The following is a 55,934-nucleotide window of genomic DNA, read 5'->3' as shown; positions in this document are numbered from 1 at the left end:
TGCTCCGGCCGACGATCCCGGGCTGGACGGTCGAGACGATCGGCGACGACATCGCCTGGCTGCGCCCGGGCGGTCCGGGCACGGACGGCCGGCTGCGGGCGATCAACCCCGAGGCGGGCTTCTTCGGCGTCGCCCCGGGCACCGGCGAGTCCACGAACCCCGCCGCCATCGCGACGCTGGCGCACGACGTGATCTTCACCAACGTCGCACTCACCGACGACGGCGACGTGTGGTGGGAAGGCCTCACCGACACCCCGCCCGACCACCTGACCGACTGGCGCGGCGACGACTGGACGCCGGGGTCCGAGACGCCCGCCGCCCACCCGAACAGCCGGTTCACCGTCGCCGCCGACCAGTGCCCGACCATCGCCGACTCGTGGGACTCGCCCGAGGGCGTGCCGATCGACGCGATCTGGTTCGGCGGTCGACGGGCCACCAACGTGCCGCTCGTCGCGCAGGCCCGCAGCTGGTCGCACGGGGTGTTCCTCGGCGCGACGATCGCGTCCGAGCAGACCGCCGCAGCCGAGGGGCCCGTCGGCACGCTGCGTCGCGACCCCTTCGCCATGCTCCCCTTCTGCGGCTACAACATGGCGGACCACTGGGGTCACTGGCTCCGGCTCGGCGCGCAGCTGTCCGCCCGCGGCATCCCGCTGCCGGCGATCTTCGGCGTCAACTGGTTCCGCAAGGGCGACGACGGGTCCTACCTGTGGCCCGGGTTCGGGGAGAACGCCCGGGTGCTCGCGTGGGCGCTGCAGCGGCTCGACGGGTCGGTGGAGGGGACCGACTCGCCGATCGGGGTGCTGCCGGCCGACGGCGAGCTCGACCTGGGCGGGCTGGACCTGCCGCCGGACGCGCTGGAGCAGCTGCTCGCGGTCGACGCCGACGCGTGGCTGGCGGAGTGCGACCTGACCGAGGAGTTCTTCGCGCGGTTCGGTGACCGGCTCCCGCTCGCGATGGTCGACGAGCTGGATGCGCTGCGAGCACGTCTGCGGGCGGCCGGCTGATCCGGCCGGTGTCCACGGGCGCCGTCCCGTCTGCTCTCCGGAGCTGACTGTCGGTAGGCTCCCGCCACGTGAAGATCCTCGTCGTCGGCACCGGTGCCCGTGAGCACGCGCTGGTGCGCGCGCTGTCCCTCGACCCGGCGGTCACCGCGCTGCACGCCGCCCCGGGCAACCCCGGCATCGGTGCGCTCGCCACGCTGCACGCGGTCGACCAGCTGGACGGCGCCGCGGTGACCGCGCTGGCCACCTCGCTCGACGCGGACCTCGTCGTCGTCGGACCGGAGGCGCCGCTCGTCGCGGGGGTCGCCGACGCCGTCCGCGAGGTCGGCATCCCGGTGTTCGGCCCGTCCGCCGCAGGCGCCCGGCTCGAGGGCTCGAAGTCGTTCGCGAAGGAGGTCATGGCCGCCGCGGGGGTGCCCACGGCGGAGCCGCGGGTCGCGACGACGATCGAGGAGGCTGCCGCCGGTCTCGACGCGTTCGGCTCCCCGTACGTGGTCAAGGACGACGGGCTCGCCGCGGGCAAGGGGGTCGTCGTGACGCACGACCGCGCCGAGGCGCTGGCCCACGCGCAGGCGTGCCTGGCGAAGCCCGGCGGCCGCGTCGTCATCGAGGACTACCTCGACGGTCCCGAGATCTCCCTGTTCGTCCTGTCCGACGGCATCGACGTGGTGCCGCTGGTCCCCGCGCAGGACTTCAAGCGCGCACGCGACGGCGACGAAGGCCCCAACACGGGCGGCATGGGGGCGTACTCGCCGCTGCCGTGGGCCCCCGCGGACCTGGTCGACGAGGTCGTCGAGCGCGTCGCGCGCCCGACGATCGCCGAGATGGCACGCCGCGGCACCCCGTTCTCCGGGGTCCTCTACGTCGGGCTCGCCCTGACGTCGTCCGGGCTGAAGGTCGTCGAGTTCAACGCCCGCTTCGGAGACCCCGAGACGCAGGTCGTGCTGGCCCGGCTGGAGACGCCGCTCGCCGCGGTGCTGCTGGCCTCCGCCACGGGGACGCTCGGCACCCTGCCGCCCCTGCACTGGCGCGACGACGCGGCGGTGACCGTCGTGATCGCCTCGGGCGGCTACCCCGGTTCCGTGCGGTCCGGCGACCCGATCACCGGGACCGAGGACGCCGACGCGCTGCCCGGGGTGCACGTCCTGCACGCCGGGACGGCGCTCCAGCCCGACACGGACGCCGAGCACCTGGTGTCCGCGGGCGGTCGCGTCCTCTCGGTCGTCGGGGTCGGCCCGGACCTGGCCGCCGCCCGCGCCGCCGCCTACGCGGGCGTCCACCAGATCGACCTCCCGCTGTCGCACTACCGCTCGGACATCGCCGCGGCGGTGGCGGACCTCCCGTTGGTCTGACGCGCGATAGGGCATCATCGCCGGATGGCCACCACCACGTTCGTGTACGGCGACGGCGCCTGGGGTGGAGACGCGACCGCGACCCCGAGCCTGACCATCGAGGTGCAGGACGGCGACATCGCGACCGTCGACTACCGGCCCGCACCCGACGGGCTCGGCCGGTTCTACCTGGGCTTCCAGCCGCGGGACTTCTTCGACGACCCGGCGGAGAGCGACCCGGTCGACCTGGCGGCCGAGGCGGAGGCGTTCGCCGAGTGGGCGCTGCTGGTCGGGGCGGTGGACGTGGAGGCGAAGCACGTGCGGCGGCTGCTCGCCGAGGAGCACGTCGACGAGCCGGCGGACACGTTCGTCGAGGAGACCGTGGAGCGGCTGGTCCGGCTGGTCGGGCTGCCCATCCCCGACGGGCTGGACGGCGGGGACGACCTGGTCTGAGTCCTGCACACTAGGGCCCGTGACTGCTGAGCTCCCTGGCTGGACCCATTCCTACTCCGGCAAGGTCCGCGACCTGTACGTGCCGGTCGACCCGTCGCAGGGAGACGTCGTCCTCGTCGTCGCCAGCGACCGGGTCTCCGCGTACGACCACGTGCTGGAGCCCGGCATCCCCGGCAAGGGCGTCGTCCTGACGCAGCTCAGCCTGTGGTGGTTCGAGCAGCTCGCGGACCTCGTGCCCAACCACGTGGTCTCGACGGACGTCCCCGCGCAGGTGGCCGGTCGCGCGATGATCTGCCGCCGCCTGGAGATGTTCCCCGTCGAGTGCGTCGCGCGCGGCTACCTCACCGGGTCGGGGCTCGCGGAGTACCGGGTGTCCGGGTCGGTCACCGGGATCGCGCTGCCCGCCGGGCTGGTGGACGGCTCACGGTTGCCGGAGCCGATCTTCACCCCGGCCAGGAAGGCCGAGCTGGGGGAGCACGACGAGAACGTGCCGTTCGAGGCCGTGGTCGGGACCGTCGGCGCGGACACCGCGGAAGCGCTGCGGGACCTGACCCTGGCGGTGTACGGACGTGCGGAGGCGATCGCGCGCGAGCGGGGCGTGATCCTCGCCGACACCAAGCTCGAGTTCGGCACCGACCCGACGACCGGCGCGATCACGCTCGGGGACGAGGTGCTGACCCCCGACTCCTCGCGGTTCTGGCCGGCGGACCTCTGGCAGCCCGGGCGGGCGCAGGCCAGCTTCGACAAGCAGTTCGTCCGTGACTGGCTGACGTCGTCGGCGTCCGGGTGGGACCGGGCGAGCGACTCGCCGCCGCCGAGCCTGCCCGCGGACGTGGTCGAGCGGACCCGTGACCGGTACCTCGACGCGTACGAGCGGCTCACGGGGGCCCCGCTCGCGGTGTGACGTTTCGCTCATCCCGGACCCGAGGGACGACGATCAGGAGAGGTTAGGCTTCCCTCATTCCGACGCCGCCCGCTTCGCCGCGGTGGCAGTCCCCCGAACGAATGGGAGCACCCCCGTGCGCATCGCCCGTCGCACGGCAGTCGTGGCCTCCACCGCTGCCGTCGCCCTCATCCTCACCGCCTGCGCCGGATCCGACGAACCCACCGAGGACGCTGCCGAGCCCGCACCGAGCGGCTCCGCCGCCTCCGACGTCTTCCCCGTGTCCATCGACTCGACCCTGGGCACCGCGGAGATCGAGGAGAAGCCCGAGCGCGTCGTGACCCTCGGCTGGGGCGCCGCGGACATCGCCCTGTCGCTGGGCACCGTGCCGGTCGGGATCGAGGAGGACACGTGGGGCGGCGACGCCGACGGGTACCAGCCGTGGTTCCGCGCCGCGGTCGAGGACGAGGGCGCCGAGCTGCCCGAGACCATCGCGATGTACCCCGAGCTCGACGTCGACGCGATCATCGCGCTCGAGCCCGACCTCGTGCTGGCGCCGCAGTCGGGCCTCGAGCAGGACGTGTTCGACCAGCTCTCCGCGTTCGTCCCGGTCGTCGCCTACCCCGGCGAGCCGTGGCAGACGTCGCTCGAGGACCAGGTGAGCATCGCCGCGGAGGCGCTGGGTGTCCCGGAGAAGGCGGAGCCGCTGCTCGAGGAGCGTCAGGCCGCGATCGACGCCGCCGCGGCCGACAACCCCGAGCTGTCCGGGCTGACGTTCGCGTACGTCTACGGGGGCGACCAGCCGGGTGCCCTGTCGGTGTACCTGCCGGGTGACCCGCGGGTCGAGCTGCTCACCGGTCTCGGCCTCGAGCTCGCCCCGTCCGTCTCGGCGCTCACCGCGTCGCCCGGCACGTTCGTCGCCACCCTCGGCCTGGAGAACGCGGACCAGCTGAACGACGCCGACCTGCTCTTCACCTGGTTCAACGACGCCGACGAGCAGGCCGCGACCGAGGCCCAGCCGCTCTGGGCGCAGATCCCGGCGTTCGCGTCCGGCGCCTACGTGCCGATGGTCGACAAGCAGCTCGGCATGGCCGTCTCCGTGGCGACGCCGCTGAGCGTGCCGTGGGCGATCGACGAGTACGTCCCGCTGATCACCGCCGGCGCCGAGAAGGTCCAGGGCTGACGCCCACCCTCTCCTCACCGTGAGCACCGCGGTCGCCGAGGCCCCGCACCCCACCCGGGTGCGGGGCTCTCGCGCGCTCGTGCTCGGGCTCGGGCTGGTCGGCTCGATCCTGCTGCTCGCGCTGGTCGTCGGGCTGAGCATCGCCGTCGGTGCCAAGCCCGTGCCGCTCGACGACGTCTGGTCCGCGTGGCGGCACCCCGACGGGTCCTACGTGTCGACGGTCGTCGCGTCGCGGATCCCGCGCACGCAGCTCGGGCTGCTCGTCGGCGCCGCGCTCGCCGTGGCGGGTGTCGTGATCCAAGGTCTGACCCGTAACCCGCTCGGCGACCCCGGCCTGCTGGGCGTGAACGCGGGGGCGTCGGCGTCGCTCGTGGTCACGGCCGCGGTGCTCGGCGGCACGGCCGGCCGGACCGTCTGGGCGGCCGTGCCGGGGGCGCTGTTCGCCGCGGCCGCGGTGTACCTCATCGGTTCGGGGGGCCGACGCGCGACCCCCGTCCGGCTCGTCCTGGCGGGCGCGGCCGTCTCGGCGGTGCTGATCGCGCTCGTCGAGGCCATCACCCTGGCCAACCCGGACGTGTTCGAGACCTACCGCTCCTGGGTGATCGGGTCCCTGGCCGGGCGGCCACCGTCGACCGTCGACGCCGTCCTGCCGTTCGTCGTCTTGGGCCTCGTCCTGTGCGTGCTGCTCGCACGGCCCCTCAACGCGCTGGCACTCGGCGACGAGACCGCGACCTCCCTCGGGCTGCGGGCCGGCCGTACCCGGCTGCTCGGCGCCGCCGGGGCGACGCTGCTGTGCGCCGCGGCCGTCGCGGCTGTCGGGCCGATCGCGTTCGTCGGGCTGGCCGTCCCGCACGTCGTGCGCTCGTTCACCGGCTCCGACCACCGCTGGCTCCTGCCGTACTGCCTGGTGCTCGGCCCGGTCCTCCTCCTGGCCGCCGACGTCGTCGGTCGCGTCGTCGCCCGCCCCGGGGAGCTCCCCGTCGGCGCCGTGACGGCGTTCGTCGGGGCGCCGTTCCTGATCCTGGCGGTCCGTCGGGGACGGGTGGGGTTGTGACCGCGGTCCTGACTCTCGGTCCGGCCGTCACCGTGCGGTGGCGCCGTCGACCCGTCGTGGTCTGCGTCGCCGCGGTCCTCGTCGCCCTGGTCACCATGCTCGTCACGCTGTCGGCCGGCCGGCTCGGCATCCCGCTCGCGGAGCTGCCCGGGGTCGTCGCCGGCACCGGGTCGCGGGCGCAGGAGTGGGTGCTGTGGACCAACCGGCTGCCGCGGATGCTCGTCGGGGCCGCGGCCGGGGCGGCGTTCGCCGTCTCCGGGGCGATGTTCCAGTCCGTCACACGCAACCCGCTGGGCAGCCCCGACGTCATCGGTCTCGGCGCGGGTGCCGCCGCGGGGGCGGCGGCCGCCGCACTCGTCTGGCCCGGTCTGGTGCCGGTCCCCGTCGGCGCGCTCGTCGGTGCCGGCATCGCGATCGGGGCGGTCTACCTGGGTTCGGGGGCGGGGTTCCGGGCGCCGCTGCGGATGGTCGTCGTCGGCATCGCCGTCGGTGCGATGTCGATGGCGTTCGTGCAGCTCGCCCTCGCGCGGGCGACGCGCGAGGATGCCCAGGTCGTCGCCGCCTACCTCAACGGCAGCCTCGCGGCGCGCGCCTGGTCCGACGTGGTCCTCATCGTCGTCGCGCTCGTGCTGCTGCTGCCCGTCGCGCTGGTCCTGACGCGGCCGATGCAGCTCGTCGAGATGGGGGACGAGGTCGCCGTCGCGGTGGGCGTCCACGCGGACCGGGTGCGGACCTGGGCGGTGGTCGTCGGCGTGCTGCTCACGGCAGCGGCCGTCACCGTGAGCGGACCGATCGCGTTCGTCGCCCTGACCGCCCCGCAGATCGCGCGCCGGCTGACCCGGTCCACCGGGCCCGGGATGGTCGCCGCCGCGTGCTGCGGGGCCGCGGTGCTCGTCGTGGCCGACCTGGTCGCCCAGTACGCCGTACCGGGCGTCGTCTACCCCGTGGGTGTCGTCACCGCCGCGCTCGGCGGCGTGTACCTCGCGTTCCTGCTGGTCCGCGAGTGGAGGAGGAGCCCCGCGTGAGCCGTCCCGTACAAGGTTCACCGCTGGAGGCCGAGGGCCTGACCCTCGCCTACGACCAGCTCGTCGTCGCCCAGGACCTGTCCGTGCAGATCCCGAGGTCCTCGTTCACGGTGATCATCGGACCCAACGGGTGCGGCAAGTCGACGCTGCTGCGGGCGCTCGGCCGCACCCTGAAGCCGCGGGCCGGGCGGGTGCTGCTGGATGGCACGCCCATCTCCGCCATGAAGAGCAAGGACGTGGCCCGCCGGCTCGCGCTCCTGCCACAGAGCCCGGTCGCACCCGAGTCCATCACCGTGGGGGACCTCGTCGCCCGGGGCCGCTACCCGCACCAGGGGATCCTGCGGCAGTGGTCCGCCGCCGACGCCCGGGCCGTCGCCGACGCCCTCGACGCGACCGAGGTCGCCGACCTGCGCGACCGGTACGTCGCCGAGCTGTCCGGCGGCCAGCGACAGCGCGTGTGGCTCGCCATGGCGCTCGCGCAGCAGACCGACCTGCTGCTGCTCGACGAGCCGACGACGTTCCTCGACATCGCGCACCAGTTCGAGGTCATGGACCTGTGCGCCCGGCTGCACGAGGAGGGCCGCACCCTCGTCGCGGTCCTGCACGACCTGAACCAGGCCGCCCGGTACGCCACGCACCTCGTCGCGATGAAGGCCGGGGTCGTCGTCGCCGAGGGGCCGCCGGCCGACGTCGTGACCGAGCCGCTTGTGCGCGAGGTGTTCGGGCTCGCCTGCCGGGTGGTGCCCGACCCGGAGACCGGGACGCCGATGGTCGTGCCCGCCCGCCGCGACGCGCACGTGCGGCACGCGCGCTAGAGCCGTCGTGCGTGTGCGGCGCGCCGCTAGAGCCGGACCTCCTCCAGAGTGCTCAGCGGCACCCAGCGGTCGCGGTCCGCGAGGGCTCCGACGGGGACGAGCACGTCCGCGTCGACCAGCGGACCGAGGTCGATCCCGGTGAGCACCTCGACGTCCACGACCGGGACCTGGAACGTGCGATAGGGAGCAAGGTCGGGCACCTCCAGCTGCAGGCCTCGCACGAACGGCGTCTGGTCCAGCACGAACGCGGCCGCGCGCAGCTCTCCGGACGACGCCCACGCCGCGACCTTCCAGAACATCCGCGGGATCTGGACGCCCCGGTAGACCGGGTCGTCGTCGGCGAGGACCGGACCCGTGAACACCGACACCCGGTGCCCGTGCGTCCGGGCGTACTCGAGCACATGGTCCTCGAGGCCCACCCAGAGCAGCTCGCCCTGGTTGAACGCGGACGCCTGCGGGGCAGCGTTCGGATAGGCGAACGTCTCGAAGTTGGCCCGCCGCGCCGTGACGAGGTCGCCCCAGACGGGGTCCCGACGGCGCACCAGGTGCCCGCGGTCGAGGTCGTTGCGCGCGTACAGCTCCGGACCTGCCTGCTCGTCCGCCGGCACGCGCGGGTCGAGGTGCCAGTCGTCGCCGCGCTCCAGGTTCACCAGCTGCGCACCGTCGATGTTCACCGCGGTCGCCGCGGCCAGCCGCCGCGCAGGGTCGAGCAGCACGGTGAAGTGCGTCGACGGCAGGTCGCGGACGGTCTGCGCGGGCACCGGGAGCGGTACCGCCGGGCCGAGGAAGAGCGTGTCGTATCCGCCCACTGTGTCGCTCATAGGGTGCTCACATGCGGACCGTACCGACCACCTCCGACCTCCTGCTGCGCGATGCCCGCCTGGTGGACGGCGACGCCCTCGTGGACGTCCTCCTGCGCGACGGCCGGGTCGCTGCGGTCGGGCCGGCCCTGTCGGTCGACGCCCCGCAGGTGGCGCTCGACGGCCGCTGGGTCATGCCCGGCCTCTGGGACGCGCACGTGCACCTGACCCAGTGGGCGCTGGCCCGGCGCCGGCTGGACGTCTCCGGGGCGACGTCCGCCGCGCACGCCGTCGCGCTCGTCGCCGCGGCGCCGCCGCCGCCGAGCACGGCCCTCGTCGGCTTCGGGTTCCGCGACGGGCTCTGGCCCGACGAGCCGACGGCCGCGCTGCTCGACGCCGCCGTCGGGGACCGGCCCGTCGTCCTCGTCTCCGGCGACCTGCACTGCGCGTGGGTCTCGACGGCCGGGCTGCGGTTCCTCGGCGTCGGCGCGCACCCCACCGGCCTGCTCCGGGAGTCCGAGTGGTTGCCGCTGCAAGGGGTCGTCGACCACGTCCCCGAGGACGTCGCCGACGCGCTCGTCGACGACGCCTCCGCAGCCGCTGCCGCCCGCGGCGTCGTCGGCGTGGTCGACCTGGAGATCGCCGACAACGTCGCCGTCTGGCGTCGGCGGACCGCCGTCCGACCCGCCCGGCTACGGGTGCGCGCGGGCGTGTGGGAGGAGTTCCTCGACCGGGTCGTCCGCGAGGACCTGCACACCGGCGACGTCATCGGCGGGCTCGTCACGCAGGGGCCGCTGAAGGTCATCACCGACGGCTCGCTCAACACCCGCACGGCGTACTGCCACGACCCGTACGCGGGCCTGACCGGCCCGAACGCCCGCGGCGTCCTCGCGGTACCCCCGTCCCGGCTGGCACCTCTCATGGCGCACGCCACCCGCCACGGCCTGCGCTGCGCGATCCACGCGATCGGTGACGCCGCGAACGCGCTCGCGCTCGACGCCTTCGCCGCGTCGGGAGCCGCCGGGTCGGTCGAGCACGCGCAGCTGGTGTCCTGGGCGGACGTCGAGCGGTTCGCGTCACTGGGCGTCGTCGCGAGCGTGCAGCCCGAGCACGCCATGGACGACCGCGACGTCGCCGACCGCTACTGGCCCGGGCGCACCGACCGCGCGTTCGCGTTCGGGTCCCTGCACCGCGCCGGTGTCCGGCTCGCGCTCGGGTCCGACGCACCCGTCGCGCCCCTCGACCCGTGGGTCGCCGTCGACGCCGCGGTCAGCCGGTCCCGCGACGGGCGTCCGGCCTGGCACCCCGAGCAGGCGATCGACCGTCGGGTCGCGCTGGAGTCCTCCGTCGACGACCGCGGGCTGACAGTGCAGGTCGGGGCGCCCGCGGACCTCGTCGTCCTCGACGCCGACCCGCTCACCGCCCCGCTGCGGGGGATGCCGGTCGCGGGCACGCTGGTCGGCGGCGACTGGACGCACCGGACGTTCTGACCCGTCGGCGATGCCGACGGCGCCGTCCGTCTCCGGTCGGGCGCGCGCCTCGCCGAGCCGCACGCGACGTCGGGTCGGGTGTCGTCGGCGAGGATGAGCCGCATGCGTGCCGTCGTGATCTCCGAGTTCGGCGTCCTACCCAGCGTGCGCGATGTTCCCGCACCGCGCTGTCCCGACGACGGAGTCGTCCTGCGCGTCACCGCCACGGGCGTCTGCCGCTCCGACTGGCACGGCTGGCAGGGGCACGACGACGACATCACGCTGCCGCACGTGCCCGGGCACGAGCTGGCGGGGGTCGTCGTCGAGGTCGGTCCCGAGGTCCGCTCGTGGGCGATCGGCGACGAGGTCACCGTGCCGTTCGTGTGCGCTTGCGGCACCTGTGCCGCCTGCCTCGCGGGGGAGCAGCAGGTGTGCGAGCGGCAGCGCCAGCCGGGGTTCACCGACGACGGCTCGTTCGCCGAGCTCGTGGCCCTGCACCACGCGGACGTCAACCTGGTCCGACTCCCGCCGGGCATGTCCGCAGTCACGGCAGCGGGTCTGGGCTGCCGGTTCGCGACCGCCTACCGGGCCGTGACGGTCCACGGGCGGGTCCGCGCGGGGGACTGGGTCGCGGTGCACGGCTGCGGAGGTGTCGGGCTGTCGGCTGTCATGGTCGCCGTCGCCGCCGGTGCCCAGGTCGTCGCGGTCGACGTGTCGCCGGTTGCCCGCGAGGCGGCACGCGCGATGGGGGCCGCGGTCGTCCTGGACGGCACCGGCGACGTCGCCGAGCAGGTCCACCGGGCGACCGGCGGGGGTGCGGCCGTCTCGCTCGACGCCCTGGGCAGCCGCGCGACCGCGACCGCGTCGGTCCTGTCGCTGCGCCGCCGCGGCCGGCACGTGCAGGTCGGCCTCCTGCTCGGTACCGACACCGCGCCGCCCCTGCCCATGGGGCGCGTGATCGGGTGGGAGCTCGAGCTCTACGGCAGCCACGGCATGGCCGCCGACGAGTACCCCGCGATGCTCGCGCGCATCGCGTCCGGCGAGCTCGACCCGTCGCGCCTCGTCGGGCGCACGGTCGGCCTCGACGAGGCACCGGCGGCGCTCGCGGCCCTGGGCGACGGCTCGGGTGGCCCGGGGATGACTGTCGTCGTCCCCTGAGCCCCGACCTCAGACGGCCTCGGCCTCCACCTGTTCGCTCCGGCCCGTCTCTGCCGCCGCGTCCGCCGACCGCCGTCGCGCCGCCCCCCACTGCGTCAGGCCGACACCGGCGAGCACGATCGCGCCACCCACCGGCTCGTACCAGTGCAGGCCCTCGTGCAGGACGAGGACGCCGAGGGTCGTCGAGACCAGCGGGATCACGTAGGTGACGCTCGCCGTGACGGTGGCGCCGGCGATCGCCAGGACGCGCCAGAACAGCACGTACGCGAGCCCGGTCCCGCCGAGGCCGAGCGCGAGCAGGGCGAGGGCGGGTGCCGGCGCGATCGGACCCGTGAGCGGCGTGGACGCGGCGAACGGCAGGATCACCAGGGCGCCGACGGCCAGCTGCACGGCCGGCAGGGCGACGTTCGAGAGGCCGGTGCTGGTCAGCCGGCGGCGGCTCCACGCGTTCCCGAGGCCGTAGCAGAACGTGGCGCCCAGCAGCATCAGGCCGCCGACCAGGTCGATCGCGCCGGAGTTCCAGATCCCCAGCAGCACGGCGATGCCACCGAAGCCGAGCACGAGCCCGCCGACCTGCACGCGGTCCGGGCGTTCGCTGGGCAGCAGGAGCGCGACGAACACGGCCGTGAACAGGGGAGTCGTCGCGTTCACGAGGCCCGCGAGGACCGAGGTGACCCGCTGCTCGGCGAGTGCGAAGAGCACGAACGGGATCGCCGTCATGACCGCGCCGACCATCACGAAGTCGCCGATCCTTCGTCGCTCGACCCGGACACGCTCCCGGCGGACGAGCAGGATCACCGCGAGCAGCGCGAACCCGATGGCGATCCGGCCGAACGCCACCTGGGTCGGCGCGAACGTCTGCAGTGCCAGGGCGATGAACAGGAAGCTGCATCCCCACAGCACCGCGAGCAGGAGGTATGGGCCGAGCCAGCCGCGGGTCGAGGGTGCCTGAGAGCTCACCGGCGCATCATGCCCCTGACCACCGACACGGACCGCACCCGGCGCCCACGTGCGGGCCGGAAACCGCCACGAACCAGCGCGCGGCGGACGGACCCTTGCTGCCATAGGTCGTCACGCGATATATATCGTCCGTGGGATTCCGGATGAGCGAGCAGGCGTACTACGTGCTGCTGTCCCTGGCCGAGGAGCCCCGCCACGGCTACGGCGTCGTCGAGGCCGTCAAGGCCCTGTCCGACGACCGCGTCCGGCTCGGCGCCGGCACGCTCTACGGCATCCTCGACCGCCTGGTGGAGGCGGGCTACGCGGAGGCGTCGGGCGAGGTCGTCGTCGACGGCCGCCTGCGTCGCTACTACCGGCTCACGCGCGACGGCATGGCGGCCCTCGCCGCCGAGACCGCCCGCCTGACGGACCTCGCCCTCCTCGCGCGACGCGTGCTCGCCGCTCGCCCGACGTCGCGTCCCGCCCTCGGGTCGGCCTGATGAGCGGCCTGGACCGCTCCGCCGCGTTCTGGCTGCGAGCCTTCCCGAGGCGCTGGCGGGCGGAGCGCACCGCCGAGGTCGCCGAGGTCCTGGCCGACCTCGCTCCCGTCGGTGCGACGCGGCTCGACCTGCGCACCGCCACGGGGCTGGTGCGCGCCCGCTGGGCCGTGCGATGGCGGCAGCGCCCGCCGGTCGGCGCGTTCCTGCGCTACCGCCTGCTCGGCCGGCGTCCGTCGCGCGCCTACGACGGATGGCTTCGGGACGATCTCGAGGGCGCGCTGTACCCGTGGCGGTACGCCCTGCTGCTCGACGTCGTGCTCGGACCGCTGTTCCTGCCCCTGTTCCTCCTTCTCGACCTCCCGCTGGTGCCGAGTGCGGTGGCGGTGGCGGCCGGCACCGTCGTCGCCGTGGTGGACCGCGCACGCGGGCGGGCGGGCGCGATCGAGACCCTGTTCGGCTCACCCCGGGAGATCGGCCCGATGCGCCCGTACCGGCCCCTGGACCGATGACCGACCGGCTCGAGCGGTCCGCCGCCTTCTGGCTGCGCGCCTACCCCCCGACCTGGCGGGCGCAGCGTGCCGACGAGGTCACCGCCGTCCTGGTCGACCTCGCGCCCGACGGTGCCCGCCGCCTGGACGTCCGCACCGCGCTCGGCCTGCTGCGTGGCGGCGTGGCGACGCGGTGGCGCCAGACCCCGCCCCCGCACGTCTACCTGGCCTACCGGCTGTTCGACGTGCGCGTGCCGACGCCGTACCGCGAGTGGGTGCGCCAGGACATCACCGGACCGGGGAGCCTGCGTCGCAACCTGATGGGTCGGCTGTGGCTGCTCGCCTTCCCCCTGTGGAACGGGGTGGCGGCCGGGTTCCCCACGGCGACCCTGGTGTGGTGGGCGACCCTGGCCGTGGTGCTCACGGCCACCCTGCTGCTCGTCCGTCCCGATGCCGCCGTCCGCCGCAGGCTGCAACGCCACGCGCGACGCCGGACCCGCCGCGAGCCGCACGCCGTCGGTGGGTTCGTCTGGGTCCGACAGCCGCGGGAGCGGACCATGGCCGAGCCCGGCGCCCGGGTGCTCGTGGTCCTCCTGGCCGCCGGTGCGCTGGCGTGGTCGGCGGCAGCGGTCCTCGCGCCGACCCGGCTGGGCACGGCGTCGTGCGGTGCCGGCTGCGTCGAGACCGTGACGGTGCCGCGGGACGCGCAGCTGCTGATCACCGCCCCGCTGACGGCCGCCGCGGTCGTCGGGCTCGTCGTCGGGATCGCCGTCGCGCGCCGGTTCCGACGGCTGCTCGCGGTGGCACCCGACCAGCCTGCACGCCGGCTCGTCGGCACCGCACCGCACGCCGGTGTCGCCGTGGCGCTCTGGACCGGCCTGATCGTCGCGGCCGCGCTCGCCGAGGCGACCGGGGTCTGGGCGCTGTCGCTCTCCGCCGTCGCCGCCCCCGTCTGCCTGTTCCTCCTCCCGACCGTGTTCGCGGCGTGGCGGCACGCGCGCGTGACCGACGGCCTCGCGTTCGTCGACCTGCGGCACGTGGCCTGGACCAACCGCCCCGTCGAGGTCGAGCGGTACGACACCGACCTCGTCCCTGACCTCACCCCCGCCGTCGCCCTGGAGAGCCGATGACCGTCGACCCCCGCTTCGAGCGGTCCGTCCACCGATGGCTGCGGGCGTACCCGCGTCGCTGGCGGCTGCGGCGGGGCGACGAGCTGGTCGCGCTGCTCGCCGACCTTGCGGCGCCGGGTGCGACGCGCGTCGACGCGCGGACGGCTGCGGGACTGGTCCGGGCGGGGTGGGCGACCCGCGCACGGACCCGCCCGCCGCTGCGGCACGTGCTCGCGTACCGGCTGTTCGACCGGCGCGTCCCCGCCCGGTACCGCGGGTGGGTCCGCGACGACCTCGAGGGGGCGTCGGCGCCGCTGCGGATGCTGGGCAACCTGGTCGTCCTGTTCGTCGCGGTCTCAGTGCTGCTCCCGCTGGTGACCGGTGACCGGCCGCACATGCCGTCGTGGACCGCCGTGGTGCTGGCCCTGGGGATGTCGGTCGGAGTACTTTCCCGCGGCCGCTGGCAGCTGCAGAAGCAGGCGCGGAAGCACCTGGTTGCCGATGCGGGTGAGGAGCTCACCGCCGACACCTTCCTGTTCGGGTGGGTGATGCGCGACCGGCTGACCGTACGCGGGTCCGCAGGGATGCTGGCGGTCGCCGTCGGGGTCGTCGGGCTGGGGGCCGTGACGGCCTGCCTGACTGCGCCGACCAGGCTCGCTACGGCGGCGTGCGGCGACGCCTGCGTCGAGACGGTCACCGCCGCGCGCTCCGGCACCTCGCCCGTGCTGCTGGTGGCGCTCGCAGGGGCGCTCGCGTCGGGTGTTCTCGGCTCCCCGCTCGCCCGTCGCCGTCTGCGACAGCTGGTGCCCGTCCGGCCCGCCCAGCCGTCGCGACGCCTCGTCCGGCCGATCCCACGACACCGCATGCTCGTCGCCGTGCTGAGCGGCTGCTTCCTCGGTCTCGCGTGGGTGGAGGGTTCCGGCCGTGCGGACCTGTTCTTCTCCGTCGGGGTCGCGGTGGGCGCGCTCCTGGCACTGCCGGCGCTGCTGGTGGTCTGGCTGACGTCGCGGTCGGGTCCGGCCGACCTGGCCCTCGTCGACGCCCTGCGGATCGCGTTCCGGGGTCGGCCGCCGGGCGTCGACACCGTCCAGGAGGGCCTCGTCCCCGCGCTGGTCTCCACCGACTGAGCACGTGCGCGGCGGCCCCCGAACCACTCGCTAGAATCGCCGCGACCCCCCACCGCCGCGCGAACACCTGGAGCCCTTTCGTGGGACGAGTCGTCGTCGATGTCATGCCGAAGCCCGAGATCCTCGACCCGCAGGGCAAGGCCGTCGCCGGCGCCCTGCCGCGGCTCGGGTTCGGGCAGTTCGCGTCCGTCCGTCAGGGCAAGCGGTTCGAGCTCGAGGTCGACGGGCCGGTGACCGAGGAGATCCTCGCCGCGGCCCGCGAGGCCGGTGAGCACGTGCTGTCCAACCCGGTGATCGAGGACGTCGTCGCGGTCTACGAGGACACCCAGGCATGACCCGGGTCGGCGTCGTCACCTTCCCCGGCACGCTGGACGACCGCGACGCGGCTCGCGCGGTCCGCCTCGCGGGCGCCGAGGCCGTCTCCCTGTGGCACGGCGACGCCGACCTGCACGGGGTCGACGCGGTCGTCCTGCCCGGCGGCTTCTCGTACGGCGACTACCTGCGCGCCGGTGCGATCAGCCGGTTCGCGCCGGTCATGGGCGAGATCGTCGACGCCGCGCACAAAGGCCTGCCGGTCCTCGGCATCTGCAACGGCTTCCAGGTCCTCACCGAGGCGCACCTGCTGCCGGGGTCGATGATCAAGAACGACCACCTGCACTTCGTGTGCCGCGAGCAGGTCCTCTCGGTCGACAACGTCGACACGGCCTGGACCCGTGACTACACGGCGGGGGAGCACATCACGATCCCGCTGAAGAACCAGGACGGCCAGTACGTCGCCGACGAGCACACGCTCGACGAGCTGGAGGGCGAGGGCCGCGTGGTCTTCCGCTACCAGGGCTGGAACCCGAACGGGTCGCGCCGCAGCATCGCCGGCATCTCGAACGCGGCGGGCAACGTCGTCGGTCTCATGCCGCACCCCGAGCACGCGGTCGAGCCGGGCTTCGGGCCGGACGGCGTCCAGGGTCCGCGGACCGGTACCGACGGGCTGCGCTTCTTCACGTCGGTCCTCAAGGCACTCGTCGGCTGAGCGTTGAGCACCACCATCACGCTCGTCGACTGGGACGACCCGGACGCGCTCCGGTTGCGCACCGCCCAGCAGGCCGAGCTCCTCGCCCTGTACGGCGAGGAGGACATCGGCCACGAGATGACCGGCGAGAGCATCGTCGCGATGCTCCTCGTGCGGGTGGACGGCGAGCCGGTGGCGTGCGGGGCGATCCGTGACGCGTCCGACGAGCTGGGCGACGGCGTCGGCGAGCTCAAGCGCATGTTCGTCGTGCCGGCCCACCGGGGTCGTGGCCACTCCCGCGCGGTGGTGCGTGAGCTCGAGCAGGTGGCGCAGGACAAGGGCTTCCGCCGGCTCGTCCTGGAGACAGGGGTGCTGCAGGCGTCCGCGATCGGCCTGTACCTGAGCGAGGGGTACCGCTCGATCCCGAACTTCGGCGAGTACGCGGTCGAGGCCGAGTCCCGCTGCTTCGCCAAGGACCTCGGACCGTCGACGCCCCGCCCCCCGCGCACCGGCGAGCGCCCGACGGTCACGATCACCCGCACCCACTGGTCCGACCCGGTGGCCACCGCGCTGCGGTTCGCGATGTGGCTCGACATCGAGGTGCGCTACCCGGAGATCGCCGCGAGCACCCCGGGCGGCTTCGAGGCGGACGACCCGCAGCAGGGCGTCGGTGCCCTGACCACGGTCGTCGCGTGGGTCGACGGCAACCCCGTCGGCTGCGCAACCCTGCGTGCCGCACGGGACGGCTACCCCGCGGGGTCGGTCGAGCTGAAGAAGGTGTGGGTCGACGAGTCCGCGCGCGGCTCCGGTGCGGCCCGTGCCCTGCTCGCCGCCGTCGAGGACGACGCACGCGAGCGCGGACTGACCAGCGTGGTCCTGCAGACCGGGATCCGGCAGCCCGAGGCGGTCACTCTCTACCTGTCGGCCGGCTACCGCCCGGTGGTGCCCTTCTTCGACTTCACCGGCGACTTCCTGTCGCTCTGGATGGCCAAGGACGTCTGAGCGCGCGTCCGCGCCACCTCCGCGAACCGCATCCACTCATCTTCCTGCGACGCCGGCAGCGCATGCAGCATCGAGGCATCGTGCCTACCGTGGCCGGGCGCCGCGGTCAGCAGCCCCGTGAGCGCGCTGGTCGAGGAGGACGCATGACGCACGACGACGACGTCGCCACGGTGGCTGGTCTGATCAAGGACGCGAAGATCGCGATGCTCACGACGGTGGGTGCGGACGGCTCGCTCGTGAGCCGGCCGATGGGTGTGCAGGACGTGGACTTCGACGGGGACCTGTGGTTCTTCGCCGACGCCGACAGCCACAAGGTGCACGAGATCGAGGCGGGCAGCCCCGCGAACGCGGCGTTCGCCGACTCGACGGCATGGGTCTCGGTGTCGGGATCGGCCGAGGTGGTCCGCGACGTCGCCAGGAACCGCGAGCTCTGGGGCGTGACCGCCGAGGCGTGGTTCCCCGACGGGCCGGAGACTCCCGGACTGGTCCTCGTCGTGCTGCACGGGCAGACGGCCGAGTACTGGCACGCCAAGGGCGGCCGCCTGACGACGGCGTTCAGCCTGGTCAAGGCCAAGGTCACCGGCGAGCGCTACGACGGCGGCGAGAACGAGACGGTGCGGCTCTAGCCCGCGAGCGTCCCGAGGGCCTGCGCGAGGTCGTCGATCAGGTCGGCGGGGTCCTCGAGCCCGACGGAGAGCCGCACGGTCGACTCGGCGATGCCGACCGCCGCACGGCCCTCGGGACCGAGCTTGCGGTGCGTCGTCGTCGCGGGGTGCGTGACGAGCGACTTGGCGTCGCCGAGGTTGTTGGAGATGTCGACGACCCGCAGCGCGTCCAGGAACCCGAACGCGACCTTCTTGGTCACGTCGGGGGTCGCCCCCTCGGGCACCGCCAGGTTGAACGTGACGACGGTCCCGCCGCCGGACTGCTGCGTGAGCGCGAGTGCGTGCTGCGGGTGCGACGGCAGGTACGGGTAGCGGACGAGCGAGACGCCGGGCTGCTGCTCGATCCACGTCGCGACCCGCAGGGCCGACGCGGTCTGGTGACGCACGCGCAGCGACAGCGTCTCCAGGCCCTTGAGCAGAACCCACGCGTTGAACGCCGACAGCGACGGGCCGGTGTTGCGGATCAGCGTCTGCACGGGACCGCGGATGTACTCCTCCGTGCCGAGGATCGCGCCGCCGAGCACGCGGCCCTGCCCGTCGATGTGCTTGGTCGCGGAGTACACGACGACGTCGGCACCGAAGTCGAGCGGCCGGGACAGCACGGGGGTGGCGAAGACGTTGTCGACGATGACCGTGGCCCCGGCGGCGTGCGCGAGCCGGGTGACCGCCGCGATGTCCACCAGGTCCTGCATCGGGTTGGACGGCGTCTCGAAGAACACGACGTCGGCCGGCGTGGACAGCGCGGCCTCCCACTGGTCCAGCTCGTGGCCGTCGACGTAGTCGGTGCGCACGCCCCACTTGGCCAGGATCTCCTCGAAGATCACGACGGTGGACCCGAACAGCGCACGGGCGGACACGATCCGGGAGCCTGACTCGACCAGGGCGGCGATCGCGGTGAACACCGCGGACATGCCCGACGCGGTGGCGACGGCCGCCTCGGCGCCCTCGAGCAGCCGCAGCCGCTCCTCGAACGTGGACACCGTGGGGTTGTTGTACCGGGAGTACAGGAACCGGTCGGTGTCACCGGCGAACGCGGCCTCGGCCTCGGCGGCGCCGCCGTACACGAACCCCTGCGTGAGGAACAGCGCCTCGGACGTCTCCTGGAACTGGCTGCGGACCAGGCCGCCGCGCACCGCGAGGGTGTCGGGGCGCAGGTCGGTGCGGGGGGTGCGCCGGTCGTCCCAGTCGTTCGGACCGGGGACGCGGCCGGCGCTCACGCCTGCCGCCAGGGCAGACCCGCGGCGCGCCAGCCGGAGTGCCCGCGGTGGCCGTCGGGGCCGACGTCACCCTCGAAGCCCTCGAGCACGTTGTACGCGGGGCCGAGGCCTGCCGCGGTCGCCGCCTGCGCGGCCGCGATCGAGCGCACGCCGGAGCGGCACAGGAACACGACGGGCCGACCGGCCGTGACGCCCGCCTCGGTGAGCTGCTTGAGGAACTGCGGGTTCGGCCGTCCGGACGGGTAGGACACCCACTCGACCAGGGCCGCGCGGCCGTCGAGCGGGGCGGAGTCGGGGATGCCGACGTAGCGCCACTCGGCGTCGGTCCGGACGTCGACGAGCACGGCGCTCTGGTCGGACGTCAGGAGGTCCCAGGCCTGCTGGGGGGTCAGGTCGCCGGCGTAGCTCATACGGGCCTCGTCTCGTGGGTGGTGGCGGAGGGCAGGACGACGGCCTGCGCGACGATCACGTGCTCGCCGTCGAACGTCGCGGCAGGGCTGCCGTAGAGCGCGTAGCCCTCGTCGAGCGCGGCGGTGACGCGGTCGCAGAACGCGGCGTCGTCGGGGCCGGTGAGCAGCCGGTAGCGCCTGCGTTCGATCGGTACGGCCGTCATGTCGCCTCCATCGGTCCTGGCGGTAGCACCCTCGGCCGGGCACAGGTGCCCGCGGGTTGCTGCGGCGTCGTCGAGCCAGATCTCTCAGCCGCTCTGGATGGTGCGGCGATGCTACGCGCGGCGGCGCCCGCGCTCCAAGTGGTGGACAAGGCGTCCCGTCAGGCGAGACGGTTCGCGTGCCGCGTTGACAGGTCCTGGGACGTGCCGGGACCCTCGTCACAGGTCATGAGCGCCAGCGTCAAGCCCCGGCTCGCTGGCCGGCAACCCTCCTCCGCGGTGGGGTGCCCCGGGTGACGACCTGGCCGCGCCCCGCCCGGGTCGTGGCAAGCGCGGGGTTCCACCGCTGTCGGTGTCCCCCCGGAACGTGTCGGAGGACCATCATGACCGTCATCGCCGAGCGCCTCTCGTGTGCCTCCGTCGACGAGGTGGGCGCCCTGCTCCCGGTCGTCGGCGGCACCACCACCGTCCCGCTGGTCGACGGCACGCAGCGCGTCTACGCCAACCTCGACTACGCCGCCAGCGCCCCGGCGCTCGAGGCCGTCGCCGCCCGCGTGACCGAGGTGCTGCCGCTGTACGCGTCGGTGCACCGCGGCGCGGGGTACCTGTCGCAGGTGTCGACGGCCCTGTACGAGTCGGCCCGCCAGACCGTCGCGCGGTTCGTCGACGCACGTCCCGACGACGTCGCGATCATCACGCGCAACACCACCGACTCGCTCAACCTCCTGGCGGGGGTCGTCCCCGACGGCGGTCGGGTCCTCGTCCTGGACGTCGAGCACCACGCCAACCTGCTGCCCTGGGTCCAGTCGAGCGATCGCCGCGGCAACCGCACGACGATCCTGCCGATCCGGGGCACCGTCGCCGAGACCCTCGACGCGCTGCGCGACGAGCTCGCCCGCCAGCCGTACGCGCTGGTCACGATCACGGGCGCGTCCAACGTGACAGGGGAGGCGCTGCCGATCGACCGGGTCGTCGCGCTCGCGCACGCCGAGGGCGCCCGGGTGGCCGTCGACGGCGCGCAGCTGGTCCCGCACCGCGGCTTCTCCCTGACGGACACGGACGCCGACTACGTCGCGTTCTCGGGCCACAAGACGTACGCACCGTTCGGTGCGGGGGCCCTCGTCGGTCGTCGGGACTGGCTCGACACGGGCACGCCGTACCTCGCAGGGGGAGGTGCGGTGCGCGACGTGCGCGCCGACCGGACCGTCTGGCAGCCCGCCCCGGCGCGCCACGAGGCCGGGTCGCCCAACGTGATCGGCGCCATCGCGCTCGCGGAGGCGTGCGACCAGCTCGCCGCGCTCCCGGCGGGTGCCCTGGCCGCCCACGAGGAGGCCCTGCGCGAGCGGCTGGTCTCCGGGCTGTCGGGGATCGACGGCGTCGAGATCGCGCGCATCTGGCCGGACTCGGAGGCGCCCGTCGGCGTGCTCACGTTCACGGTGCCCGACCACGACCCCGGCCTGGTCGCGGCGTACCTCGCGGCCGAGCACGGCATCGGCGTCCGCGACGGTCGCTTCTGCGCGCACCCGCTCCTCGCGCACCTGGGCGCGTCCGGCGGTGCGATCCGCGCGTCGGTCGGCGTCGGCACGACGAGCGAGGCGGTCGACCGCCTGGTCGTCGCCCTCACGCAGTACCTGTCGACCGGCCCCGCTGTCCGCTACGAGGTCGTCGACGGCTGCTGGGCGGTCGTCGAGGACACCCGCCCCCTCCTCGCGGTCCACGGCCTGAACCACCTGGCAGCCACCGCCGCCGCAGCCTGCGGCCCGGCCCTGGACGACTGACGCACCAGCCGCAGGCACGCCGCTCCACCCCAACGCCCGCGCGGTCGAGCACGCGAGCCCGCAGTCTCACCCCGAGCCCGACCGCAACCCACCGAACTCGTCAGTTCGCGCCGAACTCGTCGCTTGCAACCGACGAGTTCGGCTGGGACTGACGAGTTCGGTGAAGCGGTCGGGGATCGGTCTCGGGGTGCATCCCGCGGGCCGGTTCCGGACGAAGGGGACACAGGGCGTCCTCCTGGGCGTCCGCGCGGCGCGGCGCAGGGGTGTCCGCCGCGGCCCGTCGTCCGTAGGAGCCCACCATGAGGATCCGCCGCACGCTCTCCGCCCTCGTCGCCACCGGTCTGCTCGCCGGCGCAGGACTCGCGCTCGCCCCGTCGGCCACCGCCGCTCCGCCGACGGGGACGTCGAGCCTGGCCGCCCTGCTCGCCTCGGACGGCGACACGTTCGACCGCAGCTGGCGCGACTTCGACATCCTCGACCAGGCCGTCGGCGCGGTCCTCGCGGCAAAGCCCGGCAGCCCCGTCGCGGTCCTCGCGGACGGCACGGTCCCGCTCACGGCGTTCGTGCCGAACGACCGCGCGTTCCAGCTGCTCGCCAAGGACCTGACGCACCGCTGGTACGGCAGCGAGCAGGAGGTCCTCACGGCGCTCGCGGGGGCGGTCGGCATCGACGCGATCGAGCAGGTCCTGCTCTACCACGTGGTCCCGGGCGCGACGATCGACTCCGGTACGGCGCTGGCCAGCGACAACGCGGTGCTCACCACCGCCCAGGGCGGCACGATCACCGTCGACGTCCTCTCCAAGCGCTGGGGCGTCGTGCAGCTGCGCGACCAGGACCGCAACGACCTCAACCCGTTCCTGGTCCCCGGCAAGCTCGACCTCAACAAGGGCAACGTGCAGATCGCGCACGCGATCACGTTCGTCCTGCGGCCCGCGGACCTCTGAGCACCGGAGGGTCGGGTCGTGCCAGCATCGCAGGATGCTGCACGACCTGACCCTCGACGGCCACGGCACCCGCCTGGTCCCGCTGGCCGACGAGCACGCCGGGCCGCTCTCCGCGTTCGTCGACGACCGCCTCTGGGCGGGCATGTCCTCCCCGACCCCGGACTCCCCGGAGGTCATGAGGGTCGAGATCCGAGCCGCCCAGCAGGCACCGAGCCGGCTAGCGTTCGCGGTCCTCGACGACGCGACGGGCGAGGTCCGGGGCTCCACGTCGTTCTACGACTGGGACCCGCGCATCGGCCGCGTCGAGATCGGCTACACCTACTACGACCCGCGCTGGTGGGGCACGACGAACAACCCCGCGTGCAAGCTGCTGATGCTCACGCACGCATTCGAGACGTGGGGCTGTGCGCGGGTCGCGTTCCGGGCCGATGCGCGCAACGCCCGCTCCATCGCGGCGATCCGACGCCTCGGCGCCGTCCCGGAGGGCGTCCTGCGCAGCCACCGGCTGGCACCCGACGGCACGCGCGGGGACAGCGCCTACTTCTCGATCCTGACCGACGAGTGGCCCGCGGTCCGCGACGGCCTGGAGGCCCGGCTCAGCGCAGCGGGGTGACGGACCCGGTCAGGTGCGGCTTGCCGGAGCGGGCGTCCCAGCCGGCGAACGCGAACCCTTCCGACGAGCGCGCGATCCGCACGGTGACCGTCCCCGGCAGCAGCACCGGCTTCACGAACTCGGCAGCCCACTCGAACGCGTCCCCGCGCCCGGCGCCCACGTCGGCGAGCGCGCGCGACGCGGTGTACATGCCGTGCGCGATGGCCCGCGGGAACCCGAGGGCCTTGGCCGAGAGCGCGGACAGGTGGATCGGGTTCCGGTCGCCGGACACCGCGGCGTACCGCCGTCCGACGTCGCCGTCGAGCTTCCAGCGGCCGGTGGGCGTGGGCGGGACGAAGGTCTCCGAGGGCTCCGTGACGGTCCCCGCGAGGAACACCCCGCGTGCGAGGTACGTCGACACCCCGCGCCACGCGACCGACCCGTCGACGGACACCTCGGTCACCAGGTCCACCTGCGTGCCGGACCGGTGCGGCCGCAGGTCGGTGGCCGTGGCGCGCACGTCGAGGACGTCCCCGAGCCGCAGCGGCCGCAGCTGGGTCACGCGGTTGGCCAGGTGGACGAGGCCGACGAGCGGCAGTGGGAAGTCGCTGCGGACCATGAGCGCGGTCGCGACGGGGAACGCCAGGACGTGCACGAACCCGGCGGGCAGCTCGTCGGACCCGGACTCCCCGAGCAGGTGCTGGTAGTCCGTCAGGTGCTCCGACGACGACTGCACCCCGCGCACCACGTACTCCACGTCGGGAAGCGCCGACGGCCCGGGCCGCATGCGCCGCGCTAGCGACAGCCCGGCTCCGCGTGCGTACAGCCCGCCGAGCGAGGGAACCTCGGGCAGGAGGACCGTCGTTGTCGCCCCACCAGGAGTCACTGGCCCACCAGGTTCTGCCCGCACACCCGCAGCACCCGTCCGACGACACCACCGGCGGCGGGGGAGGCCAGGAACGCCACGGTCTCGGCGACGTCCACGGGCTGCCCGCCCTGCTGCAGGGAGTTCAGTCGACGGGCCACCTGCCGCGTGACGGCGGGGATGCGCGCGGTCATCTCGGTCTCGATGAACCCGGGTGCGACCGCGTTGGCGGTCCCGCCGAACGCCTCGAGCAGCGGCGCGGTCGCGCGGACCATGCCGATGACTCCGCCCTTGGACGCGGCGTAGTTGGTCTGGCCGCGGTTGCCGGCGATGCCCGACGTCGACGCGAGCGACACGATCCGCGGCGCGTCGGTGAAGTCGCCGGAGGTCAGCAGCGCCTCGTTGATGCGCAGCTGCGACGCGATGTTCACGGCGAGCACGGAGTCCCAGGTGTCGGGGGCCATGTTGGCCAGGAGCTTGTCGCGCGTGATCCCGGCGTTGTGCACGACGATGTCGAGCCGGCCGTGCCGCTGGAGCGCGTGCTCGAGGATGCGGGCTCCGGCGTCGTCGGCGGTGACGTCCAGCTGCAGCGCGGTCCCGTGCACCCGGTTGGCGACGGTCACCAGCTGCTCGCCGGCGGCCGGGATGTCGACGGCGACGACGGTGGCGCCGTCGCGGGCCAGGGTGTCGGCGATCGAGGCGCCGATGCCGCGAGCGGCACCGGTGACGACGGCGACGCGACCCGCCAGCGGCGCGGACCAGTCCTCGGGCAGCGTGCCGGCGGCGGAGTCGACGGCCAGCAGCTGCCCGTCGACGAACGCGGACTTCGTCGACAGGAAGAACCGCAGCGCACCGACGACGGACGGCGCCGTGACGGGGACGTCGGCGGCCAGCACGACGCCGTTGCCGGTCGAGCCGCCGCGCAGCTCCTTGGCCAGCGACCGCAGCAGCCCGTCGACGCCCTGCCGGGCGGCGGCGACCGCGGGGGCGTCGTCGGCCCGTGAGGCACGGGAGACGGTGACGACGCGGGCGCCCTTCGGCAGCGACTTGAGGACGGCGCCGGCGGCCAGCACTGGCTCCGCCAGCTGGTCGGGGTGCGTCAGCTCGGTGAGCGCGAGGACGACCGCGGAGTACCGCGTGCCCGGCGTCGCGTGCCGGTGCACGTCCAGGTCCCAGTCGGCGGACAGGTACCCGGCGAGCGCGTCGGACTCCGATCCGCGTCCGAGCACCAGGACGGCGCCCTGGAGGAGCGGCTGCCCGGGCTCGTAGCGGCGCAGGGGCGCCGGCTGCGGCAGCCCGAGCTGCTTCGCGACCTTCTTGGTGAAGCCGGTGTTGACCAGGTTCAGGTAGGTGTCGCTCATGGTCAGGCCGCCTCGAGGATCGCGGTGAGGCCCAGCCCGCCGGCTGCGCACACGGACACGAGCGCGCGCACCGGCGCGCCGGTGGCCTCCTTGCGGCGGTGCAGCTCCTTGCTGACCGTCGCGATGATCCGCCCGCCGGTCGCGGCGAACGGGTGGCCCGCGGCCAGCGACGAGCCGTGCACGTTCAACCGGGCACGGTCGACCGTGCCGAACGCGCCGTCGAGCCCGAGCCGGGTACGCCCGAACTCCTCGGACTCCCACGCGGCCAGCGTCGTCAGCACGGTCGCGGCGAACGCCTCGTGGATCTCGACCAGGTCGACGTCGGCCAGCGTCAGCCCGTTGCGGGCGAGCAGGCGCGGCACGGCGAACGCGGGGGCCATCAGCAGGCCGTCGTCGCCGTGCACGAAGTCGACCGCGCCGGCCTCGGCGTCGACCACGGAGGCGAGCGGGACCAGGTCGTGCGCGGCGGCCCAGTCGGCGGACCCGAGCAGCACCGTCGAGGCGCCGTCGGACAGCGGCGTGGAGTTGCCGGCCGTCATCGTCGCGGGCGTGTCCAGGCCGAGCCCGAAGGCCGGCTTGAGCTTGGCCAGCTTCTCCAGCGAGGAGTCGGCGCGCAGGTTGGCGTCGCGCGTCAGGCCCCGGAACGGGGTGACCAGGTCGTCGAAGAACCCGGAGTCGTACGCGGCGGCGAGGCGCTGGTGGCTGGCCAGCGCGATCTCGTCCTGCGCGGCCTGCGTGATCTCCCACTGCGCCGTGGTCAGCGCCTGGTGCTCGCCCATCGACAGGTGCGTGCGGGGCTCGCCGGTGTTCGGGGCGACGGGCGCGAGGTCCTTGGGGCGGATCTTCGAGACCGCGGCGAGCTTCTGCCCGACGGTCTTGGCGCGGGACAGGTCGAGCAGCGCGCGGCGCAGGCGGTTGCTGACCGCGATGGGGGCGTCCGACGTGGAGTCGACGCCGCCGGCGATCGCGGACTCGAGCTGGCCGAGGCGGATCTTGTTGCTGAGCGAGACGACGGTCTCGAGGCCGGTCGCGCAGGCCTGCTGCACGTCGTACGCGGGGGTCTCGGCCGAGAGCGCCGACCCGAGGACGGCCTCGCGGGTGAGGTTGAAGTCCTTGCTGTGCTTGAGCACGGCGCCCGCGGCGACCTCGCCGATGCGCTCGCCCTGCAGGCCGTACCGGGCGACGAGCCCGTCGATCGCGGCGGTGAGCATGTCCTGGTTGCTGGCCCGGACGTAGGGGCCGCCGGCGCGGGCGAAGGGGATCCGGTTGCCGCCGAGCACGTAGGCCCTGCGGACCTCGGGAGTGGGGGTGGTGGGGCGTGCCATGGGGCGCGTTCCTCTCGCTTCGTCGCTGAGCGGTGCCGAGCGCGGAGGCTCGATGATGATGACGTGGTGTCCGAAACCCACAGTACCTGATACCTTCGGTCTCGTGAGCCCTGTCACACCGGGCCAGTCGAAGGCGACGGCCCTCACGCTGCTGAACACCGAGGCCGGTCGTGCGCGACCGGCCCTTCCGACGCCCCCCGCGACCAGACGTCCTGCTGAGGACGCCTTCGCCGCCGACGGCCGGTCGACCCGCTGGGCCGACCACCGCGAGGCCCGCCGCGCGGAGCTGGTGCGCATCGCGCGCCGGACGGTCCACCACAAGGGCCCCGACGTGTCGATGGAGGAGATCGCGGCCGCCGCGGGCACCTCCAAGTCGATCGTCTACCGGTACTTCGCGGACAAGACCGGCCTGCAGATCGCCGTCGCCGAGGCCGTCGTGCTGCAGATCCAGGGGGCGCTCGAGGGCGTCCTGCGGATCGCGCCGACCCCCCGCGACGGGTTGCGGGCGATGGTCGCGGTGTACCTCGAGATGATCGAGTCGTCGCCCAACGTCTACGCGTTCGTGACGCGCAACGGCTCGGTGGAGTCGGGTGGCCCGCTCGGGCACTTCCTCGACTCGGTCACCGCGCTCGTCGCCGCACCGTTCGCCCGGGGACTGACGGAGGAGCACGACGGTCGGCGGACGGCACGCCGGCCGGAAGCCTCGGAAGAGGACGACAGCGCACTCGCCGCCCGCGTCGCGCTGGCCGAGTCCTGGGCCGCCGGTGCCGTCGGCTTCGTCCGCGGCTCCGGCGAGTGGTGGCTGGCCCACCGCGACGAGCCAGCCAGCCCGGACCGCGAAGAGCTCACCGCCCAGGTCGCCGCATGGCTCTGGGCCGGACCCGTCGGGCTCCTGGCCCGTGACCGCAACCGCACGTCTCCCGAGGAGTCCCGATGACGACCACCACCAACCCGCGCCTCACCGTCGACGCGCCCGAGGCGGGCGACCCCCGCCTCGACGCCGACGTCACCAACGTCGACATCGCGCACCTGCAGCAGGTCCTGCTGGGCCACTACCCGGAGCTCCGGCTCGCCGCGCGCAAGCTGATGGCCGACGAGCGGTTCCACCGGATCGAGGGCCAGTCCCTGGCCGACCACCGCGAGCGCGTCCTCGGCCAGCTCCGCCTGCTCGCCGCCGAGGGTGACGTTCACCGCTCGTTCCCGGAGCGCTTCGGCGGTGCGGAGGACCACGGCGGCTTCCTCGCCCGGTTCGAGGAGCTCACCCACGCGGACCCGTCGCTGCAGATCAAGTCGGGTGTGCAGTGGGGGCTGTTCGCGTCCGCGATCTACCACCTGGGCACCGAGCGCAACCACGACGAGTTCCTGGCCGACGCGCTGTCGGTCAAGGTCCCGGGCGCGTTCGCGATGACGGAGACGGGCCACGGCTCGGACGTCGCCGCCATCGGCACGACCGCGACGTACGACCCGGCGACGCAGGAGTTCGTCATCCACACGCCGTTCCGTGCGGCGTGGAAGGACTACCTCGGGAACGCCGGGGTGCACGGCACCGCGGCCACCGTGTTCGCGCGGCTGATCACCGCGGGGACCGACCACGGGGTGCACGCGTTCTACGTCCCGATCCGCGACGAGGCCACGATGGAGTTCCTGCCCGGCGTCGGCGGTGAGGACGACGGGCTCAAGGGCGGCCTGAACGGCATCGACAACGGCCGGCTCTGGTTCGACCAGGTCCGCGTCCCGCGCACGAACCTGCTGAACCGTTACGGCGACGTGGACGAGGACGGCACCTACTCGTCGCCCATCGCGAGCCCGGGTCGCCGGTTCTTCACGATGCTGGGCACGCTCGTGCAGGGTCGCGTCTCGCTCGACGGCGCCGCGGTCACGGCCGCCCGCATCGGTCTGACCATCGCGATCACGTACGGCAACCAGCGCCGCCAGTTCAACGGCGCGTCGCCCACCGACGAGGTCGTCATCCTCGACTACGCCGAGCACCAGCGCCGCCTGCTCCCGCTGCTCGCCGAGACGTACGCCGCCGGGTTCGCGCACGAGGACCTGCTCGCCGCGTTCGACGACGTGTTCTCGGGCCGCAACGACACCCCGGAGACGCGCGAGGACCTGGAGACGCTCGCCGCGGCGCTCAAGCCGGCGTCGACGTGGCATGCGCTGAACACGCTCCAGGTCGCCCGCGAGGCGTGCGGCGGGGCCGGGTTCCTCGCGGAGAACCGGATCACCGGGCTGCGCGCCGACATGGACGTGTACGCGACGTTCGAGGGCGACAACACGGTCCTGCTGCAGCTCGTCGGGAAGCGTCTGCTCACCGACTACGCGAAGAGCTTCAAGCACCTCGACGCGACGAAGGTCGCCCGCATGGTGGCCGAGCGCGCGTCCGACGCCGCCCGGTTCCGCACACCTCTGCACCGTGCCGTGCAGACCATCGCCGACGTCGGCGACCCGCGCCGCTCGGCCGGTCAGCTCCGCGAGACGGCCACCCAGCGCGAGCTGCTGGTGGACCGCGTCGAGACGATGGTCGCCGAGGTCGCCCAGGGGCTGCGCCCGGCGCAGAAGGCCGACCCCGCGACCGCCGCGGCACTGTTCAACGCCCACCAGCACGAGCTCATCGCGGCGGCCCGCGCGCACGCCGAGCTGGTGCAGTGGGAGTCGTTCACGGCCGCGCTGGAGCGCGTCACCGACCCCGGCACCCGCCAGATCCTCACGTGGGTCCGGGACCTGTTCGGGCTCACGGTCATCGAGCGGAACCTCACCTGGTACCTGCTGAACGGCCGGCTGTCCGCCGGGCGCGCCCGCACCGTGACGTCGTACATCGACCGGCTGCTGGCGCGGCTGCGCCCGCACGCGCAGTCGCTCGTCGACGCGTTCGGCTACGAGCAGGCGCACCTGCGGGCACCCATCGCGTCGGGAGCCGAGCAGGCCCGGCAGGACGAGGCGCGCGCCTACTACCGGGCGCAGCGCGCCTCGGGCGACGCCCCCGTCTCGGAGAAGCACAAGCGCTGACCCGCAGACCGCGCGCCGATCCGGCGCGCTGACCCGCCGCCACACCCCCCGGGCGGTGGGTGCTCGGCCCGCCTCCTCGCGCATCCCGCGGGAGACGGGCCGAGCCTCGTCAGGGGTTGCAGCGCTCGCGGATCATCTCGATGGCGTCGACGTCGGGCCGCCACGGCTCCAGGTTCCAGGTGGCCTTGTCCGGGGCGCCGAGCTCGTGGCACTCGAGCTGCGCCTTCATGCCGGGGGTGTCCGCCTCGGGTGCCAGGGCGACGACCTGCGCCCACAGACCCTCCTGCGCGGCCTGCCCGCGAGCACGGGCCCACGCGCTGGGCGTGACGGCGAGCGACCGGCCGCCCTCCGCCTCGCCCCAGACGGCGCTCTCGACGGCGACGGAGGTGAACCAGAGGTCGGCGGCGTCGTCGAGCCGGACCACGTCGGGACCCACCTGGACCAGGCCGGTGCCCCACGGGTCCGTGGTCAGACCGGCGACGAACGCGCCGGAGCCGTCGCGGACCGCGGCGGTCCCGTCGGACAGGGCGGTGATCGTCAGACCCTCGGGCGCGGCGACCAGCACGTCGCCGGGGACCGACGCCCGGGCGGATCCGTCGGGGTCGACCGCCACCACGAGACCGGGGACGGAGACGGTGAGCGTCACGGCACCGGAGGTGACCGGGGTGCCGGTCGCGCGGATGCCGGTGGGGTCCATCGGGTCCGCGGTGAGGGTCGGCGTGGCCGACGGGGCCGGGGGCGGCGAGGGCTCGGCAGGGTCCGGGGCGCAGCCGACCAGCACGAGGGCGAGCAGCGCAGCGACCAGGGCTGCCCGTGTTCTCACCCTGCGAAACGTACCGGCTCATCCGTCAGCCAGACGCACTCCGCGGGGGTGACGGTCGTCGGGTCGGCGCCGGTGCCGCTGCGGGCGACGACGGTCGTCCCGGCGGGCAGCCGCCACAGGCGGGATGACGTGTTGAGCACGACGAGCGCGTCGCCGCGCCGGCCGACGAGCACGCCGGGTCGGGTGTCTTGCCAGGTCAGGTCGTCGGTGGTCCACAGCCACCGACGGGCGACGAGGGCGCGGCGGAGCACCGACCAGGTCGACGTGCGGTCGGCCTCCTGCCGGTCGCGCGCGTACACGGGCCAGGTCGCGGGGATCGGCAGCCACGGCGTTCCCGTCGTGAAGCCGACGCCCGGTCCGGACGTCCACGGCAGCGGCACGCGTGCCCCGTCGCGGTTGGGCAGCCGGCCGCCGGACCGCAGCGACTGCGGGTCCTGCCACAGCTCGGGCGGGACGTCGGCGTCGGGCAGGCCCAGCTCGTCGCCGGCGTACAGGTAGAACGCGCCGGGCAGGGCGAGCAGGAACAGGTGCAGCGCCAGGGCTCGCTCCGGTCCGAGGCGCGTCGCGACCCGGGCGATGTCGTGGTTGCCGGCCACCCACGCGGGCAGGGCCCCGACCGCGCGGTGCGCCGCGAGCTGGGCGTCGACGGTCCGGCGCAGGGCCGCGGCGGGCCAGGGCGTGCGCAGGACGTCGAACGCGAACGCCTGGCCGAGCTCGTCGGCGCGGGCGAACGCCGCGGTGCGCTCGGGCGGCCCCCAGGCCTCCGCGACCGCCGGTGCGCTGCCCAGCACGTGACGCCAGGACCGGTAGATGTCGTGGACCTCCGGGCGGTCCCAGTGCGGGTGCAGGGTGCCGCGACGGACCTCGCCGTACCCGGGGTCCTTGGCCAGCCCGCCGGCGACGTCCACCCGGAACCCGTCGACCCCGCGCGCCAGCCAGAACCGCAGCGTGTCCGCGAAGTCGGCCTGCACCACCGGGTGCGCCCAGTTCAGGTCCGGCTGCTCCGGGGCGAACAGGTGCAGGTACCAGTCGCCGTCGGGCAGCGGCGACCAGGCCGGCCCGCCGAACATCGACCGCCAGCCGGTGGGCCGCGGACGGATGTGGAACAGGTCCCGCTCGGGGCCGCCGGCGCGGGCCGCGACGAACCACGGGTGCTGGTCGGACACGTGGTTCGGGACCAGGTCCATGAGCACCCGCAGCCCGCGCTCGTGCGCCGCCTCGACCAGCCGGTCGAACGCCGCGAGATCCCCGAAGAGCGGGTCGATGTCGCGGTGGTCGGCCACGTCGTACCCGTGGTCGGCCTGCGGCGAGCGGTACACGGGCGTGAGCCACACCGCGTCGACACCCAGGCGCGCGACGGCGTCGAGCCCGGCGGTCAGGCCCGCCAGGTCACCGACGCCGTCGCCGTCCCCGTCCAGGAAGGAGCGGACGTACACCTGGTACACGACGGCGCTGCGCCACCAGGGGCTCACCCCGCGTGGACCGCGCGGACCAGCTCCACGAGCACGATCGAGGGGTTGGGCAGGTCGACCAGCAGGGTCGACCCGTCCAGCGGGCGCTCCGTGACCGCGAGCCGGTCGGCGGCCCGCAGCGTCGACCACTGCTCGTCGGTCGGCCAGTCGGCACCGTCCGACATCGACGACCAGAGGGCCGCGATGTTGGAGTGGTCGGCGTCGACCCGCGACTCGCGCACCGCCCACGAGCCGTCGGGCAGCCCGTCCACCGAGACCTGGACCGTCCGGCCGAGGAGGGCGGACCCGTCGACCTTCGACTGGTCCAGGGTGCCGTTCCACAGCGCGATCGCGACACGGTCGTCGCCGTCGCGCGACGCCCACACCTCGACCAGGCTGTCCGCGCCGTCGCCGGTCACGGTCGCCGCGACCTCGTCGCGCCCCAGCTGCTCCAGCAGCCACAGCGCCCACCACCGCGGCTTGCGCAGCTCACCGACGGTCCGCAGACCGAACCCGCCGTGCAGCAGCCGCGGCGGGCGGCCGAGCTCCTCGAACTGGTCGGAGACCACCCAGTAGGACAGCGCGTCGATGCGCCCGGCGGCCGAGCGCATCCCGCGGACCAGGAACGCAGCGGAGAACACGCCGTCGTTGGCGTTGCCGAAGTGCGTCGGGCTGACCCCCCACTCGGTCCACCAGATCTGCGCGTCCTCGCGCCCGTGCCGCGCGAGGGTCGCCCGCACGTCCAGCGGTGCGTTGCCGTAGGTGTGCGTCGAGACGAAGTCGACCGGGGCGCCCGAGGAGGCGACGTGCTCCAGGAGCCCGTCCACCCAGCCTGCGGCCGCGGTCGACGGACCACCGACGACGAGCTGGTCGTCCACCTCGCGCACGGCGTTCACCGTCACGTCGTACAGGCGCCAGAACTCGTCGCGCGTGCCCGACCAGAACACCTCGAGGTTCGGCTCGTTCCACACCTCGAACGACCAGCGGTCGCGGACCTCGTCGAGCCCGTACCGCTGGACCAGGTGCCCGACGAGGTCGGTGACCAGCGCCGCCCAGCGGTCCCAGTCCTTCGGCGGGGACACGATCGCGCCGTAGTCGAACACGGTCACGTCCGGGTCGGACGCCAGGTCGCGCGGCATGTACGACAGCTCGACGACGGGCCGCAGGCCGAGGGCCAGCAGCGCGTCGTACGTGGCGTCGACGCCCGTGAAGTCGTGCACGGGCTCGCCGTCGACCTCGCGGTACACGCCGAGGTCGTCGCACAGGATCGCGTGGGCGCGGACCGTCGCGACGCCGAGCTCGTCGTGCGCCGCCCGCAACGCCGACGTGAGGTCGGCGGAGATGCTCTGCCCACCCACGGTCTCGTCGCTCAGCAGCAGGCTGAGGTGCTCGGAGCCGATCATCGGCCGCCACGGTCGGGGCAGCTCGCGGACGACGGTCCCGAGGTCCACCAGGACCTCGACGCCCGCGTCCCCGGCGGGCAGCGAGGCCGCGACGACCTCGTCACCGGCGGGGCCGGTCACGTCGACGTCGGTGACCGTCGCCACCGCGTACCGGTACGGCACGCCGGGTTCGCCGGTGGTGTCCGCGTACGGCCCGTGCGGGACCGCCAGGACGTCGCCGCCCTGGTGGTCGAGCGGGACGCCGTCGCGGACGACCTGGTACCCGACGGCCCCGTCGACCGGCACCCAGTGCAGCGTCACCTGCCCCACCCCCGGCGCGGCGTACAGCCCCGCCGGCGGTGCGAGCACGGGGATCGCTCCAGCCCCGCCTGGGGCCCCTGTCGTGTCCGAGCGACGCCCGATCCTGTTCTCCCAGTCCGTGCGTGCCTCGGTCACTTGATCACCCCCGCGCTGAACTCCTCCTGGCCGATGAGCGGTCGCAGGACCTTCTCGACCTGCCGGGTCCCGAAGGACTCGTGCAGGACGTTCCCGCCGAGCACGTTGCCCAGCGCGCCGAGCACCATGCCCTGGTCGAGCGACAGGTACCGCTTCGCCTGGGTGTTGGAGCGGACCGCGACGGAGTCGTAGAACCCGCCGTCGCCGTACGCGCCGAGCACCGTCTCGATGTTGCGCAGGTTCTGCACGGCCTCGCGCGGTGCGTACGGCAGCGCGAGGAAGGACGCGTGCGGGGTCACGACGCCGTCACCGAACGTCGGTGTCGGGTTGGTCGCCGGACGGCACCCCTCGTAGCCCGCGTCGACGTTCGTCTTCTCCGCGTCCGACGGGTACCCGGTGGGGTCCATGCCGATCGCGTCGACGCCGTACACGTTGTACGTGCCGAACGGGTCGCTGGCCGGCGAGAAGCCCCAGTAGCCGTAGCCGGCCTCGTCCATGCCGTGCTCGATGTGCGCGCGGACGGCGAGCGGGTGGTTGACGCCCCAGCTCTTCGGGGCCCACTCGGACTCCGGCACGAACATGTCGGGCATGAGCTCCTCGAACATGTCGCCGCCCCAGCTCGGGACGATGTGCATGCCGCGGTACGTGAACGCACCCTCGAAGACCTCGATGCCCTCGTACGTGCGGGTCACGCCGACCGGGCGCTGCTCCAGCCAGTCCCAGTCGCAGCTGGCTGGGAACGTGCGGGCCGTCGCGTAGTAGTGCGCGGCCGGGATCTGACCCCGAGCGATGCCGATGTAGCTGGCGATCCGCGGCTCGGAGTTGGTGATGTCGTAGTGGTTCTTGGTGAAGTACACCGGCGACCCGTCGACGGTCCCGGGATCGGTCTCCACGTTCGGCGGGTCCGCCCAGAACCCCCCGCGCAGCAGACCGGCCCGCCCGGGGATGCCGCCGTTCGCGGCCGGGTCGTAGAACGCCGCGAAGTTCATCGGCTCCAGGAGTGCGTCCGCCTGCCTGCGCAGGGACGGCTCGGCGGTGCGGACCACCATGAGGGCCGCGGCCATCCACCCGTTGTCCACCGAGGACAGGAACGGGTAGATCGTCTCGCCCGTCGGGAACACCGTGAGCTTCGCCGCGGTGGCCTCGTCGTACCAGTTGTAGAACATGCCGCTCGGCTCGTGCCGCTCCATCGTCGCCAGCGTGGCCAGCGTCTGCTTCATCCGCTGCCTGGCCTCGCGCTTGCCGATGATCCCGAGCTCCTGCGCGGAGATCGTCGACCACAGGTAGGCGCCGATGTTCGTGGGCGAGGTGTAGCCGGAGCGTGTCGCCGCGTCGAGGGACGCGTCGATGTTGTCGGCCGGCAGGCCCGTGGTCTCGTCCGTCATCGCGACGAACGACGCCCACGTGTCGTGGCCCCAGCGCTTCAGGTCCGCGCGGTCGTGGCGGGTGAGGCCGTCGTGCTCGTGGTGCCGGCCGCCCGCGGAGGCGGTCGTCGCACCCGTCAGGAGCAGGGCGGCAGCCGCGGCAGCGGCGGCCAGAGGTCGGAGTCTCATCATCGAGCCCTTCATGATTTGAGGCCGGTCGTCGCCAGGCCCTGGACCACGTGCTTCTGGAGCGCGAAGAACAGGATCAGGATCGGGATGACGACGACCATCGAGCCGGCGAGCAGGAGGCCGTACTGCGTCGAGTTCTGGCCGACGCTGTACAGCGCGAGCGCGACCGGCAGGGTGTACATGTCCTCGGTGCTGGACACGACCAGCGGCCACAGGAAGTTGTTCCACGAACCGAGGAACGTGAGGATCCCGAGCGTGGCGAGGGCCGGCTTGCACAGCGGCATGACCACCCGCGCGAAGATCCGGAACTCGCCGGCGCCGTCCACCCGGCCGGCGTCGATCAGCTCGTCGGGGATGCCCTGGATGAACTGACGCATGAGGAACACGCCGAACGGTCCGGCCAGGAACGGCAGGATCAGCCCGAAGTACGTGTTGACCATGCCCAGGTTGCTGATCTGCACGAACAGCGGGACCAGCGTCACCATCCCCGGGATCATCAGGGTCGCCAGCACCAGCCGGAACAGCCACGCCTTCCCCCAGAAGTCGAGCTTGGCGAACGCGTACCCGAGCATCGAGCAGAACACCAGGTTGCCGAGCGTCACGACGACCGCGACGACGACGGAGTTGGTGAAGAACTGCGGGAAGTCGAGTCGGGTGAACAGCTCGCGGAAGTTGTCGAGCGTCGGGTTCTGCGGCCACCACGTCGGTGGGTTGGCGCGCAGCTCGCCCTCGCTCTTGACGGACCCGAGGGCCATCCAGACGAATGGCGTGATGACGAGCACGAGCCCGATGCCGAGCACCACGTAGATCCACGGGCGGGACTGTGGCTCGCCGATGTGGGAGCCGACGGTGCCCCTGGGCTTCGCCTGCGGCTTCGTCTCCAGGGCGGTCATACCGCACCTCCCTGCCGACGGAACCAGCGCTTCTTCTGGCCGGTCGCGTCGTCACGCTCGCCGAACACCTTGAACTGGATGATCGTGAGCACCACGACCGCGGCGAAGAGCACGTAGCTCATCGCGGCCGCGACGCCGTAGTTGCCGAACCCGAACGTGTTGTAGACGAGGTAGGCCACCGAGAGCGTGCTGTTCAGCGGACCACCCTGCGTCATGACGAACGGCTCCTCGAAGAACTGCAGGAACCCGATGCCCGTGATGACGCCGGCGAACAGCATGGTCGGCCGGATCGTCGGGATGGTGATCCGGCGCAGCCGCTGCCACGCCGTGGCACCGTCGAGCGCCGCGGCCTCGTGCAGGGCCTTCGGCACGGACTGGAGCCCGGCCAGGAAGATCACGACGAGCGTGCCCAGCGAACGCCAGACGGCCATCGCGATGAGCGACGGCATCGCCCACGTCGTGCTGCCCAGCCAGTCGGGGCCGGTGATGCCGACCCAGCTCAGCACCTCGTTGATCAGCCCGTTCTCCGGCCGTAGCAGGAACCGCCAGACGACGGCGACGGCCACGATCGAGGTGACGACCGGCATGTAGTACCCGATCCGGAAGAACCCGGAGAGCTTGGTGATGCCGGTGTTGAGCGCGACCGCGATCGCGAGCGCCACGACCATCGTCAGGGGGACGCCGACGACGACGAAGTAGAGCGTGTTCGTCGCCGCCTTGCGGAACGTGGGGTCGGCGAGCACGGTGGTGAAGTTCTCGAGACCCACGAAGTTGACCGCGAACGGGTTCTGCAGGTCCTTGCTCTTGATGTCGGTGACGCTCATGAACAGCGACGACACCACCGGCCACGCGGTGAACACGAGGAACAGCACGACGAACGGTGCCGCCATGCCCCACGCGGCGATGCTGCGCCGTCGGCGCAGGGGGGAGGAGCGGCGGACGCGGGGGGCGGCCTGGTCGGCCGCCCCCGGCGCCTGCACGCCCGACCCGGAGGTCAGGGTCGTGGACATGAGGTCAGAGCCCCGTGCCGATCGCCTCGGCCTGCTGCTGGATGGCCGTCGCGGCCTCCTGCGGGTCCATCCCGGACTTGCAGACCTTCTCCAGCTCGGTGTCGATCACGCTGGAGATCTGCTCCCACGTCGGGATCGACGGCGGCGCCTGCGCGGTCGTCATCTGCTCGCCGAACACGGCGAGCGCGGGGTCGGAGGCGAGGTCGCCCTCCTCCCACGCGGACTGCACGGCCGGCAGGTCGCTCGTCTCGGCGTACCAGTCGGCCTGGACCTCGGGCTGGCTGAGCCACTGGACGAACTTCCAGGCCGCGTCGCGGTTCTCGGAGCCCTTGAACACGGCGAGGTTGCTGCCACCGATGAACGACGCCTGCTTCTCGTCGGCGGGCAGCGGCGCCAGGGTCACGCCGTCGAGGAAGCCCTCGCCGCCGGTCTCGTCGAGGATCCCGATGTGCCACGGGCCGGACTGGAAGGCGCCGATCTTGCCGGCGACGAAGTCGGGTTCCAGCGTGCCGTCGGGCAGCTCCTTCGGCGCGACGCCGTCCGTGAAGAACGACTGGTAGTAGGTGAGCGCCTTGACGAACTCGGGGCTGTCGAACGTGAACTCGGTCTGGTCGGCGTTCATGATCTCGGCGCCGGCCTGCCATGCGAACGGCATGAACGTCTGCCACGCGCCGGTCTGCCCGGCCTGCAGGGTGATGCCCCACTGGGCTCCGGCGGACTGCATGCCCTTCGACGTCGCCATCAGGTCGTCCCACGTCGCGGGCGTCGGGGAGACCCCGGCCTGCTCCGCGAGCGCGGTGTCGACGAACAGCACACGCGTCTCGACGTACCACGGCACCGCGTAGGAGACCCCGCCGACCTCGGTGGAACCCCACGCGCCCTCGAAGAACGCGGACTCGTCGATGAGGTCCGGCGGTGTCGGGTCGAGACCGCCGCTGGTGCCGAACTCGCCCATCCAGGTGGTGCCGATCATGGAGACGTCGGGCACCTCGTCGGCAGCGATGGCCGTCGCGATCTTGTCGTGCGCGGCGTCCCAGGGGATGGCCGTGACGTCGACGGTCACGTCGGGGTTCTCCTCGGTGAAGGCCTGGGCGAACTCGCCGAGCTTCTCGCCCTCGGTGCCCATGGCCCAGACCGTGATGTCACCGCTGACGTCGCCGGTCGCGACGGGGGCAGCGCTGGCGTCCTCGGCCGCGGGTTCGTCGCTGCGACCGCAGCCCGCGGTCAGGGCGAAGGTGGTGACGGCCAACGCGGCGACGCTGACGCGCAGGGATCTCTTCATGCTGGTTCCTCCTCGAACCGGACGGCCTCAGGGGTCCGTCAGGGGTGCAGGCCGCAGCTGTCGCGGACCACCAGGTCGGTGGCGAGCGACTCGTGCCGCGGGGTCGTGCGTTCCTTGGTGATGCGCTCGTCCAGCACCTCGGCGGCGAGTGCGCCGAGGGTCCGCATGGGCTGCCGGACGGTGGTCAGTGCGGGACGCGCGTGGCGAGCAGCCATCACGTCGTCCCAGCCGGTGATCGCGATGTCCCGGCCGACGCGCAGGCCGATCTCCTCGGCGGCGACGATGGCGCCGAGCGCGATCTCGTCGTTGGCGCACACGAGGGCGTCGGGGCGCTCGCGGACGGCGAGCAGCCCGGCGGCGACGCGGGTGCCCGACTCCTCGTCGAACAGGCACGGGGTGACGGTCGGCTCGATGCCGTGGGCGCCGAGACCTTCGCGGACGCCGCGCCAGCGCTCGGCGACGTCGGGGGACTCCTCGGGCGACCCGAGGAACGCGATCTTGCGCAGGCCGTGCCCGGCGAGGTGCTCGCCGAGGGCGCGGGCGGCGTCGAGCCCGTCCGCGCGGATGGAGTCGACCCCGTCGACCTCGGGCCGGGCCACGACGACGACCGGCAGGCCGAACGCGCTGAGCTCCTCGATCACGTGGTCGGGGACGGTGCGGCCGAGCAGGACGATCCCGTCGACGCGGCCGGCGAGGTCGCGCACGGCGGCAGCGGGGTCGGGGCGCCCGTGGGTGGCCAGCACCAGCACGCTGCGGCCGAGCCGTGAGGCGCTCTCCTCGTACCCGAGCAGGACCTCGGCGTAGTAGGGGCCGGACAGGTCGGGGAAGACGATCCCGTTGGCGGCGTGCGTGCGTGCGGCGAGCGAGGTGCCCGCGTGGCTGGGGCGGAAGCCGAGCTCCTCGACGGCTGCGAGGACCCGGGCCCGGGTCGCCTCGGCCACGGGAGCGGACCCGTTCAGGGCCCGGGAGACGGTCGCGATCCCGACGCCGGCACGCGCGGCGACGTCGTAGATCGTCACCGTGCCCAGCTCGTGGCCCGAGGGCGTAGGAAGCGCTTTCATGTGGTGACCGTCACACGCCCCGGGAGGCCCCGCAAGTCGAGCGGAGGTCCGTGATCGCGGTCATCACGCGCGCCGACGAGTCACGCGCCTCCTGTCCTCGCAGGTCAGTCCGGCGTTCCCGAGCCTGCCCGGTAGCGCCGTGATTGCCCGGAAACTCGTGCGCGCGGACGCTGCTCCGCACCGCGTCCGGGCGCCGGTATCCTGGCCTGCGTCTGCCGATGTCGGCTGTCGTCGGCCGCCTGGTCGACGAGCGGCCCACGGTCTCCACCGAGGGAATCGATGACCACCGCACCTGCGCGCGCCCCCCAGACCGACACCGTCGACGTCGCCGCCGCGACCCCGGACCAGGAGCAGCCGTTCGCGGAGCTGGGCCTGAAGCCGGACGAGTACCAGCGGATCCGGGACATCCTCGACCGCCGCCCGACGGCCGCCGAGCTCGCCATGTACTCGGTCATGTGGTCGGAGCACTGCTCGTACAAGTCGAGCAAGAACCACCTGCGCCAGTTCGGCGACAAGACCACCGCGGCGATGAAGGAGCACCTGCTCGTCGGCATCGGCGAGAACGCGGGCGTGGTCGACATCGGCGACGGCTGGGCGGTCACGTTCAAGGTCGAGTCGCACAACCACCCGTCCTACGTCGAGCCGTACCAGGGTGCGGCCACGGGCGTCGGCGGGATCGTGCGCGACATCATCTCGATGGGCGCGCGGCCGGTCGCGGTCATGGACCAGCTGCGCTTCGGCGCCGTCGACCACCCCGACACCGCACGCGTGGTGCACGGCGTCGTGGCGGGCGTCGGCGGCTACGGCAACTCCCTCGGCCTGCCCAACATCGGCGGCGAGCTGGTCTTCGACGCCTCCTACCAGGGCAACCCGCTGGTCAACGCGCTGTGCCTGGGCGTCCTGCGGCACGAGGACATCCACCTGGCCAACGCCTCGGGCGCGGGCAACAAGGTGGTCCTGTTCGGTGCCCGCACCGGCGGCGACGGCATCGGCGGCGCGTCGATCCTCGCGTCCGAGACGTTCGACGACACCAAGCCCTCCAAGCGCCCGTCGGTGCAGGTGGGGGACCCGTTCATGGAGAAGGTGCTCATCGAGTGCTGCCTCGAGCTCTACGCCGCGCGCGTGGTCGAGGGCATCCAGGACCTGGGCGCCGCGGGCATCTCCTGCGCGACCAGCGAGCTGGCCTCCAACGGCGACGGCGGCATGCACGTCGACCTGGAGAACGTGCTGCTGCGCGACCCGTCCCTGACCGCCGGCGAGATCCTCATGTCGGAGTCGCAGGAGCGGATGATGGCCGTCGTCCGGCCCGACCAGCTCGACGCGTTCCTGGCCATCACCGGCAAGTGGGACGTCGAGACGGCCGTGATCGGTGAGGTCACCGGCACCGGACGCCTCACCATCGACCACCACGGCCTGCGCATCGTCGACGTCGACCCGAAGACGGTCGCGCACGAGGGCCCGGTCTACGACCGCCCGTACGCGCGACCGGCGTGGCAGGACACGCTCAACGCCGACACGACGGCTGCTTTGCGCACGCCGTCGACCAACGCCGAGCTCCGTGCCACGGTCCTCGAGCTCCTGGCCAGCCCCAACCTCGCGTCCAAGGCCTGGGTGACCAACCAGTACGACCGCTTCGTGCAGGGCAACACCGCGCTCGCGCAGCCCGACGACTCCGGCGTGATCCGGGTCGACGAGACCACCGGCCTGGGCGTCGCGCTCGCCACGGACGCCAACGGCCGCTACGCCAAGCTCGACCCGTACACGGGCGCCCAGCTGGCCCTGGCGGAGGCGTACCGGAACGTCGCGACGACGGGCGCCCGCCCGCTGGCCGTGACCGACTGCCTCAACTTCGGCAGCCCGGAGCACCCCGACTCGATGTGGCAGCTGGTCGAGGCCATCCGCGGCCTGGCCGACGCGTGCCAGGTCCTCGAGGTCCCCGTCACCGGCGGCAACGTCTCGCTCTACAACGGCACCGGGGAGCCGGGGCTCATCGACTCCGCCATCCACCCGACCCCGGTGGTCGGCGTGCTGGGCGTCCTCGACGACGTCGCCGACGCGACCCCGTCGGGCTGGACCGCGCCCGGCCAGGCCGTCTACCTGCTGGGCACCACGCGCGCGGAGCTCGACGGGTCGGCGTGGGCCGACGTCGTGCACGGCCACCTCGGCGGGCTGCCGCCGGCCGTGGACCTGGACGCCGAGCGTCGGCTGGCCGAGGTCCTCGTCCGGGCGAGTCGCGACGAGCTCGTCGACGCCGCGCACGACCTGTCGGAGGGCGGTCTGGTCCAGGCGCTCATCGAGTCGAGCCTGCGGTTCGGCGTCGGCGTGCAGGTGTCGCTGGAGTCGCTCTGCGCCCGGGACGGTGTCACGCCGTTCGAGGCGCTGTTCTCGGAGTCCACCGCCCGCGTGCTCGTCGCGGTGCCGCGCTCGGAGGAGGTCCGCCTGGTCGACCTCTGCACCGCGCGCGGCGTCCCGGCGCTGCGCCTGGGGGAGACCGCCGAGTCGTGCTCACCCGGCGCCGGTACCCCGACCGACGCTGCCGACCACGTGCACGGTCCCGCCGTCGAGGTCCAGGGCGTCTTCACGCTGCCCCTGACGGAGGCGCGCGAGTCCCACGAGGCCACCCTCCCGCACTACTTCGGCTGACCCACGTCGCCGCTCGGCGGCGAACCGGCGACGAGTGCCGCGTCCGACACGTTCGACAGCACTCATCGCCGGTTCGGTTCGCAGGATGGCGAGCGGGGGCGGGTGGCTATTTCTGTGGCTTCTCGACGATGTGCGCTTCTACCGTCGAGGCGTGTCAGGCGATCTGTTCCGCGTGGTCCGTGCCGACAAGGGCGCGGTCCTCGTGCTGCCCGCCGACGGCCTGGACGGCGCGCACGAGCCGCGTCGCATACCGCTGGAGCGTGACGGGCTCCTCGCGACGGAGGACGGCGACCGGCTCGCCCCCACGGTGGGCGACTGGTTGTGGATCCCGGAGGCCGAGTCCGAGACCGACGGGCTCGGCACCAGGGCCGGCACCAGCCTGCGGCCTCGCACCACCGCCCTGGTCCGCGACAGCGCCGGTGCCACGTCCCGGGTGCAGGCGCTCGCCGCCAACATCGACGTCGTGCTCGTCGTCGAGCACCTCGAGCCGGACCCGGACCTCGGCCGGATCGAGCGGCTGCTCACGCTGGCGTGGCGCTCGGGCGCGACCCCGGTCGTCGTCCTGACGAAGGCCGACCTCGTGCCGGACCCCGAGGGCATGACCGCGGAGGTCGAGGCGGTGGCGCTCGCGGTCGACGTCCACACGGTCAGCGTCCCGACAGGCCAGGGGCTCGACGCACTCCGTGCCCTGCTCGTGCCCGGAGCGACCCTGGTCGCCGTCGGCCCGTCGGGCGCGGGCAAGTCGACGCTGGTCAACGCGCTGGCGGGACGGGACGTGATGGAGACCGGCGAGCGGCGGGCCGACGGCCGCGGGCGCCACACGACCACGCACCGCGAGCTCGTCCCGCTGGCGGGCGGGGCGATGCTCATCGACACGCCCGGCATCCGCGGGGTCGGCGTCGTCGCGGACGAGGACGCGCTGGACACCACGTTCGCGGACGTCGCCGAGCTGGCCGCGGCCTGCCGGTTCGCCGACTGCCACCACGCGGGGGAGCCGGGCTGCGCCATCCGGGCGGCGCTCGACAGCGGGGAGCTCGCCGAGCGCCGGTTCGACAGCTGGCAGCGGCTGGCGCGGGAGGCGGCGTACCAGGCGCGGCGGTCGGACGCGCGGCTGCGGGCCGAGGAGCGCGACCGCTGGAAGAAGGTCACCAAGGAGTACCAGCGGGGTCTGCGCGGACCGGGTCGTCCGCGCCCCTGAGAGCCCCGCGGAAGCGCATCGACGACCCGGATCCGGAACCGAAACGTTTCGTATCCGGCCCACCGCTCGCCAGACCCGTCGGCGGTCGGGTTTCCTCGTCGGGACCGGGGTGCAGCAGCAGTCATCGCCGACGCGAGCCCGCCCCGCCCAGGACCCGGACGTACCGAGGAGAACCATGCCCACCCGCAGAACCGCCACAGCGCTGCTCGCCACAGCAGCCGTCGCCGTCGCAGGCCTCACCGCCGTGACCGCGACCGCCGCTCAGGCAGCCCCCGGCTGCAAGGTCGAGTACAAGATCACGAACCAGTGGGGAGGCGGCTACGGCGCAGACGTCACCGTCACCAACCTGGGTGACCCCGTCAGCTCGTGGACGGTCGGCTGGACGTTCACGGCCGGGCAGAAGATCACGCAGCTGTGGAACGGCAACGTCAGCCAGAGCGGCTCGTCGGTCTCCGTGGCGAGCCTGCCGTACAACGGCTCGCTGGGGACGAACGGGAAGACGAACTTCGGCTTCAACGGCTCCTGGAGCGGGTCCAACCCGATCCCGGCGACGTTCACCATGAACGGCACGACCTGTACCGGTACCACCCCGACGCAGACCTCGACCCCGACCCAGACGCCGACGCAGACCCCGACCCAGACGCCGACGCCGACGCAGACCCCGACGCAGACCCCGACCCCCACCCCGACGCAGACGAACCCGCCGCAGTCCGGCAGCTTCTACATCGACCCGACCACGCAGGCGTACCGCGCCTGGCAGCAGGCGGGCGGCAACGACAAGGCGCTGCTCGAGAAGATCGCCCTGACCCCGCAGGCATACTGGGTGGGCAACTGGTCCGACGCGTCCGACTCGCGGGCCGAGGTGGCCGACTACACCGGCCGCGCGGTCGCCGCAGGCAAGATCCCGACGCTCGTCGTCTACGCGATCCCCGGCCGTGACTGCGGCTCGCACTCCGGCGGCGGTGTCTCCGAGAGCGCGTACGCAGCCTGGATCGACACGGTCGCTTCGGGCATCAAGGGCAACCCGTACGTGATCCTCGAGCCCGACGCCCTCGCCCAGCTGGGCGACTGCAGCGGCCAGGGCGACCGGGTCGGCTTCCTCAAGTACGCCGCCAAGTCGCTGACGCTCAAGGGCGCCCGCGTCTACATCGACGCCGGCCACTCGGGGTGGCTGCCCGTCAGCACGGCCGTGAGCCGCCTCAACCAGATCGGCTTCGAGTACGCGGTCGGCTTCGCGCTGAACACGTCGAACTACCAGACGACCTCGGCCTCGAAGTCGTACGGACAGCAGATCTCGCAGCAGCTGGGCGGCAAGAAGTTCGTCATCGACACCTCCCGCAACGGCAACGGCTCCAACGGCGAGTGGTGCAACCCGAGCGGTCGCGCCCTCGGCGAGAAGCCGACCCTGGTGAACGACGGCTCCGGCCTGGACGCCCTGCTCTGGGTCAAGCTGCCCGGTGAGTCGGACGGCGCCTGCAACGGCGGACCCTCCGCCGGCGCCTGGTTCCAGAGCATGGCCCTGGAGCTGGCGCGCAACGCGAAGTGGTGACCGGCTGACCGGCTGATCTCCAGAGAGCCCGCGGGGGACATCCCCCGCGGGCTCTCGCGCGTCACCGACCGACCTGGCCGCAGACCGACGCCATGAGCTCGCAGACGTCGCGGAGGGTGGCGTCGGCGAGCTCGTCGGCGCGGCTGCTCCCGCTCCGCCAGGACGTCGGCCGCCAGGCCTGGCTCGGCAGCGAACAGAGCCCGACGGGTCGTCGTGAACATTAGGCCAACCGGCGCCACCCTCGTCGCACAGGGGAGAATCGCAGCATGCCGCCACGTCGACGTACCGACCCCGCCGACGGGCGGGCCGCGCTGGCCGTCTGGCGGGCGGACCCCGTCGGCGTGCCGACTGCTGCGCGGCGGACCGCGGTCCGGTTCACGCTCGAGGAGCTGGCCGGGGTCGCCCCGGGGAACGCGGTCGAGGTGCGGGTGCCGCCCGACGGTGCCGTGCAGGCGGTGGACGGACCTCGTCACACCCGGGGCACCCCGCCGAACGTCGTGGAGACGGACGCCCAGACGTGGCTCGGCCTGGCCACCGGGGCTCTGACCTGGGAGTCTGCCGTGGCCGACGGTCGGATCCGGGCGTCCGGCGAGCGCGCCGACCTGCGCGAGTGGCTCCCGCTCCAGGCCGCCCGCCACCGCGGCTGAGGGTGCCGATGCGGGCACTGACCTAGGATCACGGGGTGCCTGACGACCCCCAGCCCGCCGACGCCCCGGACGCAGCCGCGCAGCCCGGAGCGGCCCCGACCGCGGCTGAGCCCGCGACCGACGAGCCCTCGGCTGAGCGCGTTGCCGACCCTGTGGCGCCCCCGGCGGAACCACCACCGGCCACTCCGACGGCACTCGACGCCCGCGGCGTGCCGATCCCGTCCGAGGAGGAGCTGTCCCGGGTCGCTGAGCCGGCCACCGTGCGCCACGCCCCGAAGTACGGCGCATTCATCGTGACCGGTGCCCTGGTCGGCATCGTCGTCGCGCTGGTCCTGGTCGCGGTCGTCCGCCCCGAGGTCCCGTGGGTCGCCGACGGGTCCGGCTTCATCTCGTTCCTCGACGGCGAGGGCGCCGTGCGCACCGTCATGGCGGTCGCCGGGGGTGTGCTCGGCGGGTTCCTCGGTGGGCTCGCCGCGGTGCTGGCCGACCGGCGCAGCGTGCGCAAGGCGGTCCGCGCGGACGTCTGAGCAGACGTGTGACGCGTGGTCACGCTGGCCGCCCACCGCGAGGACTGTGCGACCATAGGCACGTGGCCCCCCGCGCAGACGGACGTCTGAACCACGACCTCCTCCCCAACGAAAAAGGCCCCCAGGACGCTTGTGGCGTCTTCGGTGTGTGGGCACCTGGCGAGGAAGTCGCCAAGCTGACCTACTTCGGCCTGTACGCCTTGCAGCACCGCGGCCAGGAGTCGGCGGGCATCGCCACCTCCAACGGCCAGCAGCTGCTCGTCTACAAGGACATGGGCCTCGTCTCCCAGGTCTTCGACGAGACCGCGCTGAACGCCCTGCAGGGGCACATCGCGATCGGGCACGCGCGCTACTCGACCACCGGTGGCAGCACCTGGGAGAACGCGCAGCCGACGCTCGGCCCGACGGCCGCCGGCACCGTGGCCCTGGGCCACAACGGCAACCTGACCAATGCCGCGGAGCTCGTCGACCTCGTCGCCGAGCGCTACGGCAGCCAGCGGCGCGGGGAGCTCGCGCGCGGCAACACCACCGACACCGCGCTGATCACGGCGCTCCTGGCGGGGGACCCGGACCACACGCTGGAGGCCACCGCGCTCGAGGTGCTCCCGCGCCTGCGCGGCGCGTTCAGCCTGGTCTTCATGGATGAGCACACCCTGTACGCCGCACGGGACCCGCAGGGCGTCCGTCCGCTGGTCCTCGGCCGGCTGGAGCGCGGCTGGGTCGTGGCCAGCGAGACGCCGGCCCTGGACATCGTCGGCGCGTCGTTCGTCCGCGAGATCGAGCCCGGCGAGTTCATCGCGATCGACGCGGACGGCCTGCGCAGCAGCCGGTTCGCGTCGGTCGACCGTGCCGGGTGCGTGTTCGAGTACGTGTACCTCGCACGCCCCGACACCTCGATCGCCGGCAGGTCCGTGCACGCCGCACGCGTCGCGATGGGTCGCCGCCTCGCGGTCGAGCACCCCGTCGAGGCCGACCTGGTCATCCCCGTGCCGGAGTCCGGGACGCCCGCGGCCGTCGGGTACGCCGCAGAGTCCGGCATCACGTTCGGTCAGGGTCTGACGAAGAACGCCTACGTCGGGCGCACGTTCATTCAGCCGTCCCAGACCCTGCGCCAGCTCGGCATCCGGCTCAAGCTCAACCCGCTCAAGGACGTCATCCGTGGCAAGCGCCTGGTGGTCGTCGACGACTCGATCGTCCGCGGCAACACCCAGCGCGCGCTCGTCCGGATGCTGCGAGAGGCCGGTGCCGCCGAGGTGCACGTGCGCATCAGCTCCCCGCCGGTGAAGTGGCCCTGCTTCTACGGCATCGACTTCGCGTCCCGCGCCGAGCTCATCGCCAACGGACTCGGGGTCGACGAGATCGCGGCCTCGCTCGGCGCCGACTCGCTCGGCTACATCTCCCCGGAGGGCATGATCGCCGCCACCGAGCAGCCTGCGTCGCAGCTCTGCGCCGCCTGCTTCACCGGTCAGTACCCGATCGAGCTGCCGCCGGACGACCGGCTGGGCAAGTTCCTGCTGGAGCAGAGCGAGCTCCCCCTGGGCGCCCCCGAGGACGGCCTGCTCTCGATCGTCCCGAGTGCCGGTGGCGCGACCGCGCTGGACCACCCGTGACCGGCGAGCAGGTCACCTACGCCACCGCCGGTGTCGACACCGAGGCCGGTGACAAGGCCGTCGAGCTGATGAAGGACGCCGTCAGGGCGACGCACGGCCCGCAGGTGCTGGGCGGCGTCGGCGGGTTCGCGGGGCTGTTCGACGCCAGCGCGCTGCTGGGCTACCGCAAGCCGCTGCTGGCCACGTCGACCGACGGCGTCGGCACCAAGGTCGCCATCGCGCAGGCGCTGGACATCCACGACACCATCGGGTTCGACCTGGTGGGCATGGTCGTCGACGACATCGTCGTGGTCGGCGCGAAGCCCCTGTTCATGACCGACTACATCGCCTGCGGCCGCGTGGTGCCCGAGCGCATCGCCGGCATCGTGTGCGGCATCGCCGCGGCGTGCTCGGTGGCCGGGACGGCCCTCGTCGGCGGCGAGACTGCGGAGCACCCCGGGCTGCTGGGTCCCGACGAGTACGACGTGGCCGGTGCCGCGACGGGCGTCGTCGAGGCGGACCGGCTGCTCGGCCCGGAGCGCGTGCGCGCGGGCGACGTGCTGGTCGCGCTGGGCTCGAGCGGTCTGCACTCCAACGGGTACTCGCTGGTCCGCAAGGTCGTGTCGGTCGCCGACTGGTCGCTCGACCGCCACGTCGACGAGCTCGGCCGCACGCTCGGCGAGGAGCTCCTCGAGCCCACCCGCGTCTACGCCTCCGACTGCCTCGCCCTGGCGGAGCGCGCGGGGGTCGCCGGCCTGCACGCGTACAGCCACGTCACGGGCGGAGGGCTCGCGTCGAACGTCGCGCGCGTGCTGCCGCAGGGCCTGGTCGCGGACATCGACCGCGGGGGTTGGACGCTGCCGCCGATCTTCTCGCTGGTGCAGCGTCTCGGGCAGGTGCCGTGGACGGACCTCGAGGGCACGCTCAACCTGGGGGTCGGCATGGTCGCGATCGTCGCCGCCGACGCCGTGGACGGGGTCCTGGCGCACGCTGGTGAGCTCGGCCTGCCGGCCTGGGAGCTCGGCACCGTCCGGCACACCGACCCGGGCACCGACGTGGTCGGTGCCCCCGGGTTCGTCGCGGGCACCAAGGGCGTCCACGGCGGAGCCGTCCAGCTCAGCGGTGCCTACCGGACGTGACCCTGCGGGAAGCCGGGGCGATCCACCACGCCCCGGGCTCGGGGAGCGACGTGCGAGACGAGCGACAGCTGAGCTGCCGCCGTCTCGCCCGGCGATCCCGCGACGCGCGCGAGATGGGTGACGACCGCGTCAGCGGTCGTCGTCGGACCAGCGGCGGTAGTCGTCGCTGTCGTCGTCAGTGTCCGTCTCCACAGCCGCGCGAGGGCGGTTGTCGGTGACGACATCGTTGTGGCCGTGCGACGTGAGCTCCTGCTCGAGAGCTCGGTAGTTGGTCTCCGGGCTGAAGTACTTCAGCTCCCGGGCCACCTTCGTCTGCTTAGCCTTCTGACGGCCGCGCCCCATGGCATCGACCCCCTCTTACGTGGATGCGGGGCGGCTCCGTGCTGACACGTGCGGCCCCGGGGTGCTGAATCGTCTCTTCGAGGGGCAACGGTACATGCTCGTTCGCTATTCCGACCACTCGCCGCGGGCGATCCGCGTCACGTCTCCCTGAGTGCGACGTCTCGGCGAGCGCGAGTCCAAGTCGGCCGTCCAATCCTGCGTGGACGGGTTCGCGCGTCGGGGTGTATGACCGATTGGTCGGGTTTAGGGTGGTGCTGTGGCCGCGAAGTGGAGCGGTATGAGAGTTGCATGAGAGTCGTGTGTAGGTTTGTTACGGGAACGTGTCCTGGAATGCGGTGTCTGCGGCTTTCGCTCATGCTAGTGGGGCGATGTCACGGTTTGGACGTCGACGACGTAGGCTCGCCTTCTGAGAACGTTTCACACAGTTGGACCTGCACCACCCGCACCTGAACTGGCCGGGCGCCGACAGATCGGCACCGCGGGCCGCACGCTTGCCAGGAGGCAGCTGATGAACACGCACCCCGTAGAGACCGAAGCACTGCTCACGCCCTCCGAGGTCGCGACGCTGTTCCGGGTTGATCCGAAGACCGTCACCCGGTGGGCCAAGGCCGGGAAGCTGTCCTCGATCCGCACCCTCGGTGGTCACCGGCGTTACCGTGAGTCCGAGGTGCGCGACCTGCTGAACGGTGTCCCGCAGCAGCGCCCGTCGGACGGCTGACCGACCGCACCTGCCCCGCTGAGCCCTGTCGACCACCTTCGACGGGCCACGGACTGTCGAGCGCCCGGCGCGCTCTGCCTGCCTCCCAGACCGCTCACGGAACTGCGAGGGTCGCGACGACGCGACCCTCGCAGTTCTCGTCCCTCGGGACCTGACGCTCAGCCCCTGCGGCGACCCGCTGCCACGACCAGCACGAGCACCGCTGCCACCCCCGCCACGGCCCCGCCGAGGACCGCGAACGCCTTCTTGCGAGCCTCGGGGGAGGCGTCGCCGTCCAGCGCGTCACTCCACAGCCGGCGGCCGGACGCCACGGCCCGGCCGGCCTGGGCGCGCGGGTCGAGACGCGCCACCAGCTCGTCCACCGTCGACGCCAGCTGGGCGCGGGTCACGGCGAGCTCGGCCTCCAGGGCGACCATCTCCGGTGTGCTGAAGGGCTTCTGCGTGCTTGCAGGCTTCTGGACCGACTCGTCGCTCATGCGCTGAACCCCGCCTTGACTGCCGCGATGTCGTTCTGGACGTTCTCGATCGCCTTCGCCGGCGTGGGTGGCGAGCCCGCCTTCACGCGGTTGATGCCGATCAGCACCAGGACCACGATGACGAGCAACAGGAACGCGCAGACGATGAGCGCGGCCAGCCACAGCTCGAGCCACAGGTCCAGCACGATGATGGTGGTGGCGATCCCGGCGGCCAGCAGGTAGAGCGCCAGCACGGCGCCGACCGCGATGAGCGCGGCGCCGACCCCCAGCTGCTGCGCCCGTCCGGTGATCTCCGCCTTGGCCAGGTCGATCTCGGCGCGGACCAGCCGCGCCCCCTGCTCGCTGAGCTCCGACACCAGCTGCCCGAGCGACTTCTCGTCACCCGGCAGTCCCGACTGCGTGGTCATGGGTACGGCCTCTCGTCTGCGCGTGCGTAGAGCACTCAGTGTGCTGGTCGGTGATCCAGGCCGCGAGTCAGTCCGCCCAGGGGTGCACCTGCTCCTCGGCCGGGTGCACCGGCTCGTGGATGCGGACGACCGACACCGACGGGGCGGGAGGCAGGTGCCGCTTGGCCCACGCCGCCACCCCCGCGCCGACCAGCAGGAGGGCGACACCGATGATGAGCGCGGCGAGCCAGGGGTCGACCGTGTGGGACAGACCCAGCACGCCGGCGGTGATCAGGAGCGCGAGACCGAAGAAGCTGAGGAGCGCGGCGGCGGCGAACCCGATGGCCGACGGGCGGACCTCGATCGCGCGGGTCCGGACGCTGCGCGCGACCGCGTCGATCTCGTGCTGGATGGCCTCACGGACGTGATCCTCGGCCTGCTCGAACTTCTCGCGCGCGCGGTCCGTGAACGGCTCGGTCAGCCGGTCGAAGAAGCTGCGGGGTCGATCGGCACCGGGGGTGCTGGCCATGGGTCCTCCTCGTACGGCGTGCGGTGCGCCCAGCCTAGGAGCAGGAGTGCTGGCAGCGAGGTTGCCGCGCAGACGACGAAGCCCCGCTCCGGATGCTCCGGGCGGGGCTTCTGCTGTGGCCACTGGCAGGGTCGAACTGCCGACCTTTCGATTTTCAGTCGAACGCTCTACCAACTGAGCTAAGTGGCCGTAACCGACGACGCCCGGGTTCCTGCGAACAGGATGACCGGGCGGATCGAGCGACCCCGACGGGACTTGAACCCGCGACCTCCGCCGTGACAGGGCGGCGCGCTAACCAACTGCGCTACGGGGCCTTGGATACTGCTGCAAGGCCTGTACTGCTGAACTGCTCGTACCCCCAACGGGATTCGAACCCGTGCTACCGCCGTGAAAGGGCGGGGTCCTAGGCCGCTAGACGATGGGGGCAAGTCGTGATGTCCAACCCCTGACGTCGAGGCGCCGGATGACCGTTGACGAGCATACGGGGTCATCGGCCGGAACTCCAAAGCCGAAGGGGAGTGGCGGTCGTCACCACTCTGCCCATGTCGCTGAGCAGGCAGGATGGACCCATGGTCGACATGACGCTCGCCGAGTTCGAGGACGCGGTCAGGGACGCGCTCGACGAGATCCCCGACGAGCTCGCCGCGATGATGGACAACGTGGTCGTGCTCGTCGAGGACGCTCCGCCCGAGGGTGAGGTCGAGCTGCTCGGACTCTACGAGGGCACCCCGCTGACCGAGCGCGGCGAGTTCTGGGCCGCCGGGTCGCTCCCCGACCGGATCACGATCTTCCGGCTGCCCACGCTGGCCATCTGCGACAGCCGCGACGACGTGGTCGAGGAGGTGGCCGTCACGGTCGTGCACGAGATCGCGCACCACTTCGGCATCGACGACGAGCGGCTGCACGAGCTGGGCTGGGACTGAGCCCGTGGGCCACGACCACTCCCACTCGACCGCGGCGCAGGCCCATCGCGGGAGGCTCCTCGCGGTCCTCGTCCTCACGCTCGCCGTGCTCGTGGTCGAGGTCGTGGGCGGGCTCGTCTCCGGCTCGTTCGCCCTGATCGCCGATGCGGGGCACATGCTCACCGACGCCGCCGGGGTCGGTCTGGCGCTGGGTGCCACCGCGCTCGCCGCCCGGCCCGCGACCGCCGCCCGCACGTTCGGGTGGCAGCGCGCCGAGATCCTCGCGGCGCTCGTGAACGGGCTGGTCGTCGGGGTCGTGGGCGCGGGGGTGATCGTCGGCGGGATCGCGCGGATCGCCACGCCGGGCGAGGTGGAGGCCGGGCTCATGCTCGCCGTCGCCGTCGTCGGGCTCGCCGCCAACGCGGTCGGGCTCGTCCTCCTGCGCCGCGGTCAGGAGGAGTCGCTGACCGTGCGCGGCGCCTACCTCGAGGTGCTCGGCGACCTGCTCGGCTCCGCGGCGGTGGTCGCGGCGGCCCTCGTCGTGCTGGCCACCGGATACCTGCGCGCCGACGGGATCGCGTCCGTGCTGATCGGCCTGATGATCGTGCCGCGCGCGGTCGCGCTGCTGCGCGAGGTCGGGACGGTCCTCCTGGAGGCCACCCCGCGTGGCGTGGACCTGGACGCGGTCCGTGCGCACATCTGTGGCGTCCGGGGGGTCCTCGGGGTGCACGACCTGCACGCCTGGACCATCACGTCGGGCGTCCCTGTGCTGTCCGCGCACGTCGAGGTGCCCGACGAGCTCCTGTCCCGGGGCGAGGCCGGACGTGTGCTCGACGACCTGCGACGGTGCCTGGCCGGGCACTTCGACGTCGACCACTGCACGTTCCAGCTGGAACCGCCGTCCACCACGGGCAGCGAGCACCACGCCCACGCCTGACCGGCCGTAGGGTCGGCGCATGGTTGCCGTCGGGATCGCGTTGCTGCCGCAGGAGCGGTGGGTGTCCGCTCGCCGCAAGTGGGAACAGGTCGAGGAGTGGGGTTTCGACCACGCCTGGACCTACGACCACCTGGCCTGGCGGACGCTCGTCGACCAGCCGTGGTTCGCGACCGTCCCCCTGCTGGCCGCGGCGGCCGCCGTGACCGAACGGATCGGGCTCGGGACGTGGGTGGCGTCGCCGAACTTCCGGCACCCGGTCCCTTTCGCGAAGGACGTGCTGGGGCTCGACGACGTCAGCAACGGCCGGTTCCTGCTCGGGGTGGGTGCCGGCGGTGAGGGGTTCGACGCCTCGGTCCTGGGCGACCCGCCCAGCCGCGGTGAGCGGACCCGGCGGTTCGAGGAGTTCGTCGGGCTGCTCGACGAGCTCCTGACGCAGCCGGTCACGTCGCACCAGGGTGCCTTCTACCGGGCGGACGAGGCGCGGATGATCCCCGGCACGATCGCGCAGCCGCGGACCCCGTTCGTCGTCGCCGCCAACGGTCCGCGCACGATGGCGCTCGCCGCGCGGTACGGGCAGGGGTGGGCCACCTACGGGCCCGCGTACGCGACCGAGGACGTGCCCGACGACCCCGGCGCCGCGCAGGAGCAGTGGTGGACGGGGCTCGCGACGATGCTCCAGCAGGTCGACGCCATCGAGGCTGAGCACCGCCCCGCGGGACAGCCACCGCTGCGCCGGTACCTGAGCCTGGACGGCGCGCCGATCTTCTCGATGACCTCGCTCGCCGTGGTCACCGAGGGCGTCGAGCGTGCGGCGGCGCTGGGGTTCACCGACGTGGTCGTCCACTGGCCGCGCGCGGACGGGATCTACGCGGGCGACGAGTCGGTGCTCGAGGGCCTCGTCGACCACCTGCCGCGCCTCCAGGCCCTCTGACCCGACCCCGCCGCACGACGTCCGAGCATGTGGCCGCCAGAGCGACCACTTCCTCGGACCTCATGCGGTTGACAGGGGGAGCGTCCGAGGAAACGGCTGCTCTGGCGCTCACTTCCTCCGACGTCCTGCGGTGTGGGGTGGCTCCGGGCCTCGAGGTCAGTGGGCCTGGCGGGCGGTCCAGGCGCTGGTGACCATGTCCAGCAGGGTGTGGCGCATCTGCCAGTCGAGGTCGCGGGCCGCCAGCTCGCCCGAGGCCACGATGCGGGCCGGGTCCCCGGGGCGACGGGGGGCGGTCTCCGGCTCGAAGGGGATGCCCGTGCCCTCGGCCATGGCGGTCATGATCTCGCGCACCGAGACGCCGTCGCCGGAGCCCAGGTTGTAGACGGGCTCCAGGGTGCGGCCCGCGGCGAGGGCCTGTGCTGCCGCGACGTGGGAGTCGGCGAGGTCTGCGACGTGGATGTAGTCGCGGACGCACGTCCCGTCCGGCGTCGGGTAGTCGGTGCCGTTGATGCGCGGCGTGCGACCCCCGGCCAGGGCGTTCAGGACGAGCGGGAAGAGGTTGTGCGGGCTGGTGTCGTACAGGTCGGGCGTGGCCGACCCGACGACGTTGAAGTAGCGCAGCGACGTGTGGCGCAGGCCGACGGCCCGTCCCTGGTCGCGCAGCAGCCACTCGCCGATGAGCTTGGACTCGCCGTACGGCGACTCGGGGTTGGTGGCGGTGGCCTCGGTGACCAGGTCGACGTCCGGGGTGCCGTAGACGGCCGCGGAGGACGAGAACACGATCGCGTCGACCCCCTGCGACGCCATGGCGTCGAGCAGGTGGGCGGTACCGGTGACGTTCTGGTCGTACGTGTGCAGGGGGCGTTCGACGGAGACGCCCGCGTACTTGAACCCGGCGAGGTGCACGACGCCGACGACGCCGTGCTGGACCAGGGCGTCGGCGACGAGATCGGTGTCGAGGATCGACCCCTCCACCAGGGGCACGTCGTCGGGGACGAAGGCCCGGTGCCCGCTGGACAGGTCGTCGAGCACCACCGTCTCCAGCCCGACCTGCCCGAACGCCCGCACCACGTGCGACCCGATGTACCCGGCACCCCCGGTGACCAGCCATGTCATGCAGCCGAGCGTACCGACGACCGCCGTCGACGGCTGACCGGTCCTGGCAGGGAAGAAAGTCGGCGGGAGGTGCATCCGTCGCGGGCCTTCGGGCCGAAGGGTGCAGGACAGCCTCGTGCGGTGGCGGTCCGGAGGATGCTCAGTATGCTGAGTATTTCTCGTCGGGGCTCCGGACGGCGAGGCGGACGGACCTGTTCAGGAGCGACGACGGGAGAGCGCATGTACGTCGAGCCGGCGCTGCGGACCTCACCGAGGGCATTGCAGGGTCACGAGGCCGACGCGCGCGCGGAGGCCGCCGGGCGCGCGGACCTCGCGGAGTCCGTCGAGCGCACGATGGCCGTGACCTCGGCCGTGCTGCAGGACTTCCTCGACGCGCGCGTGCGCGCCGCGGCCACCCGCTCCGACGTCGCGGTGCAGCTCTGGACCGACCTTGCGGACGGTGTCGGGGGCAAGCTCATGCGTCCACGGCTCGCGGTCGCCTCCTACCTCGGGCTGGGCGGGCAGGACGCGGCGGCGATCGCACCCGTCGCCGCCGCCGTCGAGGTGCTGCACGCCGCGATGCTCGTCCACGACGACCTGCTCGACCACGACGAGGTGCGCCGCGGTCGGCCCAACGTCGCCGGGGCGGCGCGCGCGAGGCTCGCCGGCCGAGGACTGCCCGAGCGGACCGTGTCGGACCAGGTGC

General features: G+C 73.2%; 55 protein-coding genes, 3 tRNA genes, 1 pseudogene and 2 riboswitches (2 of these 61 running past the window's edge). Of the genes and pseudogenes, 35 read left to right on the top strand and 24 right to left on the bottom strand.

From position 1 onward, the window contains the following. From ASF78_RS18910 to ASF78_RS18875, 8 genes are all read left to right on the top strand, one after another. Window positions 1-1,004: the 3' portion of a phosphoenolpyruvate carboxykinase (GTP) gene (locus tag ASF78_RS18910; RefSeq protein ID WP_056593221.1), read on the top strand. The gene continues 853 nt to the left of window position 1, outside the view; only the last 1,004 of its 1,857 coding nucleotides appear in the window; the start codon falls outside the window, past its left edge; the stop codon is at window positions 1,002-1,004. Between the two features lie 68 nt (window positions 1,005-1,072). Further along, a complete protein-coding gene (gene purD / locus ASF78_RS18905) occupies window positions 1,073-2,353 on the top strand; it encodes a phosphoribosylamine--glycine ligase (RefSeq protein WP_056593220.1) in 1,281 nt (426 codons plus the stop codon). Between the two features lie 24 nt (window positions 2,354-2,377). Next, a complete protein-coding gene (locus ASF78_RS18900) occupies window positions 2,378-2,785 on the top strand; it encodes a hypothetical protein (protein WP_056593218.1) in 408 nt (135 codons plus the stop codon). A 19-nt stretch (window positions 2,786-2,804) separates the two neighbouring features. Then, a complete protein-coding gene (locus ASF78_RS18895) occupies window positions 2,805-3,689 on the top strand; it encodes a phosphoribosylaminoimidazolesuccinocarboxamide synthase (protein WP_056593216.1) in 885 nt (294 codons plus the stop codon). Window positions 3,690-3,804: 115 nt separating this feature from the next. Next, the gene (locus tag ASF78_RS18890) at window positions 3,805-4,851 is read left to right on the top strand and encodes an ABC transporter substrate-binding protein (protein WP_056593213.1); all 1,047 of its coding nucleotides are present in this window, start codon (window positions 3,805-3,807) and stop codon (window positions 4,849-4,851) included. A 19-nt stretch (window positions 4,852-4,870) separates the two neighbouring features. After that, window positions 4,871-5,905, top strand: a complete 1,035-nt coding sequence (locus ASF78_RS18885; RefSeq protein ID WP_082495198.1) for an iron ABC transporter permease — start codon at window positions 4,871-4,873, stop codon at window positions 5,903-5,905. Then, window positions 5,902-6,930, top strand: coding sequence for an iron chelate uptake ABC transporter family permease subunit (locus tag ASF78_RS18880; protein WP_056593210.1), 1,029 nt, complete (start codon window positions 5,902-5,904; stop codon window positions 6,928-6,930). The genes ASF78_RS18885 and ASF78_RS18880 overlap by 4 nt, the downstream gene beginning before the upstream one ends. Then, complete coding sequence (locus ASF78_RS18875; RefSeq protein WP_056594011.1) at window positions 6,927-7,745, top strand: ABC transporter ATP-binding protein; 819 nt, start codon at window positions 6,927-6,929, stop codon at window positions 7,743-7,745. The genes ASF78_RS18880 and ASF78_RS18875 overlap by 4 nt, the downstream gene beginning before the upstream one ends. Window positions 7,746-7,771: 26 nt before the next feature. Here the strand turns inward: ASF78_RS18875 and ASF78_RS18870 are convergent, their stop codons facing one another. Beyond that, window positions 7,772-8,566 (bottom strand): DNA/RNA non-specific endonuclease, encoded by a 795-nt coding sequence (locus tag ASF78_RS18870; protein ID WP_200940660.1) that lies wholly within the window; start codon window positions 8,564-8,566, stop codon window positions 7,772-7,774. A gap of 11 nt (window positions 8,567-8,577) precedes the next feature. On the opposite strand from ASF78_RS18870, the gene ASF78_RS18865 reads away from it, so the two are divergent. Next, a complete protein-coding gene (locus tag ASF78_RS18865; protein ID WP_056593207.1) occupies window positions 8,578-10,035 on the top strand; it encodes an amidohydrolase in 1,458 nt (485 codons plus the stop codon). A gap of 102 nt (window positions 10,036-10,137) precedes the next feature. Then, window positions 10,138-11,172, top strand: coding sequence for an alcohol dehydrogenase catalytic domain-containing protein (locus tag ASF78_RS18860; RefSeq protein ID WP_056593205.1), 1,035 nt, complete (start codon window positions 10,138-10,140; stop codon window positions 11,170-11,172). 9 nt (window positions 11,173-11,181) lie between these two features. Here ASF78_RS18860 and ASF78_RS18855 read toward each other — a convergent pair whose 3' ends face one another. Beyond that, entirely contained in the window at window positions 11,182-12,132 is a 951-nt protein-coding gene (locus ASF78_RS18855) for a DMT family transporter (RefSeq protein WP_056593204.1), read from the bottom strand. A 143-nt stretch (window positions 12,133-12,275) separates the two neighbouring features. On the opposite strand from ASF78_RS18855, the gene ASF78_RS18850 reads away from it, so the two are divergent. From ASF78_RS18850 to ASF78_RS18815, 8 genes are all read left to right on the top strand, one after another. Further along, window positions 12,276-12,611: a PadR family transcriptional regulator gene (locus ASF78_RS18850; protein WP_056593202.1), complete on the top strand. Its 336-nt coding sequence runs from the start codon at window positions 12,276-12,278 to the stop codon at window positions 12,609-12,611. Next, the gene (locus tag ASF78_RS18845) at window positions 12,611-13,120 is read left to right on the top strand and encodes a hypothetical protein (RefSeq protein WP_056593200.1); all 510 of its coding nucleotides are present in this window, start codon (window positions 12,611-12,613) and stop codon (window positions 13,118-13,120) included. The genes ASF78_RS18850 and ASF78_RS18845 overlap by 1 nt, the downstream gene beginning before the upstream one ends. Further along, the gene (locus ASF78_RS18840) at window positions 13,117-14,229 is read left to right on the top strand and encodes a hypothetical protein (protein WP_056593197.1); all 1,113 of its coding nucleotides are present in this window, start codon (window positions 13,117-13,119) and stop codon (window positions 14,227-14,229) included. Before ASF78_RS18845 ends, ASF78_RS18840 begins: the two co-directional genes overlap by 4 nt. Continuing rightward, entirely contained in the window at window positions 14,226-15,335 is a 1,110-nt protein-coding gene (locus ASF78_RS18835; protein WP_056593194.1) for a hypothetical protein, read from the top strand. The genes ASF78_RS18840 and ASF78_RS18835 overlap by 4 nt, the downstream gene beginning before the upstream one ends. A gap of 80 nt (window positions 15,336-15,415) precedes the next feature. Continuing rightward, window positions 15,416-15,670 (top strand): phosphoribosylformylglycinamidine synthase subunit PurS, encoded by a 255-nt coding sequence (gene purS, locus ASF78_RS18830; RefSeq protein WP_056593189.1) that lies wholly within the window; start codon window positions 15,416-15,418, stop codon window positions 15,668-15,670. Continuing rightward, window positions 15,667-16,362 carry a phosphoribosylformylglycinamidine synthase subunit PurQ gene (purQ, locus tag ASF78_RS18825; protein WP_056593186.1) on the top strand — a complete coding sequence of 232 codons (696 nt, stop codon included), beginning with the start codon at window positions 15,667-15,669 and terminating at the stop codon, window positions 16,360-16,362. The genes purS and purQ overlap by 4 nt, the downstream gene beginning before the upstream one ends. Window positions 16,363-16,365: 3 nt before the next feature. Next, entirely contained in the window at window positions 16,366-17,343 is a 978-nt protein-coding gene (locus ASF78_RS18820; RefSeq protein ID WP_056593184.1) for a GNAT family N-acetyltransferase, read from the top strand. A gap of 143 nt (window positions 17,344-17,486) precedes the next feature. Continuing rightward, complete coding sequence (locus ASF78_RS18815; RefSeq protein ID WP_056593180.1) at window positions 17,487-17,969, top strand: pyridoxamine 5'-phosphate oxidase family protein; 483 nt, start codon at window positions 17,487-17,489, stop codon at window positions 17,967-17,969. Here the strand turns inward: ASF78_RS18815 and ASF78_RS18810 are convergent. The 3 genes and pseudogenes from ASF78_RS18810 to ASF78_RS18800 form a co-directional block, all read right to left on the bottom strand. Continuing rightward, entirely contained in the window at window positions 17,966-19,225 is a 1,260-nt protein-coding gene (locus tag ASF78_RS18810; protein WP_056593177.1) for an O-succinylhomoserine sulfhydrylase, read from the bottom strand. The two genes, ASF78_RS18815 and ASF78_RS18810, sit on opposite strands and share 4 nt — an antisense overlap. Then, window positions 19,222-19,635: a rhodanese-like domain-containing protein gene (locus ASF78_RS18805; RefSeq protein ID WP_056593176.1), complete on the bottom strand. Its 414-nt coding sequence runs from the start codon at window positions 19,633-19,635 to the stop codon at window positions 19,222-19,224. The genes ASF78_RS18810 and ASF78_RS18805 overlap by 4 nt, the downstream gene beginning before the upstream one ends. A 23-nt stretch (window positions 19,636-19,658) precedes the next feature. Then, window positions 19,659-19,838, bottom strand: a pseudogene (locus ASF78_RS18800) (DUF1737 domain-containing protein); the annotation flags it as partial. Window positions 19,839-19,842: 4 nt separating this feature from the next. Beyond that, window positions 19,843-19,942: riboswitch (SAM riboswitch) on the bottom strand. 117 nt (window positions 19,943-20,059) lie between these two features. Continuing rightward, window positions 20,060-20,174: riboswitch (SAM riboswitch) on the top strand. A 44-nt stretch (window positions 20,175-20,218) separates the two neighbouring features. On the opposite strand from ASF78_RS18800, the gene ASF78_RS18795 reads away from it, so the two are divergent. The 3 genes from ASF78_RS18795 to ASF78_RS18785 all read left to right on the top strand — a co-directional run bounded on the left by ASF78_RS18795 (window position 20,219) and on the right by ASF78_RS18785 (window position 23,170). Next, window positions 20,219-21,613, top strand: coding sequence for an aminotransferase class V-fold PLP-dependent enzyme (locus ASF78_RS18795; protein ID WP_056593170.1), 1,395 nt, complete (start codon window positions 20,219-20,221; stop codon window positions 21,611-21,613). 299 nt (window positions 21,614-21,912) lie between these two features. Beyond that, window positions 21,913-22,557 carry a fasciclin domain-containing protein gene (locus ASF78_RS18790; RefSeq protein ID WP_056593168.1) on the top strand — a complete coding sequence of 215 codons (645 nt, stop codon included), beginning with the start codon at window positions 21,913-21,915 and terminating at the stop codon, window positions 22,555-22,557. Window positions 22,558-22,591: 34 nt separating this feature from the next. Continuing rightward, window positions 22,592-23,170 carry a GNAT family N-acetyltransferase gene (locus ASF78_RS18785; protein WP_056593164.1) on the top strand — a complete coding sequence of 193 codons (579 nt, stop codon included), beginning with the start codon at window positions 22,592-22,594 and terminating at the stop codon, window positions 23,168-23,170. Here ASF78_RS18785 and ASF78_RS18780 read toward each other — a convergent pair. Genes ASF78_RS18780 through ASF78_RS18770 form a run of 3 tightly spaced genes read right to left on the bottom strand, consistent with a single transcriptional unit; the run spans window position 23,154 to window position 26,700 of the window. Continuing rightward, a complete protein-coding gene (locus tag ASF78_RS18780) occupies window positions 23,154-24,035 on the bottom strand; it encodes a MaoC/PaaZ C-terminal domain-containing protein (RefSeq protein WP_056593161.1) in 882 nt (293 codons plus the stop codon). The two genes, ASF78_RS18785 and ASF78_RS18780, sit on opposite strands and share 17 nt — an antisense overlap. Beyond that, on the bottom strand, window positions 24,032-25,375 hold the full coding sequence (locus ASF78_RS18775; RefSeq protein ID WP_056593159.1) for a 3-oxoacyl-ACP reductase: 1,344 nt from the start codon (window positions 25,373-25,375) through the stop codon (window positions 24,032-24,034). Before ASF78_RS18775 ends, ASF78_RS18780 begins: the two co-directional genes overlap by 4 nt. A gap of 2 nt (window positions 25,376-25,377) precedes the next feature. Beyond that, a complete protein-coding gene (locus ASF78_RS18770) occupies window positions 25,378-26,700 on the bottom strand; it encodes an acetyl-CoA C-acetyltransferase (RefSeq protein WP_056593157.1) in 1,323 nt (440 codons plus the stop codon). 103 nt (window positions 26,701-26,803) lie between these two features. On the opposite strand from ASF78_RS18770, the gene ASF78_RS18765 reads away from it, so the two are divergent. Both ASF78_RS18765 and ASF78_RS18760 read left to right on the top strand, forming a co-directional pair. Next, window positions 26,804-27,637: a TetR/AcrR family transcriptional regulator gene (locus tag ASF78_RS18765; protein WP_056593154.1), complete on the top strand. Its 834-nt coding sequence runs from the start codon at window positions 26,804-26,806 to the stop codon at window positions 27,635-27,637. Beyond that, window positions 27,634-29,709, top strand: a complete 2,076-nt coding sequence (locus ASF78_RS18760; RefSeq protein ID WP_056593152.1) for an acyl-CoA dehydrogenase — start codon at window positions 27,634-27,636, stop codon at window positions 29,707-29,709. The genes ASF78_RS18765 and ASF78_RS18760 overlap by 4 nt, the downstream gene beginning before the upstream one ends. A 109-nt stretch (window positions 29,710-29,818) precedes the next feature. On the opposite strand, the gene ASF78_RS18755 is transcribed toward ASF78_RS18760, so the two are convergent. The 8 genes from ASF78_RS18755 to ASF78_RS18720 form a co-directional block, all read right to left on the bottom strand. Next, entirely contained in the window at window positions 29,819-30,532 is a 714-nt protein-coding gene (locus tag ASF78_RS18755; RefSeq protein WP_056593151.1) for a DUF2599 domain-containing protein, read from the bottom strand. Next, window positions 30,529-32,004, bottom strand: a complete 1,476-nt coding sequence (locus ASF78_RS18750) for an alpha-amylase family glycosyl hydrolase (RefSeq protein ID WP_056593150.1) — start codon at window positions 32,002-32,004, stop codon at window positions 30,529-30,531. Before ASF78_RS18750 ends, ASF78_RS18755 begins: the two co-directional genes overlap by 4 nt. Continuing rightward, window positions 32,001-33,734: a xylan 1,4-beta-xylosidase gene (locus tag ASF78_RS18745; RefSeq protein ID WP_235518703.1), complete on the bottom strand. Its 1,734-nt coding sequence runs from the start codon at window positions 33,732-33,734 to the stop codon at window positions 32,001-32,003. The genes ASF78_RS18750 and ASF78_RS18745 overlap by 4 nt, the downstream gene beginning before the upstream one ends. An 83-nt stretch (window positions 33,735-33,817) precedes the next feature. Further along, on the bottom strand, window positions 33,818-35,377 hold the full coding sequence (locus ASF78_RS18740) for a glucoamylase family protein (RefSeq protein WP_369816345.1): 1,560 nt from the start codon (window positions 35,375-35,377) through the stop codon (window positions 33,818-33,820). A gap of 8 nt (window positions 35,378-35,385) precedes the next feature. Beyond that, window positions 35,386-36,267: a carbohydrate ABC transporter permease gene (locus ASF78_RS18735; RefSeq protein WP_056593147.1), complete on the bottom strand. Its 882-nt coding sequence runs from the start codon at window positions 36,265-36,267 to the stop codon at window positions 35,386-35,388. Continuing rightward, window positions 36,264-37,277, bottom strand: a complete 1,014-nt coding sequence (locus ASF78_RS18730; RefSeq protein ID WP_056593140.1) for a carbohydrate ABC transporter permease — start codon at window positions 37,275-37,277, stop codon at window positions 36,264-36,266. Before ASF78_RS18730 ends, ASF78_RS18735 begins: the two co-directional genes overlap by 4 nt. Before the next feature lie 4 nt (window positions 37,278-37,281). Then, on the bottom strand, window positions 37,282-38,559 hold the full coding sequence (locus tag ASF78_RS18725) for a sugar ABC transporter substrate-binding protein (RefSeq protein ID WP_056593137.1): 1,278 nt from the start codon (window positions 38,557-38,559) through the stop codon (window positions 37,282-37,284). 38 nt (window positions 38,560-38,597) lie between these two features. After that, window positions 38,598-39,620 carry a LacI family DNA-binding transcriptional regulator gene (locus ASF78_RS18720; protein ID WP_056593132.1) on the bottom strand — a complete coding sequence of 341 codons (1,023 nt, stop codon included), beginning with the start codon at window positions 39,618-39,620 and terminating at the stop codon, window positions 38,598-38,600. Between the two features lie 279 nt (window positions 39,621-39,899). On the opposite strand from ASF78_RS18720, the gene purL reads away from it, so the two are divergent. From purL to purM, 7 genes are all read left to right on the top strand, one after another. Next, complete coding sequence (gene purL, locus ASF78_RS18715) at window positions 39,900-42,263, top strand: phosphoribosylformylglycinamidine synthase subunit PurL (protein WP_056593129.1); 2,364 nt, start codon at window positions 39,900-39,902, stop codon at window positions 42,261-42,263. Between the two features lie 151 nt (window positions 42,264-42,414). Continuing rightward, window positions 42,415-43,461 (top strand): ribosome small subunit-dependent GTPase A, encoded by a 1,047-nt coding sequence (rsgA, locus tag ASF78_RS18710; RefSeq protein WP_056594003.1) that lies wholly within the window; start codon window positions 42,415-42,417, stop codon window positions 43,459-43,461. 175 nt (window positions 43,462-43,636) lie between these two features. Next, window positions 43,637-45,010 (top strand): glycoside hydrolase family 6 protein, encoded by a 1,374-nt coding sequence (locus tag ASF78_RS18705; protein WP_056593128.1) that lies wholly within the window; start codon window positions 43,637-43,639, stop codon window positions 45,008-45,010. A 266-nt stretch (window positions 45,011-45,276) separates the two neighbouring features. Further along, a complete protein-coding gene (locus ASF78_RS18700; RefSeq protein ID WP_056593127.1) occupies window positions 45,277-45,657 on the top strand; it encodes a sterol carrier family protein in 381 nt (126 codons plus the stop codon). A 35-nt stretch (window positions 45,658-45,692) separates the two neighbouring features. After that, window positions 45,693-46,184: a histidine kinase gene (locus tag ASF78_RS23140; protein ID WP_235518702.1), complete on the top strand. Its 492-nt coding sequence runs from the start codon at window positions 45,693-45,695 to the stop codon at window positions 46,182-46,184. 62 nt (window positions 46,185-46,246) lie between these two features. Beyond that, window positions 46,247-47,794, top strand: a complete 1,548-nt coding sequence (gene purF, locus ASF78_RS18690) for an amidophosphoribosyltransferase (protein ID WP_056593124.1) — start codon at window positions 46,247-46,249, stop codon at window positions 47,792-47,794. Next, window positions 47,791-48,912: a phosphoribosylformylglycinamidine cyclo-ligase gene (gene purM, locus ASF78_RS18685; protein WP_056593123.1), complete on the top strand. Its 1,122-nt coding sequence runs from the start codon at window positions 47,791-47,793 to the stop codon at window positions 48,910-48,912. Before purF ends, purM begins: the two co-directional genes overlap by 4 nt. Window positions 48,913-49,041: 129 nt before the next feature. Here purM and ASF78_RS18680 read toward each other — a convergent pair whose 3' ends face one another. Then, window positions 49,042-49,254 (bottom strand): DUF3073 domain-containing protein, encoded by a 213-nt coding sequence (locus tag ASF78_RS18680; protein WP_055911492.1) that lies wholly within the window; start codon window positions 49,252-49,254, stop codon window positions 49,042-49,044. A 508-nt stretch (window positions 49,255-49,762) separates the two neighbouring features. Here ASF78_RS18680 and ASF78_RS18675 point away from each other — a divergent pair. After that, window positions 49,763-49,972: a BldC family transcriptional regulator gene (locus ASF78_RS18675; protein WP_056593121.1), complete on the top strand. Its 210-nt coding sequence runs from the start codon at window positions 49,763-49,765 to the stop codon at window positions 49,970-49,972. A gap of 158 nt (window positions 49,973-50,130) precedes the next feature. Here the strand turns inward: ASF78_RS18675 and ASF78_RS18670 are convergent, their stop codons facing one another. From ASF78_RS18670 to ASF78_RS18645, 6 genes are all read right to left on the bottom strand, one after another. Continuing rightward, window positions 50,131-50,448 (bottom strand): DUF3618 domain-containing protein, encoded by a 318-nt coding sequence (locus ASF78_RS18670; protein ID WP_056593118.1) that lies wholly within the window; start codon window positions 50,446-50,448, stop codon window positions 50,131-50,133. Beyond that, on the bottom strand, window positions 50,445-50,855 hold the full coding sequence (locus tag ASF78_RS18665; RefSeq protein WP_056593114.1) for a phage holin family protein: 411 nt from the start codon (window positions 50,853-50,855) through the stop codon (window positions 50,445-50,447). The genes ASF78_RS18670 and ASF78_RS18665 overlap by 4 nt, the downstream gene beginning before the upstream one ends. 67 nt (window positions 50,856-50,922) lie before the next feature. Continuing rightward, complete coding sequence (locus ASF78_RS18660) at window positions 50,923-51,363, bottom strand: phage holin family protein (protein WP_056593112.1); 441 nt, start codon at window positions 51,361-51,363, stop codon at window positions 50,923-50,925. A 116-nt stretch (window positions 51,364-51,479) separates the two neighbouring features. Further along, a tRNA-Phe gene (locus ASF78_RS18655) sits at window positions 51,480-51,552 on the bottom strand. A gap of 51 nt (window positions 51,553-51,603) precedes the next feature. Beyond that, window positions 51,604-51,677, bottom strand: a tRNA-Asp gene (locus tag ASF78_RS18650). A 39-nt stretch (window positions 51,678-51,716) separates the two neighbouring features. Then, a tRNA-Glu gene (locus ASF78_RS18645) sits at window positions 51,717-51,789 on the bottom strand. Between the two features lie 143 nt (window positions 51,790-51,932). Between ASF78_RS18645 and ASF78_RS18640 the strand changes: the two genes are divergently transcribed. From ASF78_RS18640 to ASF78_RS18630, 3 genes are read left to right on the top strand one after another with little or no spacing between them, the layout of a single operon-like run. Beyond that, complete coding sequence (locus ASF78_RS18640; protein ID WP_056593109.1) at window positions 51,933-52,286, top strand: metallopeptidase family protein; 354 nt, start codon at window positions 51,933-51,935, stop codon at window positions 52,284-52,286. Between the two features lie 4 nt (window positions 52,287-52,290). Then, window positions 52,291-53,202 (top strand): cation diffusion facilitator family transporter, encoded by a 912-nt coding sequence (locus tag ASF78_RS18635; RefSeq protein ID WP_056593106.1) that lies wholly within the window; start codon window positions 52,291-52,293, stop codon window positions 53,200-53,202. 19 nt (window positions 53,203-53,221) lie between these two features. Further along, window positions 53,222-54,133: an LLM class flavin-dependent oxidoreductase gene (locus ASF78_RS18630; RefSeq protein ID WP_056593104.1), complete on the top strand. Its 912-nt coding sequence runs from the start codon at window positions 53,222-53,224 to the stop codon at window positions 54,131-54,133. A 156-nt stretch (window positions 54,134-54,289) separates the two neighbouring features. On the opposite strand, the gene galE is transcribed toward ASF78_RS18630, so the two are convergent. After that, window positions 54,290-55,249, bottom strand: a complete 960-nt coding sequence (galE, locus tag ASF78_RS18625; protein ID WP_056593101.1) for a UDP-glucose 4-epimerase GalE — start codon at window positions 55,247-55,249, stop codon at window positions 54,290-54,292. 219 nt (window positions 55,250-55,468) lie between these two features. Between galE and ASF78_RS18620 the strand changes: the two genes are divergently transcribed. After that, window positions 55,469-55,934, top strand: partial view of a polyprenyl synthetase family protein gene (locus tag ASF78_RS18620; protein ID WP_056593098.1) — the beginning only. The gene runs 677 nt beyond the window's last position; only the first 466 of its 1,143 coding nucleotides appear in the window; the start codon lies at window positions 55,469-55,471; its stop codon lies beyond the right edge, outside the window.

The sequence above is a fragment of the Cellulomonas sp. Leaf334 genome (assembly GCF_001424195.1).
Classification (GTDB): domain Bacteria; phylum Actinomycetota; class Actinomycetes; order Actinomycetales; family Cellulomonadaceae; genus Cellulomonas.
The sequence above is the reverse complement of the archived record's forward strand: the minus strand, read 5'-3'. Positions and strand labels throughout refer to the sequence as shown.

Coding starts and splice junctions, on each gene's coding strand:
- ASF78_RS18775 (WP_056593159.1), bottom strand. CDS start 25,375: ATGAGCGACACCTACCTGAACCTGGTCAACACCGGCTTCACCAAGAAG.
- ASF78_RS18740 (WP_369816345.1), bottom strand. CDS start 35,377: ATGATGAGACTCCGACCTCTGGCCGCCGCTGCCGCGGCTGCCGCCCTG.
- ASF78_RS18850 (WP_056593202.1), top strand. CDS start 12,276: ATGAGCGAGCAGGCGTACTACGTGCTGCTGTCCCTGGCCGAGGAGCCC.
- ASF78_RS18805 (WP_056593176.1), bottom strand. CDS start 19,635: ATGAGCTACGCCGGCGACCTGACCCCCCAGCAGGCCTGGGACCTCCTG.
- ASF78_RS18670 (WP_056593118.1), bottom strand. CDS start 50,448: ATGAGCGACGAGTCGGTCCAGAAGCCTGCAAGCACGCAGAAGCCCTTC.
- ASF78_RS18870 (WP_200940660.1), bottom strand. CDS start 8,566: ATGAGCGACACAGTGGGCGGATACGACACGCTCTTCCTCGGCCCGGCG.
- ASF78_RS18705 (WP_056593128.1), top strand. CDS start 43,637: ATGCCCACCCGCAGAACCGCCACAGCGCTGCTCGCCACAGCAGCCGTC.
- ASF78_RS18770 (WP_056593157.1), bottom strand. CDS start 26,700: ATGGCACGCCCCACCACCCCCACTCCCGAGGTCCGCAGGGCCTACGTG.
- ASF78_RS18700 (WP_056593127.1), top strand. CDS start 45,277: ATGCCGCCACGTCGACGTACCGACCCCGCCGACGGGCGGGCCGCGCTG.
- ASF78_RS18900 (WP_056593218.1), top strand. CDS start 2,378: ATGGCCACCACCACGTTCGTGTACGGCGACGGCGCCTGGGGTGGAGAC.
- ASF78_RS18835 (WP_056593194.1), top strand. CDS start 14,226: ATGACCGTCGACCCCCGCTTCGAGCGGTCCGTCCACCGATGGCTGCGG.
- purQ (WP_056593186.1), top strand. CDS start 15,667: ATGACCCGGGTCGGCGTCGTCACCTTCCCCGGCACGCTGGACGACCGC.
- ASF78_RS18630 (WP_056593104.1), top strand. CDS start 53,222: ATGGTTGCCGTCGGGATCGCGTTGCTGCCGCAGGAGCGGTGGGTGTCC.
- ASF78_RS18640 (WP_056593109.1), top strand. CDS start 51,933: ATGGTCGACATGACGCTCGCCGAGTTCGAGGACGCGGTCAGGGACGCG.
- ASF78_RS18720 (WP_056593132.1), bottom strand. CDS start 39,620: ATGAAAGCGCTTCCTACGCCCTCGGGCCACGAGCTGGGCACGGTGACG.
- ASF78_RS18665 (WP_056593114.1), bottom strand. CDS start 50,855: ATGACCACGCAGTCGGGACTGCCGGGTGACGAGAAGTCGCTCGGGCAG.
- ASF78_RS18790 (WP_056593168.1), top strand. CDS start 21,913: ATGAGGATCCGCCGCACGCTCTCCGCCCTCGTCGCCACCGGTCTGCTC.
- ASF78_RS18675 (WP_056593121.1), top strand. CDS start 49,763: ATGAACACGCACCCCGTAGAGACCGAAGCACTGCTCACGCCCTCCGAG.
- ASF78_RS18815 (WP_056593180.1), top strand. CDS start 17,487: ATGACGCACGACGACGACGTCGCCACGGTGGCTGGTCTGATCAAGGAC.
- ASF78_RS18660 (WP_056593112.1), bottom strand. CDS start 51,363: ATGGCCAGCACCCCCGGTGCCGATCGACCCCGCAGCTTCTTCGACCGG.
- purL (WP_056593129.1), top strand. CDS start 39,900: ATGACCACCGCACCTGCGCGCGCCCCCCAGACCGACACCGTCGACGTC.
- ASF78_RS18725 (WP_056593137.1), bottom strand. CDS start 38,559: ATGAAGAGATCCCTGCGCGTCAGCGTCGCCGCGTTGGCCGTCACCACC.
- ASF78_RS18730 (WP_056593140.1), bottom strand. CDS start 37,277: ATGTCCACGACCCTGACCTCCGGGTCGGGCGTGCAGGCGCCGGGGGCG.
- ASF78_RS18680 (WP_055911492.1), bottom strand. CDS start 49,254: ATGGGGCGCGGCCGTCAGAAGGCTAAGCAGACGAAGGTGGCCCGGGAG.
- ASF78_RS18735 (WP_056593147.1), bottom strand. CDS start 36,267: ATGACCGCCCTGGAGACGAAGCCGCAGGCGAAGCCCAGGGGCACCGTC.
- ASF78_RS18795 (WP_056593170.1), top strand. CDS start 20,219: ATGACCGTCATCGCCGAGCGCCTCTCGTGTGCCTCCGTCGACGAGGTG.
- ASF78_RS18785 (WP_056593164.1), top strand. CDS start 22,592: ATGCTGCACGACCTGACCCTCGACGGCCACGGCACCCGCCTGGTCCCG.
- ASF78_RS18840 (WP_056593197.1), top strand. CDS start 13,117: ATGACCGACCGGCTCGAGCGGTCCGCCGCCTTCTGGCTGCGCGCCTAC.
- ASF78_RS18860 (WP_056593205.1), top strand. CDS start 10,138: ATGCGTGCCGTCGTGATCTCCGAGTTCGGCGTCCTACCCAGCGTGCGC.
- ASF78_RS18760 (WP_056593152.1), top strand. CDS start 27,634: ATGACGACCACCACCAACCCGCGCCTCACCGTCGACGCGCCCGAGGCG.
- galE (WP_056593101.1), bottom strand. CDS start 55,249: ATGACATGGCTGGTCACCGGGGGTGCCGGGTACATCGGGTCGCACGTG.
- ASF78_RS18845 (WP_056593200.1), top strand. CDS start 12,611: ATGAGCGGCCTGGACCGCTCCGCCGCGTTCTGGCTGCGAGCCTTCCCG.
- ASF78_RS18865 (WP_056593207.1), top strand. CDS start 8,578: ATGCGGACCGTACCGACCACCTCCGACCTCCTGCTGCGCGATGCCCGC.